The organism is Salinisphaera sp. PC39 (assembly GCF_040361335.1).
Lineage (GTDB): Bacteria > Pseudomonadota > Gammaproteobacteria > Nevskiales > Salinisphaeraceae > APNM01.
This window is the reverse complement of the sequence record NZ_APNM01000015.1, coordinates 1-57671: the sequence shown is the minus strand read 5'-3', so window position 1 is coordinate 57671 and position 57671 is coordinate 1. Positions and strand designations below refer to the sequence as shown.

Genomic DNA, 57671 nt, shown 5'->3' with positions numbered 1-57671 from the left:
CCCGAACAAGGCGACCCGCTTGCCGGTCGCTTCCGCCGCCCGCGGCCATCCGAATCCCGCCATGCCTGACCACTCCCTGTTGTCCCGGACCGCATCATCCGGATAGATATCTTTCCCATTCTGCCGGTCCGTCGCACGCATGTCATGCGACCGGCGTGGATCACGGCCGGACGATACGCCGCAGTTTATCCGGATTGCGCTGGATGAATATGCCGCGGATGCGGCCGGCCTCGATTTCGATGGCAATGGCCGAGCGCGCGCGGCCGTTCTCGAACAGCGCCAGGCCCGGTTCGCCGTTCAGGGTCACGAATTCGGCCTGCGCCCGCCGGAAGGAGATCGGACGGATGCGTGTCAGGAACCGGGCGACCCGTTCGGCGGAATGGATGGGACGACGCGCGGCGGGCACCTTGCCGCCGCTGTCCGCGACCAGGGTGCTGTCCGGGGCCAGCACCGCGAGCAGGCCGTCCATGTCGCCGTCCCGGTAGGCGGCGGCGAAGCGCGCCAGCAGCTCGGCGTGCTCGGCGGGCGTCGGGCGGTGGCGCGGCGTTTCCCGCGCCAGGCTGCGGCGGGCCCGGCTGAACAGCTTCCGGCAATGCGCCTCGCTGCGGTCCACGGCGGCGGCGATGTCCGCGTAGTCGAGTTCGAAGGCCTGGCGCAGCAGGAACACGGCGCGTTCCGGCGGCGACAGGCGCTCCAGGAGCAGCAGGAAGGCCACGGACAGGTCGTCGGCGCGTTCCACCGGATCGGTCTCTTCGTCCGCCGGGAGCGGCTCCGGCAGCCAGGGGCCCACGTAGTCGGTGCGACGCAGCCGGGCCGAACGCAGGTGATCCAGGCACAGCCGGGTCACCACGGTGCTGAAATAGGCACCCGGCGAGGCCGGCGTCGGCCGCCCCTGCCCGGCCCACCGCAGATAGGCCTCCTGGACCATGTCCTCGGCCTCCGCGGCGTCGCCGAGCATCCGATAGGCCAACCCGAACATCGCGCCCCGGTGGCGGTCGAACAGGCCGATATCGTCCCTGACCGGACTCATGGCCGGGCCGCGAGATCCATCGTCACCAGGGCGCAACCGTCGCCGCCGTGGCCGAGTGCGCGCTTGATCGTGGGGAAGACCCGGGCGCCGGCGATGGCCAGGGCCAGCTCGGCGATCGCGGTCTCCCCCAGCGTCTCCCGCAGCCGCGCGTCGCGCGCCGCGTCCCGGGGGCGATTGGCGGCCACGTCGACGGCGAAAAGGTAGACGTCGGCCAGGCCCGGTTCCAGGCCGCCGCCGCCGTCGAGGGCGGCCCGCACGACCGCCGCATCGACGCCGGCCTCCAGCGCCTGGCGCACGGTGAGTTGCAGGCAGCCGGCGCAATCCTCGTGCCGCATGGCCGCGAGCTTCGCCAGATAGAACGCCTCGGTGGGCGCCGACTCGCGGTGTAGTGCCATGGGCCGGAAGGCCCTGAAACGGTCGTAGCCCTCGGGCGAGGCCTCCAGCAACTCGTGCATATAGCTCCCGTCGTAGCCGTAACGCGTCTCGAAGGCCTCGATCTCGCGATGTGCCGCTTGCTTGTCCATGTGCGTCTCCGGTTTCGGCGTATCGCCGCGGCGCCCGCCGCCGCGGTTCCGGAGAAAGGACGGGACAGGCCCGCCGTTCGTGACAATCAGCCGGCGCGGCACTCGGCGAGGGCCGCATCCAGACGCTTGGGCGAGACCTTCACCGCGGTACCCAGGGGCTGGGCGAAGACCTGGACCCGATATTCCTCCACCAGCCAGCGGAAGGCCAGCAGCGCCTCGGGGCGCTCTCCGCGGTCGGCGGCGCGCCCGGCCCGCTCCTTGTAGGCCTGCCAATACCGGACCACCGGCTGCATGCGTTCGCGGTCGCGGGCGCTGCCGTCCTGCTCCAGCTTGTCCAGGCGCTGCTCGATCGCCTCCAGATAACGCCGCAGGTGGCGCGGTTGCGGCGTGTGACTGACGAACCCGCGGTGGACGAGATGGTCGAGCTGGTCGTTGATGTCCTCCAGCGCCGGCATCCAGTCCAGCGGCACCTTGCCGGATAGGCGCTTGCGCAGGCGTTTCCAGGTCTCCAGCGCCGGCCGCAGCGTGTCCCATAGGGCCACGCCGTCGGCGACCAGATGCTTGCCCGTCTCGGCCGCGAGTGCCTCGAAGCCGGACCGGGTGCGCGGGGCGTCGTCCCCGACCCGGGCCGCGATCAGGGCGTGCATCAGGTCGGCGACCAACGGCGGATCGTCATCGGCCGCCAGCGCCGCCAGGACACCCGCCTCGGGGAGCGCCGTGGCCGGTGCCTCGGGCGGTTTGAGCGCGGCCAGGGGCTTGAGGCCGTCCAGCTCGCGGCGCAGAAAGCGCGCGGGTTTGTGCGCATCCAGGCGCAGCAGCCGGATCACGCCCAGGCGGTGGAGCCGGTGGGCCTTGTCGGGCTCGTCCACGAGCTCGATATCCACCGCGTCGCCCTTGTCGACGAGCGCCGGCACCGCGCGCAGGGTCACGCCGCCGTGACGCAGCTCGACGTCGTCCGGGAGATCGCGGTCGGGCCAGCCGGTCAGGCCGCATGCCTCGATGCCGGTGTCGGGCAGGGAGCGCACGGCCTCGCGCGCCCGGGCGCCGTACTTGCGGCGCAGGCGTTCCAGGTCGCGGCCGGCCGTCAGGGTGTCGCCGTCGTCGCCCACCACCTCGAAACGCATCCGCAGGTGCGTGGAGGGCCGGACGTCCCGCCAGGCATCCGCGGGGATCGCGACCCCGGTCTCGGCGTGCACGGCCTCGCGCAGCGCGTCCTCGAAGCGGCCCTCGGCAAAGGCCATGCGCGCGGCCGCGGCGCGGGCGTTGTCCGGCACCGGCACCAGCGAGCGCCGCAGGCTCTTGGGCAGGGCCTTGAGGTATTCCTGGACCTTCTCCTCCAGCAGCCCCGGCACCAGCCACTCGGCGCGCTCCGGCGAGAGCTGGTTGAGGGCCGGCAGCGGCAGCCGCGCGGTGACGCCGTCGTCGGGCTCGCCGGGGCGGAAGCGATAGACCAGCTCGACCGCCGTGTCGCCGACCCGCAGGGTTTCCGGATAGGCTTCCTCGGGCAGCTCGATGCCGGCGTGCCGCAACAGGGTCGCCTCGTCGAAGCGCAGGGCGTCGTCGCCGTTGTCCCGGATCCAGTCCCGCAGGGTCCGGCGGTCGCGCACGTCCGCGGGCAGGCGCTCGTCGTAGAAACGGGCCTGGGTCTCCTCGTCCACCAGCAGGTCGCGGCGCCGGAAACGGTCCTCGCGGGCCTCGATCTCCGCCACGGTGTCGCGGTTGCGGGCCAGGAACGGCGGCGGCCGCCCGCGCGGGTCGGTCAGGCCGAAGCCGACCAGCCCCTCGCGGATGAAGATCTCGCGCGCGCCCGCCGGGTCGATGCGGCCGTAATCCACGCGGCGGCCGTCGGACAGGGTCAGCCCGAACAGCTTGACCCGCTCGCGCGCGGCAACCCCGCCGCGGCGCTTCTCCCAGTGGGGGTCGTAGTGCTCGCGCTTGAGCAGATGGGCACCCTCGGCCTCGATCCAGCCGGGGTCGACCGTGGCGACGGTATGCGCGAACAGGCGGCTGGTCTCGATCAGCTCGGCGGCCACGAGCCACTTGGGACTGCGCTTGGCCAGCCCGGAGCCGGGGAAGATGCGGAAGCGGCGGCCGCGCGCGCCGAGATACTCGCCGCGATCCTCGTGGAAACCCACGTGATCGAGCAGCCCGGTCAGCAGCGCCCGGTGCAGGGCCTCGTAATCGGTCTCGGCGAGCGGGCCGGCGGGCCGGTCGTTGGGCAAGCCGATCTCGTCGCCCACGCGCCGGAGCTGGCGGACCACGTCCTCCCATTCGCGCAGGCGCATGAAATTCAGGAAATGCTCGCGGCACCACTTGCGCAGCGCGCTGCCCGAGCGGGCCCGTTTCTCGCGTGCGAAGGCGTCCCAGAGCCGCAGCAGGGAGACGAAATCCGAGCGGGCGTCGGTGAACCCGGCGTGGGCGGCGTCGGCCTCGTCGCGGACCTCGGCCGGGCGCTCGCGCGGATCCTGCACGGTCAGGCCGGCGGCGAGCACGCGCATCGCCGCGACGGCGCCCCGCCCGTCCGCGGCCAGCAGCATGCGGCCGATGCGCGGGTCCAGCGGCAGCCGCGCCAGGTGCCGGCCCAGCTTGGTGATGCGGTCGCGATCCATCGCCTGGAGCTGTTCCAGCAACCGCTTGCCGTCCTTGACGTGGCGGCGCTCGGGCGGGTCCACGAACGGGAATTCGGCGATATCGCCCAGCCGCAGGTCGGCCATGGTCAGGAGCACGCTGGCGAGATTGGTGCGGCGGATCTCCGGGTCGGTGAACTCCGGGCGGGCGGCATAGTCCGCCTCGTCGAAGAGCCGGATGCAGATGCCCGGCGCCACGCGCCCGCAGCGCCCCGCGCGCTGGTCGCAGCTCGCCCGCGCCACCGGCTCGATCGGCAGCCGCTGGACCTTGGCGGTGGTCGAATAGCGGCTGATGCGCGCCAGGCCGGTGTCGATCACGTAGCGGATGCCGGGCACGGTCAGGGAAGTCTCGGCGACGTTGGTGGCCAGCACCACGCGCCGGCCCGAGCCGGGCGCGAAGATACGCTGCTGGGCGCCGCGGCTCAGGCGCGCGTATAGCGGCAGGATCTCGGGATCGGCGACCTTGGCGTCTGCCAGCGCCCGGCTCAGGTGGCGCTCGGTGTCGCGGATGTCGCGCTCGCCGGGCAGGAAGACCAGGATATCGCCGGGGCCCTCGCGCCAGAGCTCGCGCACCGCCCGCTCGATGGCCTCCGGCTGCTCCAGGCCGTCCGCCTCGGGCGGGCGGTAACGCACCTCGACCGGGTAGCCCCGGCCCTCGACGTTGAGCACCGGGGCGCCGCCGTAGAATTCGGCGAAGCGCTCCGGATCGATGGTCGCCGAGGTGATGATCACCTTGAGATCCGGCCGCTTCGGCAGCAGCCGCTTGAGATAGCCCAGCAGGAAGTCGATGTTCAGGCTGCGCTCGTGGGCCTCGTCGATGACGATGGCCTCGTAGCGGTTCAGGAAGCGGTCGCGGCCGGTCTCGGCGAGCAGGATGCCGTCGGTCATCAGCTTGACCTGGGTGGCATCCGAGACGCGGTCGTCGAAACGGGTGCGGAAGCCCACCAACCCGCCCGGGGGCACGCCCACCTCCTCGGCGATGCGCGTGGCCACGCTGCGGGCGGCCAGGCGCCGCGGCTGGGTATGCCCGATCAGGCCGCGGGCCCCGTAGCCCGCCCGCATCAGGATCTTGGGCAATTGCGTGGTCTTGCCGGAGCCGGTCTCGCCGCAAACCACCACCACCTGGTTTTCCCGCACCGCCCGTTCGATGTCGTCGGCGTGCGCGGCGACCGGCAGGTCCTCGACCAGCCCGATCGGCGGCCGGGCCGCGAGCCGCGCGCGGGTCTCCGCGGCGCTGGCGGCGATCGCGGCCTCGACCTTGTCCCGCGCCTCGGCGTCGCGCGCGCCCGCCAGCCGCTTCGCCAGGCGATGCCGGTCGCGGGTGCGCACCTCGGCCAGCGGATCGGCCGCCGTCGTGTCGGATGTGGGGCTGCGGGTCATGAGGCACGTCATCCTAACGCGAACGCGGCCTGTCCCGCCGTTCGCGGTACCATGGCGCAATGGCGGACCCAGCAAGACGCGCAGCCACGCCCCGCGACCGGACCGGCCGGCGGGCCCGCATCCTGCACGAGGCCGAGCGGCTGTTCGCCGAGCTCGGCTTCCACGGCGCCGCGCTGTCGGCGATCGCCCGCGCCTCCGGGCTCAAGAATCCGGGGCTGATCCATCATTTCCCCACCAAGGCGCAACTCTACCGCGCGGTCCTGGAGGACATCGCCGCCGATCTGGACCGTCGCCTGGCGGCCGCGATCGGCGGACAGGCCTCGCCACGGGCACGCCTGCGGGCCTTCATGGACATGCAGGTGGCCTGGCTGCTGGAGCGGCCGGTGGCCGTGCGGCTGGTCCAGCGCGAACTCCTGGATAACGTCGAGCGCGTGGGCAGCGCCCGGCGCCTGCCTCTGGCCGGCTTCATCGAGGCCGCGCGCGGGATCGTGACCGAGGCGCAGGCCGCCGGCGCGATCGCGGCCGGACCGCCCGAGATCAAACTCAACCGCATGATCGGCTCCCTGGCCTACGCCGGCATGGTGCGGCCGACCTTCCGGCAGATGCTGGATTCGCGCCTGCTCGCCGACGAGCGGGCCTGGCTCGAAGCGATCGCGGCGGACGTCCTGGCAAGCCTCGACGCCGGCGCCTGAGACAGGCTCGCTATCGGCGACGCATGCGGCACCATTGCCGACCGATCAGTCGGTCGGTATCCTCGCCGGATCACCGTCCATCGAGGAACGCCGCCATGTACGAGACCCTGTGCTACGAGGTCGAGACCCCCATCGCCACCATCAGCCTGAACCGGCCCGACCACCTCAACACCATCGTCCCGCCCATGCCCGACGAGGTCGAGCACGCGGTCAACGCCGCGGTGCGCGACGAGGCGGTCAAGGTGATCGTGCTGCGCGGCCGGGGCCGCGCCTTCTGCGCCGGCTTCGACTTCGGCGGCGGTTTCCACCACTGGGACGACTACATCACCACCGACGGCGAGTGGGATCCCGGCAAGGACTTTTCCCTGGCCACCGCCGGCGCCCTGTCGCCCACCCACAAGTTCATGAGTCTCTGGCGCTCGCCCAAGCCCGTGATCGCCCAGGTGCACGGCTGGTGCGTGGGTGGCGGCAGCGACTATGCGCTATGCGCGGACTTGGTGATCGCCAGCGAGGATGCCCGCATCGGCACGCCCTACTCCCGCATGTGGGGCGCCTACCTGAGCGGGATGTGGCTGTATCGCCTGGGGCTGACCAAGGCCAAGGAGTACGCCCTGACGGGCAAGCCCCTGTCCGGCCGCGAGGCCGCCGACGCCGGCCTGATCAACGCCGCGGTGCCCTTCGCCGAGCTGGAGGCCGAGGTGCGGCGACGGGCGGACCAGCTCGCCTCGATACCGGCCTCGCAGCTCGCCGCGATGAAGCTGGTGGTGAACCACGCCTACGAGAACATGGGCCTGGGCTCGACCCAGACCCTGGGCCCGATCCTGGACGGCCTGATGCGCAACACGCCGGACGCGAAGCGCTTCATCGAGTTGGCGTCACGCGAGGGCGTGGGCGCCGCCGTGGGCGAACGCGACGGTCCGTTCGGCGACTACAGCCGGGCGTCGGCGGCGGACAAGCCCGATCCGGGCAACGTGATCGATTAGGACCTTAGCGGGCCGATGAGGACGACGACTCAGGGCGCCGGCCAAGGTCGGTGGCTCGGGTTGCGATTGCAAGCCGAAACGGTCGGTCACGCGGCCGGTTGCCCCTCTTCCGCTTACTGGCGAGTGTGAGGACATACCGACGCGCGCTGCATCAGTCACAAGCGGCTTCGCCGCTACCCCTCTTCCAAGCCTTCTCCCCCAAGGGGAGAAGGCTTTTACTGTCATCGCTTGCCATGGCCAGAGCGGGGAAGCTCAAAGCAGGAACCAGAGCACGGCCGGCACCACCGCCAGCGCCAGGACATTGCCCACGGCCACGATGGCGGCGACGGCATCCGGTTCCTGCCGGAACTGGTCGGCCAGCATGAAATTCATGACCGCCGGCGGCAGTGCCGCGAACAGGATCAGGTTGGCGGCCAATCCGGGGCCGGGATCGGTCAGCCAGACCCAGGGCAGGGCCACCGCCAGGCCCGTCGCCGGGGCCAGCAGGCCGCCGGCGAGGCCGATGCGCCAGTCGCCGAAACCGCCGGTCGCCAGGCGCATGCCCAGCGCCACCAGCATCAGCGGGATCGCGACCTCGCCCAGCATCTCGATGCCCGGAAGCAGGATCGCGGGCGCGTGCCAGTCCAGGGCCATGGCGGTGACGCCCGCGGCCGTGGCCAGGACCATCGGGTGCCGCGCCAGGCCCGGCAGGTCCAGGCGCCCGCTGAACAGCCACAGCCCGAGGGTGAACTGCAGCGCGGTGCTGGTGACCAGGAGCACGATGGCGACGGCGAGCGCGCCGTCGCCGAACGCGAGCACGGCCAGCGGGATGCCCAGGTTGCCGCAGTTGTTGAACATCGCGTTGGGCACCAGGGTGCGTACCTGCCAGCCCGCCAGCCGGGCCACGGGCCAGGCCAGCAGGCCCGATCCCAGGATCACCGCCGCCGCGCCCAGGGCCGCCGAACCCGGGGCGAAATCGCCGCCGGTGCGCTCGGTCAGGGCATAGAAGATCAACGCGGGGATGAACAGCACCAGGTTGAGCCGGTTGGCGGCGCTCATATCGGTGGGCCGCCAGCGGCCGTAGAGGTAGCTGAGCAGCACGATGCCGAACACCGGCAGCGTGATTTCGAGGATGCGATAGGCCACGGCCGGCCGAGTGTATCGCTTGCCGCGCCGCACCACGGTAATGGATATTTCGGTTGAAAACGCGGCTGTGCTCTTCTAGCTTCGTGTCATCGGTTTTCAACACGGTTATCGGAATGACCCGGAAGCGAGACGCCAGCCCCTATTACACGGACGAGCACGAAGCATTCCGCGAGCAGGTCCGTCGTTTCGTCGAGAAGGAGATCGAGCCCCACATCGATGCCTGGGACGAGGCCGGGCGCGTGCCGCGCGAGTTCTTCCACACCGCCGCCGAGGCCGGCCTGTTGGGCCTGGGGTATCCCGAGGAGCTGGGCGGCGTGCCGGTGCCGGACTATTTCTATCACCTGATCTTCCAGGAAGAGCTGGCCCGCGCCGGTTCCGGCGGCATCGTGCCGGCGGTCTGGATCCACGGCATCGCCCTGCCCCCGATCGTGGCCTTCGGCACCCCGGCGCAGAAGGAGCGCTTCGTGTCCCCGGTGCTGTCCGGCGACAAGATGGCGGCGCTGGCGGTGACCGAGCCCACGGGCGGGTCGGACGTGGCCAACCTGCGCACCGTCGCCCGCCGCGAGGGGGACCACTACGTCGTCAACGGCAGCAAGACCTTCATCTCCGGCGGCATGCGCGCCGACCACTTCACGGTCGCGGTGCGCACCGGCGAGCCGGGCCTGGGCGGCATCTCGATCCTGGTGATCGAGGCGGACACCCCCGGATTCGACCGTACCGAGCTCAAGAAGATGGGTTGGTGGTGCTCGGACACCGCCACCCTCTATTTCGACGACTGCCGCGTGCCGGCGGAGAACCTGATCGGCGTGGAGAACGCCGGCTTCGCCGGGATCATGCAAAACTTCAACAGCGAGCGCCTGGGTCTGGCCTCGCAGGCCTACGGCCTCGCCCGCTGCTGCCTGGACGAGGCCACCGCCTACGCCCGCGAGCGCGAGACCTTCGGGCGGCCGCTGTCGCAGCGCCAGGTGATCCGGCACAAGCTGGTGGACATGGCCATGCGGGTGGAATCGCTCAAGGCCTACCTGGAACAGCTCGCCTGGCGGGTGGACCGGGGCGAGACCCCCATCAGCGAGATCTGCATGCTCAAGAACCTGGCCACGCAGACATTGGAATACTGCGCCAACGAGGCGGTGCAGATCTTCGGCGGGGCCGGTTACATGCGCGGCGCCAAGGTCGAGCGCATCTACCGGGAGACCAAGGTGATGACCATCGGCGGCGGCGCCACCGAGATCATGAAGGATCTCGCGGCCCGCCAGATGGGCCTGTGATCCAGGCGCACCTGGCCGCCGCCCTGCTCGCCTTCGCCCTGGGGGCGTTGGTGCTGATCCGACGAAAGGGCACGCCCACGCACCGGTGGCTGGGCCGTGTCTGGGTGCTGCTCATGCTTTTCATCGCCGCGGGCTCGTTCGCGATCCGGGAGTTGAACGCGCCGTACCCGAGCCCGATTCATCTCCTCTCCGCCTGGACGATTGTCTCGCTTACCGCGGGCATTTACTGTATCCGTAAGGGCAGAATCCGGGCCCATGCCGGATTCATGGTCGGCACCTTCGCGGGTCTGGCCGTGGCCGGGGGCTTCGCCCTGCTGCCGGGCCGCTACATTTGGCGGACCCTGTTCGGATAACACCCGCTTTTCAAGCGGTTAAAACATAATATTGATGCTGGAGGAGATACACATGAATGCAGCCGTGGCCGAGGAGCGTCCCTGGCATCGCGTGCTCGAGCGGCCGGAGATGCCGCCGATCACCGAGGAATCGCTGGCCGAGATCGTGGAGCAGCACGTCCGGGAGGCGCCCGACGCGCCCTGCCTGGAATACCTGGGCGTGTCCGTCAACTACGCCGAGCTGGACCGGTGGGCCAACCGGTTCGCCAATCTCTTGGCCGAGCACGGCGCCGAACGCGGCGACGTGATCGGCATACACCTGCCCAACACACCGCAGTACGTGATCGCCCTGCTCGCGGCCTCCAAGCTGGGCTGCGCCGCCTCCGGCGTGTCGCCGCTGCTGACCGCGGACGAGCTGGCCTACCAGGTGGACAACGCCGGCATCCGCTTCCTGGTGACCCTGGACCAGCTCTTCCCGTCCGCGGTGGCGCCCAACGACGGCAAGTTCGAGGGCCTGAAGACCGCCATCGTGGCCTCGCCCATCGATTTCCTGCCCGGCTGGAAGAAATTCCTGGCGCGCGCCCTCAAGAAGGTGCCCAAGGTCGACCTGCCCGAGACCCGGCAGTTCCAGACCGTCGAGTTCTGGCCGGCGATCAACGAGGCGGTGGACGAGCGCGTGCACAGCGCCGTGGACCTGGACGACGTGGTCCTGATCCAGTACACCGGCGGCACCACGGGCCGCCCCAAGGGCGCGGAGCTGACCCAGCGCAACCTGCAGGCCAACGCCGTGCAGAGCGAGGCGATGGTGCGTTACGACGTCGGCCGCGAGACCTTCGCCTCGGTGTTCCCCTACTTCCACGCGGCGGGCCTGGGCGTGTGCCTGATGGGCCTGCGCCAGCGCGCCAGGCTGCTGGTGGTGCCGGATCCGCGCGACCTCAAGAGTTTCTGCAAGATGATGCAGAAGCATCCGCCCACGCTGTTCGGCAACGTGCCCACGCTCTACCAGATGCTGCTGGACGAGCCCGAGTTCCGGAAGGTGGACTTCTCGGACCTCAAGATGGCCATGTCCGGCGCGGGGCCGATGCCGGCCGAGGTGATCCCGCGGATCGAGGCGATCGTCGGCGAGGGCAAGTTCTGCGAGGCCTACGGCCTGACCGAGACCAGCCCGATGCTGACCATGAACCCGCCCGGCCGCGCCAAGCCCGGCACCGTGGGCGTGCCCATTCCCGGCACCGACATCAAGATCGTGGACGCCGAGACCGGCGAGAGCGAGATGCCCGTCGGCGAGCCCGGCGAGCTGATCGCCCACGGTCCGCAGGTGTTCCGCGGCTATCTGGGCCTGCCCGACGAGACCGACAAGGCGCTGCGCGGGTTCGAGGGCCGGACGTGGTTCTACACCGGCGATATCGCGAAGATGGACGAAGAGGGCTACATCACCATCTGCGACCGGGCCAAGGACATGCTCATCGTCGGCGGCTTCAAGGTGTTCTCGGTGGAGGTGGAGAACAAGCTCAAGGCGCTGGACGACGTGGAACTGTCGGCCGTGATCGGCACCCCGGACGAGAAGCGCCCGGGCAACGACGTGGTCAATCTCTACGTGCAGTTGTCCGAGAGCGGCCAGCACAAGGACCCGGAGACCGTAAAGCGCGAGATCCAGGACTTCTGCCGCGAGCACATGGCCGCCTACAAGGTGCCCAAGGCCGTCCACATCGTCGACGAAATCCCGCTGACGCCGGTCGGCAAGGTCGACAAGAAGGCACTAAGGAAATAATCCGCAGATGACGCAGATGCACGCAGATGAAGAAGAAGACTATCCATGGATTACGCGGATTTACACAGATTTTTTAAAGTTTCTTTTAAGTCTGTGAAACGCCGGCCTTAGCCGCTGGCTTCAGGTTGCGGCTCGAAGCCGGATCGATCGGCCATACTGCGAACTTCCCCTCTCCCCTCTGGGGAGAGGGTCAGGGTGAGGGGGAAAGGCATAGCCGAGCCCCTCATCCTGTCCTTCTCCCCTCAGGGGAGAAGGAACCAAAAACCTGCCGCCTAAAGGCGGGAGATTCACTGATCCCTTATTCATGTCTTTAAATCCGCGAAATCCGTGTCATCCGTGGATTATTCCCCCACCCGCCGCAGTTCCAGGACGAGCGACTCGGGCGGGTCGAAGGGGTTCACGGACCGGGTCTGCGGGGTGACCCAGCGGGCCGCGCCGGAGCGGTCGTAGATCGCCGCGCGCAGGCCGTATTCGCGCTCCCGTTCCAGTATCTCGCCCGGCACCGTCAGGCTGAAGGCGATCGGCACCTGGCCGGGGCGGCGCAGTTCCTGCTCCGAGACCAGGTCGTTGCCGCCCTCGCCCACTTCCAGCAGGGCCACCCGCGCGTAGGCGCCCTCCGGCAGCGCGATGCGCTCGCGGTAGGTCAGTTCGCCCTGCAGGGTCACCGGCGGCGCCGAGGCGCAGGCGCCGAGCAGCAGGACGGTGGCGAGGAGAAAGGCTCGGGACATAAGGATCACTCCACGGACAGGGCCAGGGTCTGGCTGATGCGGCACAGGGGCCAGTCGCTCTCGTCCATCCACTCGTTGAAACGGGCCTGGACCTCGCGCAGGGCCCGCTTGCCCTTGGGTGTGCCCTCGTAGGCGTCCCAGTGGTTCAGGGCCTTGGTCACCCAGTCGGTGACCAGGAAGCTGTCCTTGCCCGCCATGCGCAGGAACGCCGGCGCGGAATTGCCGCCGAGCTGAGAGAAGCGCGCCGACAGGTCGAACCAGAGTTCCACGATCTCGTCCTCCGGCCAGGCCGCGAGCCAGGCGCCGAAGCTGCCCTCTTCCGCCACCAGGTCGAGCATGGCGCGGGCGTTGTCGCGCACGGCCCGCAGCTTGCCGTGGTGACGGATCAGGCGCTCGTCGTTGCCCAGACGCCGCAGGTCGCCGTCGTCCATCTCCGCCACCCTTGCCGGATCGAAATCCAGGAAGGCGGCCTCGAACGCGGGCCAGCGGGCGTCGACCATCCGGTGCTGGAGGCCGGCGCGGAAGATGCGCCGGCTCATCACCGACAGGTAACGGTCGTCGCCGACCATGGCGAGGGACTCGGGCGGCTCGGGGCGCACCAGGCGCTCGCGCAGCGCCTCGTCCCCGCCGACGCGGGCGGCCGCCGTCTCGCGGATACGGGCGAAGGTCTCCATGGCCTCCTGGGGATTCGGACGGACGCGCCAGTGTAGCGCATGTACCCTGGCGGCCGACTCAGACCTCGTCGTGGAAACGATAGGTGTTCCGGCCGCCGACCTTGGCGCGGTACATGGCCTCGTCGGCGCGCCGCACGATATCCGGGCGACGGCCCGCATCGCCGCCGTAGAAGGCGATACCGAAGCTCGCGCCCACCTGGACCGTGTCGCCGTCGTCGATGCGGATGGGCTCGTTGATCCGGCGCAGCAGACTCTCGACGATGTCCACGATCGCCGCGCGGTCGGTAGTGCCGTCCAGCAGGATCACGAACTCGTCGCCGCCGTAGCGGGCCACCAGGTCGCTGTCGCGGACCCGGGCGTCGAGCAGTCCGGCCACGTGCTTGAGCACCAGATCGCCGGCGAGGTGCCCCCGGGTGTCGTTGATCGGCTTGAATTTGTCCAGATCCAGCATGACCAGGCTGAAGCGGTGCGCCGGCTCGCGCCGGCAGCGTTCCATCAACTCGCGCAGGCGGCGATCGAAACCGAGACGGTTGTGCAACCCGGTCAGCGTGTCGGTGATCGCCTGCTCCCGGGCACTTTCCTCCGAAAGCTTGCGCTGGGTTATGTCGTTGACCACGCCCTGCATGTAACCGCCCTGCACGGGGTTGAGCACCACGTGCACCCAGCGCGTCGCGCCATCCTCGCCGGGCAGACGGAAGTCCCCGCTCCGCGGCCCGCCGCCCTCGGCGCAGCGTTCGAGCAGGTGGGCGACCGCGACCGCGTCGGGCGTACCCTGGAACAGAACGGGAAAACGCGGCGCGGCGTGCTCGGTGGGTCCCGAGGGCGGCAGCCCGAACAGGCGGCCGAAAGCCGGGTTGTAGGACAGCAGCACCCCCTGCTCGTCCACCACGAAAATCCCGCTCTCCGCGCTCTCGAAGATGGTGCGGAACTTTCTCTCGGCGATCTCCCGCTCCAGCCGCAGCTCGCGCTCCTGGTGGAGGATCGCCACGAGGTGGTCGATCAGGCCGTTGACGTCGTTGACCAAGCGCCCGATCTCGTCGGTCTCGCTGCCACGCGGCAGGTCGAGTTTTTCGCCGGTCTCCGCCCGGAGGTCGTGCAGCCGGTTGGAGATGCGCAGGATCGGGTGGGTCACGTAGCGCATCACGACCGCGACGATACCGCCGCCGATCAGCGTCAACAGCAGGGCGAGGAAGACGATCGTATAGGAGGTCGCCCGGGTCACCTCCGACTGTATCTCGGAATCATCGGGCACCAGGGCGATGCGGCCGACGGTCTCCTCGCCGAAGGGCGAATGCAGCTCGCGCACGAGGGTATCGCCGTTGATCGGGGTGCCGGGACCGCCCTTGTGCCGCTCCGCGATAACGTGTCCGCCCGAACGTATCTCGACCGCGAGTACCGTCGGGTTGCGCACCAGGCCGCCGGCCACTTCCTCGGCCAGCTCGCGGTCCTCGAGGTAAGTGGCGATGCTGACGGTGTTCTGCACGGTGTCCAGGAGCCCGTCCAGACGGGCCATCTGCTGGCGATGCTCCTCGGCCTGTATCACCTGCACCGCCATGGCCAGGAAACCTAATCCCACGACCACGACCAGCAGCAGGATCACGACCGCCGTACGGATGGCGAGATTGGTGCGGAGATAGCTCAAGGGGCTGCGCATCCTCGGGCTCAGTCGTCCACCAGTTCCAGGACCACGGTCACGCGCGAATCGTCGACCGCCCCGCTCGGCAGATAGCCGATGGCCCCGCGGTTGTTGGACACGACCTCCAGCACCGCCGTGGCGTCGTCCAGGCGGCGCGGCGGCGTGGCGCGGCCGGAGAAGATCAGGCGGGCCCAATAGGAGTTGATCTCGGCCAGGGTCCGGTCGACGAGCCGGCTATAGAAGTCCTGACGCAACGGCACCAGGTCGACCGGGAAGGCCGTGATCCCCGAGGGCAGACCCTGGTAGCGACCCATGTAGATATTGACCACTTGATCGCGGGTCATCTCGGTGACGCCGCTTTCCGGGTTGACCACCACGGCGATCTCCGCACGCGCCGCGGACACGGCCGAGAGCGCGACCGCGACGAGCAACAACAGCAGTGGACGCAAGCTTACGGCCATCGCTAGAACACGAAATCCAGGGTCGCGGTGACGACGGTGCCGCGGCCGTCCCAATCGGGAGCCGGGTCGCGCATCATGGTTACGGCCGGCGATTTCGCCCAGAGGCGGTCCACCTGGAACTTAAGGGCGACGTTCTCGGTGATGTCGCGACGCACGCCCAGCGAGGTCGTGTGCTGGTCGTAGCGCACATCCCGGAGAAAGGCCTGGATCGCGGCATCGTCGGGGCTGCCGGACGGAAAGCCGCTCTCGCGGTCGATACGGTCGCTCTCGATGGCGGCGAAGGACAGGAAGGGGGTCCAGTCACCGACCCGGTAACTGACCGTGGCGTAGCCGGTATAGAAGTCCGTGAACAGCAGCGTATCGCTGTCGGAATGGTCGAACATGAACTGGAGCCGCAGGGGACCGCGCGAGTACAGCAGACCGACCACGAAATGGTCGACGTCCGCGCCCGCCAGACGCATGTCGTCGGCCAGCTCGGCGCCGGTCTCGCCGCCCGCGGTCGCCATGCGCTCGAACAGGGGCTGCAGGTCATCCGCCGCTTCGTCCAGGGCCTCGCGTGCGAAGCCCAGGCGCAACCACCAGTCGCCGAACTGGTAGTTCGCGTGCGCGCCCACCACGTAGCTGCCGCCCAGGTCGTAATCCTGCGCATCCTCGATCGGCAGTTCCTCGTCGGCGAATCCGCCATAGGCCTTGATCCAGAACAGCCCCGAGTCCAGGGGACGGGTCCAGGTGACGTCGAACCCGTCGATGTGGCTCAGTTGCTGCACTCCGAAATACTCGATGGGCGGCCGCACCCACAGGAAGGAGTAGCCGACGTAGCGGCTGTCGGAAAGCATGTAGACATCCCAGCTCAGGCGCCCCGCCCGGAGGTCCCAGTCGGGGGTCGGGGTGTACTTGAGGTAGGCCCAGTTCACCTCGGGCGGGAAACTGCCGTCCGCGTCGTGCCGGCTCAGGAGCTGGACCACGGCGTCGAGGTGCGGCGTGAAACGGTATCGAGCCTGGATACCGAGCGTGGAGTCGGTCTTGGTGCTGACCTCGTTCTTGATGCCGTCCGGCTGAAAACTGTCACGCACGAACGCGAAGTCGTCGCTGTCGTTGTAGGTCAGGCCGAGCGTGCCGAAACCGCCGAGTTGGAACCCCATCTCCTCCACGGCGGTGACAGGCAGACACGGCAGCATCAGCAATGCGAGTGCACAGAAACGCCTCGGCAGGGAGCGGGTGGCAAATCGGTTCATGGCGGAAATCGGTGAGCGATGCAATATGGCGACCTCCGTCGGCATGGCATCCGTCGGTCGATATGCCGACGATACGGGCCGCCGTCCCGGCGTCGCAATCGGAGAAGCGATATCGGCTTCGGCACGGACAACTTTCGACGTTCTTACATTATCGACGGATGCCAAACTAACTTTAGCGCACACGTCGCGTCGAATATTACCGACAATCCGGCCATCCCTACGCCGTCTCGCCGGACGATGCCGCGTATCCGGCGATCTCGCTCAGGAACGACTCGCCGTAGGCCTCCAGCTTCTTGCGCCCGACCCCGTCGACGGCGAGGAACGCCGCCTCGTCGCGCGGCTTGTGTTCGACCATGGCGCGCAGCGTCCGGTCGTGGAAGATGACGTAGGGCGGCACGCCCTGCTCGTCCGCGAGCCGCTTGCGCAGGTCGCGCAGGGCCTCCCAGAGCGGCCGGTCCGCCGGATCCAGCTCGGCATCCGCCGAGCCGGCCCGACGCCGCGGGGCGCGTTCCACGGCGCGTGCCCGGCGCAGCGACAGCGTGGTTTCGCCGCGCAACAGGGGCCGGCAGCCGTCGCCCAGGCGCAGGCCGCCGTAGCCGTCCAGATCCACGGTCAGGAAACCGCGCGCCACGAGCTGACGCAGGATCACCCGCCATTCCGCGGCCGGGATGTCCTCCCCCACCCCGAACGTGGACAGCCGCGTGTGGCCGAACCGCTCGGCGCGCTCGTCGGCCTTGCCCCGCAGATGGTCGACCAGGTACTGGGCGCCGAAGCGCTGACCGGTGCGGAACACCGCCGACAGGGCCTTGCGGGCGGCCTCGGTGGCGTCCCAGGTATCCGGCGGCGACAGGCAGGTATCGCAATTGCCGCAATCCGCCGGATAATCCTCGCCGAAATAACCCAGCAGGTGCCGCCGGCGGCAGCTCGACAGTTCGCAATAGGCGAGCATGGCGTCCAGCTTGTGGCGCTCGACGCGCTTGCGGTCCTCGCCGGCGCCGGAGTCCTCGATCATGCGCCGTCGCTGGACCACGTCCGACAGGCCGTAGAGCATCCAGGCATCGGCGGGCAATCCGTCGCGGCCGGCGCGGCCGGTTTCCTGGTAATAGCCCTCCAGCGAGGCCGGCAGGTCCAGGTGGGCCACGAAGCGCACGTCCGGCTTGTCAATCCCCATGCCGAAGGCCACCGTGGCCACGATGATCACGCCCTCCTCGCGCAGGAAGCGTTGCTGATGGGCCTCGCGCACCTCGTGCGGCAGACCGGCGTGGTACGGCAACGCCGTCAACCCCTGGGCCGAGAGCCACTCCGCGGTCTGCTCGACCTTGCGCCGTGACAGACAATAGACGATGCCGGCCTCGCCGCGGTGTTCGTCCGCGATGAAACGCTGCAATTGCTGGCGGGCCTGGCCGCGCTCGGCGACCCGGTAGCGGATGTTCGGGCGGTCGAAGCTGTGGCGGAACAGGCGCGCCGCCTCCAGCCCCAGGCGCTCGCGGATCTCGCGCTGGGTGGGCGGATCGGCGGTGGCGGTCAGGGCCACGCGCGGCACGCCCGGGAACCGTTCGGCGAGCACCGCGAGCTGGAGATACTCGGGGCGGAAGTCATGGCCCCATTGGGACACGCAGTGGGCCTCGTCGATCGCGAACAGGGCCAGCCGGCATTCCTCCAGCAGCGCCAAGGTCCGCGGCTGCAGCAGCCGCTCGGGCGCCACGTAGATCATGTCCAGATCGCCGTCGCGCATCGCCGCCTCGACCGCGGCCTGCTCCGCCGGCGGCAGGCTGGAGTTGAGATAGGCGGCGCGGATGCCGAGCTGGCGCAGGGCGGCGACCTGGTCCGCCATCAACGCGATCAGCGGCGACACCACCACGCCGATGCCGGGGCGCAGCAGCGCGGGAATCTGGTAGCACAGGGACTTGCCGCCGCCGGTGGGCATGAGCACGACGGCATCGCCGCCGCCGGCGACGGTGTCGATCACCGCGGCCTGCTCGCCGCGGAATTGCTCGTAGCCGAAGGTGTCGCGGAGAACCGACTCGGGTGACATCCCGCCATGGTACCGGCACCCGCGGACGCCCGCTAACCGGACCGCGCCATACCCCCCATTTCCGGGGTTTCGCTCCCGTGACACACGATTATTCTGAAACGGCGAGTTGGATCGGCAAGGGCGGACGGATGAAACGGATGATGGCGGTTTTCGGCGTTGCGCTATGCGCGGCGTCGCTATCCCCACAGGCACACGGGGCATCGCCGGCGGCATGCGAACAGGGAGACGCCGAGGCCTGCCGCGCGCACGGGCTCCGGCTGGAATACGGCGACGGGGTACCGCAGAACGGCCCGCAAGCGATGCAATATTACGACCGCGCCTGCCGTCTCGGCGACGGGGATGGTTGCGCCGGGGTCGCCCGGATCCTGTTCAACGGCGACAGGGGCGTGCCCCGCGACGACGGCAAGGCCTATCCCTATGCGGTCGAAGCCTGCAAGCGGAATTCCACGGACAGCGGCTGCTACATTGCCGCCTTCATCGCCTTCCAGGGACAGGGCGTGCCGCACGACCGCGACGCCGGTCACGACCTCATGATGCACGGCTGCAAGATCAAGGATCCGGCGGCCTGCGGTTATGGCGCGAACATCTACGCCCTGGGCCGGTTCGGCTTCCAGGCGGACGGCCGCATGGCCTTCAATTTCGCGGACCGGGGATGCGGGATACGCCGTCCCGCCGCCGCCGAGGCGTGCTATATCGCCGGCTGGCTGGTCAGCGGCGAATTGGGGATTTCCGCCGACATCCCGTCGGCCGCGATCTATTTCGAACGGTCTTGCATCATGGGCGAGGCCGCCGGTTGCCTGAACGCCGCAACCATGCTCCATCGCAGCCAGGGCATCGAGGCCGCCGGCGACAAGATTCTGTCCCTGTATCGGCAGGCGTGCGACAAGGGTCTCGCGGCCGGCTGCACCTGGACCGGCTTCGCGCATCTGGAGATGGGCGACGTGGAAGCGGCGAAGACGCGCTACCGCGAAGGCTGTCAGGGCGGCGACGCCTCGGGCTGCTACGGCATGGCGGTCGCGTTAGCGAAACAGGGCCGCCATCTGGACGGCCGGGACTGGACCGCACGGGCCTGCGACATGGACAACGCGAGCGCCTGCGAGTATCTCGCCGCGCTCGACCGGCACAAGTCGGAACTACAGGCCCACCGCGAGGCGGTGGCGGCCTACCAGGCCAAGGTGGCCGCCGTCACCGCCGCCCTGGAGGAGGCGGATTTCCGGCGGGCGATCCATCTCGCGGTCGAGCAACTGCGCGACCGGCAGCAGGCGGCGCGGGTGATCGTCGCGGCCGAGAACGCCGGCCGTATCGGCGATATCGACGATATCTATATCCACACGCTGCGGAGCTGGTTCGCCACCACCCATTCGACCGCGGACGCGATCGTCCACCGGGAACTGAAGGCCATCAAGCAGGCGGAGAAGGCGTCGCAGCGGCAATTCCGGATCACGCCGACGCGCAACGGACCGCCGGCCCTGCCCGGCGGCCTCGCCGAACGGATGGCCGAGCACAGCGAGCGGACTTACCGGGAAAACCTGAACCGCTATCTGGCGGGCGGCCGACCCGCCGATCCCCGGGTGTACCGCGTACTCGAATGATCCCGGCACGAAAGCGCTTGTGACCGAAGGTGGCGCGGCGTACCGGCCCGAGAGCGTCCGGCCATGCCGGCGGTGCCCGCGCCGGCTCGCTAATCAGCGGAATTTTAAAAGCCAACCACAGAGACACAGAGGCACAGAGTTGAGAAGTCAATAACCACGGGGCATGAAGTGTTGTTTTTGATCTTTTTTTAGTCCGTGATTGGGGGTCCGCAAATCCCCGCCTTCAGGGGGCCAATCTTTCGCCTTCTCCCCCCTGGGGGGAAGGTTGGGATGAGGCGGTGGTGTGGTCGGCCGCGCCGTTTCATGACCCCCTAAGCCTAGCCTTCTCCCCGACGGGGATAGGGGACTGAGGGTCGGCGGTGGGGCCGACCGATCCGGCTTTGAGTCGTAACCCGAAGCCACCGGCCTTAGCCGGTGGCGCATTCAGTTTTTTCGTGCTCTTCGTGGTTATAAAAAATGTCTTTCGCTGTGCCCCTGTGCCTCTGTGGTTCATTCCTCTTCGGCAGGCGTGATCGCGACCAGCAATTGCCGGCCCGCGACCTGGTCGCCGGCGGCCACGTTCACGGATTCGACGGTGCCGTCGACGTCCGAGGCCACCTGGAACTCCATCTTCATCGCCTCCAGGACCAGGATGGTCTGGCCCTTCTCGACGGCCTCGCCTTCCTTGACGCGGACCTCGATGATCTTGCCGTCGCTGTTGGCGGTGATCTGGCCGGAGCCGCCGGCCTCGCCCCGGGTCTCGGCCGCGGCGAGGGTGACGTCGGCGTACGAAGTCGTGGCACCGTAGGCGTCCAGCCACAGGGTGTCGCCCTCGCGCACGCAGCGGGCCTGCCCGCCCTGACCGTCGCAGGCGAAGCGCAGGCCGTACTCGCCGTCCGGCACGACCTCGAGCATGTGTTCGGCGCGGTCGTCGCCCTCCTCGAGCTGGACGCGGTAACGATTGCCGCCCTCGGCGTGCACCAGCAACCGGATCTTGTCGCCCGCCTGGCCCACGCGCAGCACCACCGGCGTCGGGGTCGGATTGGCGCTCTGCCAGGCGACCAGCTCCTGGTCGATGTAGGCGTCACGGCGCAGGGCCTCGGCGTCGCCGTGGAAGAACAGCGCCGCGGCCAGGCAGTGGTGGCGCGAATCCGCTGTCGGCAGCGCCGCGGCGGGATCGGGGTAATAGGTAGGCACGAAGCCGGTATCGAACTCGCCGCTGGCGAAGGCCTCGTGGGCCACCGTCACCCGCAGGAAGTCGCGGTTGGACGGCATGCCGAAGAAGATGCACTCGTCCAGCGCCTGCAACAGACGGCGACGCGCGGTCTCGCGGTCCGGGCCGTGGGCGATGACCTTGGCCTGCATGGAATCGTAGTAGGGGCTGACCTCGCCGCCGGACACCACGCCGTGGTCGACGCGCACGCCCTCGCCCGCCGGCACCCGCCAGGCCAGGATCGGCCCGGTCTGCGGCAGGAAGTTGTCGGCCGGTGACTCGGCGCACAGCCGCACCTCGATGGCGCTGCCGGTGAGCGTGATGTCGTCCTGGGTCAGCGTCAGGCGCTCGCCGTTGGCCACGCGAAGCTGCCATTCCACCAGGTCGACGCCGGTGACCAGCTCGGTCACCGGGTGTTCCACCTGGAGCCGGGTGTTCATCTCCAGGAAGTAGAAGTTGTGGTCGGCGTCGAGCAGGAACTCGACCGTGCCGGCGCCGCGGTAGTTGATCGCCGCCGCGGCCTTGACCGCGGCGTCGCCCATGGCGGCGCGCAGGGCCTCGTCCGCCACCGGGCAGGGGCTTTCCTCGACGATCTTCTGGTGGCGGCGCTGGATCGAGCAGTCGCGCTCGCCCAGGTGGATGACGTTGCCGTGACTGTCCGCCATCACCTGGATCTCGACGTGGCGGGCCCCGGTGACCGCCTTCTCCAGGATGATCTCGTCGTTGCCGAACGCGGTCTTGGCTTCGGAGCGGGCGGACTTGATGCCCTCCTCCAGGTCCTTGGCGTTCTCCACCAGGCGCATGCCGCGGCCGCCGCCGCCGGCCGCCGCCTTGATCATCACCGGCAGGCCGATCTCCTCGGCCTTGGCGGCCAGGGTCGCGGCGTCCTCCTCCGAGCCCTCGGCCGAGCGGTAGCCGGGGATGCAGGGGACGCCCGCGTCCTCCATGCGCGCCTTGGCGGCGCGCTTGTTGCCCATCAGGTCGATGGCCTCGGGGCTCGGCCCGACGAAGACCAGGCCCGCCTTCTCCACGGCCCGCGCGAAATCGGCGTTCTCGGCCAGGAAACCGTAGCCGGGGTGGATGGCGTCGGCACCGGTGGCCTTGGCGGCCCCGATGATGGCGTCGATGTCCAGGTAGGACTCGCCCACTGGCGGCGGCCCGATGCGCACGGCCTCATCCGCCACCCGCACGTGCCGGGCGCTGGCGTCGGCGTCGCTGTAGACCGCGACCGTGTCGTAGCCCAGGCGCGCCGCGCCCTGCAGGACACGCACCGCAATCTCGCCGCGGTTGGCAACCAGTACCTTGCTAATCTTTCCGACCATTCGTTCTATTCCTTTCCAGGAAGAAGAAGAAAAAACTAACCACAGAGGCACAGAGGGCACCGAGCGAGGGCATGTAAAAACCTGTTTCCGACCTTGCCGCCTTCGATGCGCCCCGCGGATGTACTTGTTTTCAGCTCTCTGTGTTCTCTGTGACTCTGTGGTTCAGGTCTCCGCCCACTTGGGCAGGCGTTTCTCGATGAACGCCGCGGTGCCCTCGGCGCCCTCCTCGCTGCGGATGGAGCGGGCGAAGGCGTAGGCGGCGTCGTCGAGCAGGGTCTGCATGTCCTCGTGGCCGACGCGCAGCATCAGTTCCTTGGTCACGGCGTTGGCGTTGGGGGCGCAGCGCCGGATCTGCTTCAGGACCTCGGCCAGGCGGGCGTCCAGGGCATCCTCGTCGGGTTCGCTGAAGTGCACCAGGCCCAGGCGGCGCGCCTCGTCGCCGTCGAAGCGGGCCCCGCAGACGCCGAGCCGGCGGGCCTCGGTGAGCCCGATGCGGGCGACCACGAACGGCGCGATCTGCGCCGGCGGCAGGCCCAGGCCGGTCTCCGGCAGGCCGAACTTGGCGTCGCGGCGGGCGATGGCGACGTCGGAGATGCAGGCCAGGCCGAAGCCGCCGCCGAGCACCGCGCCCTCGATCACCGCCACCACCGCCGCGTGGGTGGCGTTGAAGGCGGTCAGCATGGTGCCGAACTGGCGGTTGTAGGCGGCGACCTTAGCGTCGCCGTCCGCCTCGCCCTGGACCTGACGCACGCGCGCCATGTCCTTGATGTCGCCGCCGGCGCAGAAGTTGCCCTCGGCGCCGCGCAGCACCAGCGCGCGGATGCCGTCGTCCTCGTTGGCGGTGCGAGCCACCGCGGTGAGATCGGCCAGCATCGCCTCGCTCATGGCGTTGCGGGCCTTGGGCCGGTTCAGCGTGACGTGCAGCACGCCGCCGTCCCGTTCCAGCTTCAGCGTTTCCGTCTCGGGCAGACTCATAGATTCAATCCTCGAAAAAAGCACTAACCACAGAGACACAGGGGCACGGAGCCTTTTGAAGTCCGTGATTGGGGATCCGCAAATCCCTCGCCTTCAGGCGGCCGATTTTTCGCCTTCTCCCCCTTGGGGGAGAAGGTTGGGAAGAGTGGGTGGCGCGGCCGGCCGCGCTGTTTTGTGGCCCCCTCACCCTAACCCTCTCCCCGGCGGGGAGAGGGAACTCAGGGTCGGCCCTACGGCCGACCGATCCGGCTTTGAGCCGTAACCCGAAGCCACCGGCTTTAGCCGGTGGCTCATTCACAAATTCACATTCTCCGTGTCTCTGTGCCTCTGTGGTTAAAGTCATTTCTTGGCGGGCGCGTTGCCCATGCGCTTGCTGATGATCGAGAGCATCACCTCGTCGGCGCCGCCGCCGATGGAGTGCAGGCGCAGGTCGCGGTAGAACTGCGAGACTTGGTTGTCCCACATGTAGCCCTGGCCGCCCCAGAACTGCAGACAGGTGTCGGCGACCTCGCGGGCCACGCGGCCGCTCTTGAGCTTGGCCATCGAGGCCAGCAGGGTCACGTCCTCGCCCTGGATCAGGGCCTCGGTGGCGCGATAGGTCAGCGCCCGCACCGCCTCCACGTCGGAGGCCAGCTCGGCCAGCCGGTAGTGGATGTACTGGTGGTCGAGGATGGTGCCGCCGAAGGCCTTGCGCTGGCGCGCGTACTCGGCAGTCTCCTCGATGCAGCGGTCCATGGCCGCGAGGATGCTGGCGGACAGGAACAGCCGCTCCTCCTGGAACTGCTGCATCTGGTAGACGAAGCCGCGACCCTCCTCGCCGATCAGGTTGCGCGCCGGCACCCGGACCTCGTCCAGGAAGATGATGGCGGTGTCGGAGCTGCGCTGGCCCAGCTTGTCCAGCTTGGTGGTGCGATCGACGCCCTTGGCGTCCAGCGGCACCACGATCAGGGACTTGTTGCCGTGGCGGTTGTCGCCGCCCTCGCCCGTGTTCACCAGCATGCAGGCCCAGTCCGCCTGGGTGCCGTTGGTGATCCACATCTTCTGGCCGGAGATCACATAGTCGTCACCGTCGCGCTTGGCGACGGTCTTGATCCCGGCCACGTCCGAGCCGGCGCCCGGCTCGGAAACCGCGATCGCGGCCACCTGCTCGCCGGTCACGGCCGGAGTCAGGAAGTTCTCCTTGAGATAGTCGGAGCCCACGCGGGCAAGCGCCGGGGTCGCCATATCGGTCTGCACCCCGATCGCCATCGGGATGCCGCCGCAGGTGCAATGCCCCAACGCCTCGGAGAACAGGACCTGATAGGAATAGTCCAGCCCCAGGCCGCCGACTTCCTCGGGCTTGGCGATGCCGAGCAGACCCAGGTCGCCCATGCCCTTGAGAATCTCGTGCGCGGGCCAGACGCCCTCGCGCTCCCACTCCTCGACGTGGGGATTGATGTTCTCCTCGACGAACCGCTTGGTGGTGTCGAAGATCTGCTGGTGTTCGTGCGTGATTTGCATCTTTCAGTGCCCTGCGCTGACAAAGAATGAACCACAGAGGCACAGAGGCCACAGAGAGAAGAGAATTCTTGTTTTTGCTTTGTTGTCTTTCACGCCTCTGTGTCTCTGTGGTTGATTTTTAAAATCTGGCGACGCCGAAGGTGTTCGGGGTGACCTTGCGCGCCTCCGCCTCGCGGCAGATCGACAGCGTGTAGCCGAGCACGCGGCGGGTATCGCGCGGGTCGATCAGGCCGTCGTCGAACAGGCGCGCGGTGGCGGCCAGCGAATCGGATTCCGCCTCGAACTGGTCGATGATCTGCTGCTGCATCGCTTCGAGGTTCTTTTGGTCGATGTCCTGGCCGGCCTTGGCCATCTTCTCCTCGGTGATGATCGCCATCACCTTGGCGGCCTGCTCGCCGCCCATCACGCTGGTGCGGGAGTTGGGCCAGGCGAAGATGAAGCGCGGCGAGAAGCCGCGGCCGCACATGCCGTAGTTGCCGGCGCCGAAGGAGCCGCCGCAGACGATGGTGATCTGCGGCACGGTGGCGTTGGCCACGGCCTGGATCATCTTGGAGCCGTGCTTGACCATGCCGTTCTGCTCGGAGTCCGTGCCCACCATGTAGCCGGTGGTGTTCATCAGGAACACGATCGGCGTGTTGGACTGGCAGCAGAGCTGGATGAACTGGCCGGCCTTGTTGGCGCCCTTGGTGGTGATGGGGCCGTTGTTGCCGATGAAGCCGACGGTGTAGCCCTCGATCTTGCCGCGGCCGCAGATGGTCTGCTGGTCCAGGTCGGCCTTGAACTCCAGGAAGTCGGAGTCGTCCACCAGGCGTGCCACCACCTCGCGGATGTCGTAGGGCTTGGAGTAGTCCGCGGGCACCACGCCGCAGAGGTCGTCGATGTCGTAACGCGGCGGCTTGTAGTCGCGCACCGGCGGCGGCGTGTAGTAGTCGTTCCAGCCCAGTTCGCCCATGATCTCGCGAGCCAGCCGGATGCCGTCGACGTCGTTCTCGGCCAGGTACTCGGTGGTGCCGGCCTGGGTGCCGTGCATGTCGGCGCCGCCCAATTCCTCGTCGGTCGCGACCTCGCCGGTGGCGGCCTTGAGCAGCGGCGGCCCCGCCAGGAACACCTTGGCGTTGCCGCGCACCATCACCACGTGGTCGGACAGGCCGGGCATGTAGGCGCCGCCGGCGGTGGAGGAACCGTGCACCACCGTCACCTGCGGCAGGCCCGCGGCCGAATGCCGCGCCTGGTTGGCGAAGGTCTTGCCGCCGGGGATGAACAGTTCCGCCTGGTACAGCAGGTTGGCGCCGCCGGATTCGATCAGCGACACGATCGGCAGGTTGTTCTCCAGGGCGATGTCCTGGCAGCGCAGGGTCTTCTGCACGCCCCAGGGGGTCATGGTGCCGCCCTTGATCGCGCTGTTCGAGGCCGAGATCAGGCAGCGCACGCCGCGCACGTAGCCGATGCCGATGATGGTGTTGCCGCCGGCCAGCGAGCCGTCCTTGTCGTCGTGGTGCTTGTAGCCGCACAGGGTGGACAGCTCCAGGAACGGCGAGCCGTGGTCCAGCAGCAGGTTGACCCGCTCGCGCGGCAGGATCTGGCCGCGCTCGTGGTACTTGTCGCGCTTGGACTCCTCCGTGGCCCGGACCTTGGCCTCCACGTCGCGGAAGCGTTGGATCTCGGCCAGCATCTCCTCGCGGTTCCGCTGGAACTGCTCGGAATTGCGGTCGACATTGGACTCGATGACTGGCATTGCGGCGAATCTCTCTCTGTCTGTTCCGAATCGTCCCGCTGCCTCGGCCCGGGACCTCAGCCGTCGTCGCCGACCAGCGACGCCGGCGCCTTGTAGCGATGGAAGCCGTTGTAGGGCTTCGACCTGTCGTGATCCTGCAGCGGGTACATGCGGCTGTTGCAGGGCGCCCCGCCGTCCACCCGGATGCAGTCGCCGGTGATGAACGCGGCCCCGGGCGACAGCAGGAAGCACACCGCCGAGCTGACCTCCGCCTCGGTGGCCAGGCGCTTGAGCGGCACGCTGTCCTTGAGCCGCGGGATCATCGACTTCACGAACGGATCGGTATAGGTGTCGAGCCCGCTGGAGGCGACCCAGCCGGGGGCCACCGCGTTGACCCGCACGCCCGCCGGGGCCCATTCCACCGCCGCGGTCTGCGTGAGATTGAGCATGCCGGCGCGGGCGGCGCCGGAGTGCCCCATACCGGGCATGCCTTCCCACATGTCGGCGATGATGTTGACGATATTGCCGCCGCGCTTGTTCATGTGCTGGTTGAACAGCTCGCGCGCGACCAGGAAGCCGCCGGTGAGATTGGTGCGCACCACCGTCTCGAAGCCCTTGGCGCTGATCCCGGCCAGCGGCGAGGGGAACTGGCCGCCGGCGTTGTTGACCAGACCGTGGACCCCGCCGGTCCCGGCGAGGATCTCGCCGACGACGCGCTTGACGTCGTCCTCCTCGCGGATGTCCAGGACGTGGCGCGAGACGCTGCCGCCGTCCTCCTCGATCTCGGCGGCGACCGCGTCCAGCTTCTCCGCCTTGCGGCCGACGATCGCGACGTGAGCGCCCAGGGCGGCCAGCTCGTGGGCGATGCAACGGCCGATGCCGCTGCCGCCGCCGGTCACGACGTGGGTCTCCCCGGCGAACAGGCCCGGCTTGAAGACGGAATCGTATTTCATGGATTGATTTCTATTAACCACAGAGACACAGAGGACACAGAGTTACGTTGGCTAATACGGGAAGGCCAAGCCGGAAAGCTAGGCAGTATTGTTTCTTAACAGCCCGTCTTCTTCCTCCGTGCGCTCTGTGCCTCTGTGGTTAGTCTTCTTACTTGCTGATGGCCTCTTCCAGCTCCGGCAGCACCTTGAACAGGTCGCCGACCAGGCCGAAGTCCGCCACCTCGAAGATGGGGGCCTCGGGATCCTTGTTCACGGCGACGATGGTGCCGGCGTCCTTGATGCCGGCCAGGTGCTGGATGGCGCCGGAGATGCCGAAGCACATGTACAGCTCCGGGGCGATGATCTTGCCGGTCTGGCCCACCTGCATGTCGTTGGGCACATAGCCGGCATCCACCGCCGCGCGCGAGGCGCCCACCGCGGCGCCGATCTTGTCGGCGAAGTCGAACAGGATCTTGAAGTTCTCCTCGCTGCCCACGCCGCGGCCGCCGGAGACCACCTTGGGCGCGGTCTGCAGGTCCGGCCGGTCGCTGCCGTGGGTCTCCAGATCCACGAACCGGGTGTGCGAGGGCAGCTCGACATCCAGCGACAGCGCCTCGACCGGCGCGGCGTCGCCCTCGGCGACCGCCGGGTAGGAGGCGCAGCGCACCGAGGCGACCAGCACCTGGTTGTCCGGCGCCTTGACCGTGACCACGGCGTTGCCGGCGTAGATCGGGCGCTCGAACTCGTACGGCCCGTGCACCGCCATGATGTCGGTGACCATGGCCACGCCCAGCTTGGCGGCCACGCGCGGCATCAGGTCCTTGCCGAACGTGGTGTTCGGGCCCAGCACGTGGCTGTGGCCGCCCTGCTCGGCCGCGGCGGCGATCTGGGGCGCCAGGGTGGCGGCCATCGGATGCTCGTTCTCGGGGCGTTCCACGGTCAGGACCTTGGTCACGCCGTCCAGCTTGGCGGCGGCCTCGGCCAGCGACGCGGCGTCGTCCGCGAGCACCAGCACCTCGATCGACTCGGGCGAGAGGTCCTTGGCGCAGGCCACCGCGCGGGCGGTGGACGAGTTCAACTGCCCCTTCAGGTAGTCGGCGACGATCAGTACCTTGCTCATGATTAAATAAGCCCCTTGTCCTTCAGTTTCGACACCAGCTCCTCGACGGACTCGACCATGACGCCGGGCTCGCGCTGCGGCGGCGGCGCGGTCTTGACCGCTTCCAGCCCGGGGGCCGGCGTGACGCCCAGCTCGTCGAGGCTGCTGTCCTCGATCGGCTTCTTCTTGGCCTTCATGATGTCCGGGAGCTTGAGATAACGCGGCTCGTTAAGCCGCAGGTCGGTGGTGATGATCGCCGGCAGGTCGACCTCCAGGGTCTCCAGGCCCGCGTCGATCTCGCGCGTGACCTTGGCCTTGCCGTCCTCCAGCTCGACCTTGCCCGCGAAGGTGGCCTGCGGCCACTCCAGCAGCGCGGCGGTCATCTGGCCGGTCTGGTTGCAATCGTCGTCGATCGCCTGCTTGCCCAGGATCAGGACATCCGGGGATTCCTTCTCGGCCAGCGCCTTGAGGACATTGGCGGCGGTCAACGGCTGGATCTCGTCGTCGGTCTTGACGTGGATCGCGCGGTCGCAACCGAAGGCCAGCGCCGAGCGCAACTGCTCCTGGCAGGCGTCGGGACCGATGGTCACGGCGACCACCTCCTCGACCTTGCCCTGCTCCTTCCAGCGCATCGCCTCCTCGACCGCGATCTCGTCGAAGGGGTTCATGCTGTGCTTGACCCCCTCGTGGACCACGCCGGAGCCGTCCGACTTGATCTGGATGCGGACGTTGTAGTCGATCGCCCGCTTCACTGCTACGAGTACTTTCATCTCTCTCCTTCCTTCAAACTCCAACCGCGGAGGGCGCAGAGTATGCCGGTCCGGGGCGCTCGGGGACACCCTCGGCCGGCGCGGCCGCGACCGCGGTCACAAGGCCCTTGTCGTTCCGCTCTACATGGCGGAGTAGTTCGGGCCGCCACCGCCCTCGGGCGGCACCCAGGTGATGTTCTGGGCGGGGTCCTTGATGTCGCAGGTCTTGCAATGGACGCAGTTCGCGGCGTTGATCTGGAACCGCGGGTTGCCGTCATCGCCTTCCACGACCTCGTAGACCGCCGCCGGACAGTAGCGCTGCGCCGGCTCGTCGTACTCCGGCAGGTTGCGCTCGATGGGGATGCTCGGATCCGTGAGCTTCAGGTGTACCGGCTGGTCCTCCTCGTGCCCCGTGTTCGAGATGTGCACGGAGGACAGCTTGTCGAAGCTCAGCTTGTTGTCGTGCTTCGGGTACTCGATCTTGCGGCTCTCGGCGGCCGGCTTCAGGGCCTCGTGATCGGGCACGGTGTCGTGCAGGCGCCACGGCGCCTTGCCCCGGAACCAGTTCTGCTCGATGTAGTTGAGACCGCCGCCGACCACGGCGCCGAACTTGTGGATCGCCGGGCCGAAGTTGCGGCTGCGGTAGAGCTCGTCGTACAGCCAGCTCTTCTCGAAGGCCTCGGGATAGGCCTCCAGCACGTCGCCGCCCTCGCCGCCGGCGGCCAGGGCGTCGGCCACGGCCTCGGCCGCGAGCATCCCCGACTTCATCGCCGTGTGGTTGCCCTTGATCTTGGCGAAGTTCAGGGTGCCGGCGTCGCAGCCGACCAGGGCGCCGCCCGGGAACACCATCTTCGGCAGCGAGTTGAGGCCGCCCTTGCAGATGGCGCGCGCGCCGTAGGACAGGCGCTTGCCGCCCTCCAGGTGCTGCGCGATCCTGGGATGGTGCTTGAAGCGCTGGAACTCGTGGAACGGCGACAGGTACGGGTTCTGGTAGCTGAGGTCGACGATCAGCCCCACCGAGACGATGTTGTCCTCCAGGTGATAGAGGAACGAGCCGCCCGGATTGGCGTCGTCCAGCGGCCAGCCGGCACCGTGCACCACCAGGCCGGGCTCGTGTTTCCCGGGATCGATCTCCCAGAGCTCCTTGAGGCCGATGGCGTAATGCTGCGGATCGGCGTCGGCATCCAGCTCGTAGTGCCGGATCAGGCGCTTGCCGATGTGGCCGCGGCAGCCTTCCGCGAACAGGGTGTACTTGGCGCGCAGCTCGATGCCGGGGGTGTGCATGCCTTCCTTGGGCTCGCCCTGCTTGTCCACGCCCATGTCGCCGGTGAGGATGCCGCGCACGACGCCGTCCTCGATGATGGCGTCCTGGGCGGCGAAGCCCGGATAGATCTCCACGCCCAGGGCCTCGGCCTGCTCGCCGAGCCAGCGGCAGAGCTTGCCCAGCGAGATGATGTAGTTGCCCTTGTTGTGCATGGGCTTGGGCACGAAGGGATTGGGCGTCTTGATCGCCTTCTCCGGACCGCGGAAGAAATAGACCTCGTCCCGGGTCACGGGCGTGTTCAGGGGCGCGCCCTTGTCCTTCCAGTCCGGAAACAGCTCGTCCAGGGCCCGCGTCTCGAAGACCGCCCCGGAGAGAATATGGGCACCGACCTCGGAGCCCTTCTCCACGATACAGACCTCGATGTCGCCGCCCGCCTCGGCCGCCTTTTGTTTTAGTCGACAGGCCGCGGCGAGACCGGCGGGACCGGCCCCGACCACGACCACGTCATATTCCATGACATCGCGTTCGGTTTCGCTCATAGGATTTCGCTCACAGTTTCTCCGCGATCTCGCGTGGGACCGCTATCGGGAAATCAAGGAGCATTTGACCATAACACTTGCCCTGCGGATCTGCCCGGAGACTGGCGACGCCACCGCCGCCGAGAATCCGCGTCAACAGGAAGTTGAGGGCATTAATCCCAGGCAATTCAAAGCGATAGACCTGGCCCTTGAGAAGATGACTGAAATAGTCCGCAACCGCCTCCTCGGTCAACGCCGCGCGGATGTAGGGCAGGTATTCGGGCTTGCGGGCGATCACGCCGATGTTGCTGTCGTCGCCCTTGTCGCCGCTGCGGGCGATCGCGAGCCGGATCAACGGCACCTCGACGGCGTCGGCCGGCACCTCGGCGATCTCGCCGGGCGCGGCCGAGACCGGCGCCGGCGGCGCGCCCTCGCCCGCCGGAATCTCAATCTCGCGCGGGCCGTCGCCGCTGTCCACGGACACCGGCACCTCGGTCTTGCGCACCAGCGCCGAGTACAACCGCACGATGCGGCTGGGCTTGGGCCGGCCGGCGAAGTAGCCGGTGATGCCCGGCACCATGCCGGTGGCGGCCTGGGCGACCTCGGTGCCGAACAGCTTCAGCGCCTTCTCGTCCTCGTGGGTGACGGCGATCTTCACCATCACCTCGCGGGTATCGCGGCTGCGCGAGTGGGGGCCGTACATGGCCTCGCTGCCGATCGCCTCGACGTCGGCCTGCCGGTAGTCGGCGAAGCCCTTGTCCTTGAGCAGGCGGCGGTTCTTCTCCAGCAGCGCGTTCGCCACCCGCTCGGCCTTGGCCACGGCCTCGATACCGCCGACCATGAACAGCGCGGTCAGGCGGAAACCGTCGGGATAGGTGGCGGAAACCTTGTAACTGTCGGTCGGCGCGGTGCCGCGGGCGCCGGCCACGCGCACCACGTCCTTGTCGACCTGCTCCAGCGTGACCTCGCGCCAGTCGCAGACCACGTCGGGCAGGACGTAGGCGGCGGGATTGCCGATCTCGTAGAGCATCTGCTCGCCCACGGTGCCGACGGTGACCAGACCGCCGGTCTCCGGCGGCTTGGTGAGCAGGAAGCTGCCGTCGGCGGCGCACTCCGCGACCGGGAAGCCCATGTTTTCGTACTCGGGCACGTCCCGCCAGTCGGTGAAGTTGCCGCCGGTGGACTGGGCGCCGCACTCCAACAGATGCCCGGCGAGGCTGCCCGCGGACAGCAGGTCCAGGTCGGAGGCCGACCAGCCGAATTCGTGCATCAGCGGCCCCAGGGCCAGGGCGCTGTCCACGCAGCGGCCGGTGATGACCACGTCGGCGCCGTCGTCGAAGGCCTGCTTGATCGGCAGGGCCCCGAGGTAGGCGTTCATGCTCAGGAAGTTGTCCGGGCGCGGCTGCTCCGGATCCAGCGGCTTGAGGACATCCTCGCCCAGCTCGTCGCGGCGCGGCATCAGGTTGTCGCCGGTGACCACCGCGATCTTCAGCTCGACGCCGGCCTCTTCGCAGGCCTTCTGCAGCGCGTCGCGGCAGCCGTCCGGGTTCACCCCGCCGGCGTTGGTCACGATCTTGATGCCCTGCTTGGCGATCTCCGGCAGCAGCGGCGTCACCACCGGCACGAAGTCGCGCGCCCAGCCCATGCTCGCATCGCGCATGCGCTGCGCGGTGAGGATGGACATGGTGACTTCGGCCAGGTATTCGAGGAGGAGGTAGTCGAGTTCGCCCTTGCGGACCAACTGTCCCGGAGCCGTCTGCGTGTCGCCCCACATGGAGGCGCCGCCTCCGATTCGCACCGTCTTGGTCATGCCTGTCCCGTTTGTATGAGATTCGGATTCGGGATCGGCCCTTGGGCCGGCCGTGCCGGGCGACATTGCGTCCCCGTGCACGTCGTCATTCTCGGGCGGGCGGCCTTTCGCGTGTCGGCGATCGGACGGCCGCCGGCTGCCCGCGCAATTGTAGCCCGGACGGGGTGGCGGGCCACTACTCTGAAGGGTAGGTACCCACCCGTATGGTCAACCGGTGGCGGACGACCGGCGGGATTCGAGCTCGGCCAGGATCTCGTCGCTGTGCTCGCCCGGGGCCGGCGCCTCGCGCTCGACCCGGAACTCGAAGCCGTCGAGCTTGACCGGGCAGGCGAACTGCGGCTTGCCGTCGACCTGGCAGACCATGCCGCGGGCCCGGACCTGTTCGTTCTCCAGGGCTTCTTCCAGGGTCAATACCGGGGTGGCGCAGACGTCGTGGTCGGCCAGGTACTCGGCCCATTCGTCGCGCGTGCGCTGCGCGACGAGGTCGCGCACGGCCTCGCGGGTGGCCTCGGCATCGGGGCCGGTGCCGATGGGCATGCGGGCCAGATCCGGCCGTTCCACCGCCTGACAGAAACCGAGCCAGAACTTGGGCTCCAGGGCCCCGAGCGCCAGGTACTTGCCGTCCGCGCACTCGTAGACGTCGTAGTTGGGCAGCCCGCCGGAGAGCATGTCCTCGCCGCGCGGCCGGGTATGGCCGATCTGGCGCATCGTGCCCAGGGGCACCACCTGCATGGCGAGGGTGCCGTCGAGCATGGCGGAATCCAGGTAACCGCCCTGCCCCGTGGCCCGGGCCCGCATGACCGCGGCCAGGATACCGAAGGCCGCGGTCAGGGCGCCGCCGCCGAGGTCGGCGAGCTGGAAGTTGGACACGTCGGGCGGACCGCCGGCGCGGCCGCCCTGCTCCAGGTGGCCGGTGTAGCCGCGATAGTTGATGTCGTGGCCCGCCTTGTCCTTGTACGGGCCGGTGCGGCCGTAGCCGGTGATGGCGCAGTAGACCAGGGCCGGATTGACCGCCTTGAGGACGTCGTAGCCCACGCCCAGGCGCTCCATCACGCCCGGACGGAAACTCTCGACCAGGACCTCGGCGTCGGCCGCGAGCGCCTTGAGGCGCTCGCAGTCCTCGGCCTTGCGCAGGTCCAGGGTCAATCCCCGCTTGTTGCGGTTCACGGCCGCGAACATCTCGGCATTGAGGGTCCGCGTGTAATCGCCGGCCTGGTCGTCCTCGATCTTGATCACGTCCGCGCCCAGGTCCGCCAGGTACAGCGTGCACACCGGGCCCGGCAGCAACCGGGTCAGATCGAGGACGCGCAGTCCCGCGAGCGGCTTGCCCTGATCGTTATCCGCCATGACCGCCTCAGGCGTTCGCGGCCTTGGCGACTGCCGGCTTCTCGTTGCCCGCCGCCTCGGTGACCTCGGTCCGGTAGTAGTCCTCGGACTTGAAGACGTCCACCTGGATGGCCTCGTTGCGTGCCGCCTCGGCGGCGCGCAGCGTCTCCGCCTCGGCCGCGGTGATCACGCCGGCCTCGACGGCCGCCGCCACGGTCTCGGCGGGCGAACCCGCGGCGACCTTGCCGGCGCGCACGGCCTTGTAGACCTTGGCGCTGATCGGCTGCGCCTGGATCACCAGGCGCCAGGCCTTGTGCAGGCGGCCCAGACCGGGCTCGTCGTCCTGCGGCGTGGGCAGGCCGTCGACGATGCGCTCGAACTGCGCGCCCGGCTGCTGGATGGCGCCCGCCACCGCGCGATCGAGCTTGTCGCTCGGGCCGGTGGAGATCGGGTTCAGCCGCAGCCACAGGCGGCCGGGGTTGCGCAGGAGCCAGCCGATGACCGGCACGTCGAAGTTGGCGTAGATGCCCTCGAAGGCCTCCTGGACCTGCTGCAGGCTGTAGTCGAGGGCGTACTCGACCAGCGGCAGGTCCTCCTTGAGCCGGCCCTCGGCCTCCCAGCGCCGCAGGGTCGTGAACCCGAACAGCATCCAGGACAGGGCGTCAGCGTAACGGCCGGAGAGCTTGCCGCGCTGCTTGAGCTTGCCGCCGACCAGGAACATCGCCAGGTCGGTGAGCACCGCGAACCGGGCCGAGGCCCAGGCCAGGCGCCGGTAGTACTTGGCGGTCGGCCCCTTGACCGGGCTGCGGAAGCTCCAGCCGCGGGTGATGCCGCGGACCACGGTGCGCGCCATGTTCAGGGCGCTGTGGCCGAGCCAGCCCAGCAGCGACTTGCGGAAGCCGGCGACATCGTCCTCCTCCAATGTCTTGAGCACGTCCAGCGCGTACGGATGGCAGCGGGTCGCGCCCTGGCCGAAGATGATCAGGGTACGGGTGAGGATGTTGGCGCCTTCCACCGTGATGCTCACCGGCGCGCCCACGTAGGCGCCGGCCAGGGTGTTGTTCGGCCCCTGCATCACGCCCGCGCCCGCCAGCACGTCCATGCCGTCGATCGCCATCTTCTGGCCGACCTCGGTGGTCTGCTGCTTGAGGATGGCGGAGATCACCGGCGGCTGGTGGCCGTTGTCGACACCGGCACAGACGTAGACCCGGGCGGATTCCATGGCGTAGGCCAGGGCCGCGATGCGGGCGACGTTGGTACGCGGGCCTTCCATCAGGCCCACCGGGATGCCGAACTGCTCGCGCACGATGCTGTACGGGCCGGTGGCGTTGGCCGCGGCCTTGCAGGAGGCCACGCCCCCGGCCGGCAGCGACACGGCGCGGCCGCCGGAGAGCTGCTCCATGAGCATGCGCCAGCCCTGGCCGGCGCGCTCGTGGCCGCCCACGATGTTGGTCGCCGGCACCACCACGTCCTTGCCGTGGATCGGGCCGTTGTCGAACGCCGAGATCGGCAGGTGGTGGTCGCCCAGCTCCAGGCCCGGCGTGCCCTTGTGCAGCATCACCACGGTGATGCCGGGGTGCTCGCCCTTGCCCAGGAGGTTCTCGGGGTCGTGCAGGCTGGCGGCCAGGCTCACCAGGTTGGCCACCGGCGCCAGCGTGATGTAGCGCTTGGAGAAGTTCAGGCGGATCTTGATCTCGCCGTCGTCATCCTTGAACACCTGCCCCTCGGCGCGGATGGACGCGGCGTCGGAGCCCGCGGTGGGCTCGGTGAGGCCGAAGCACGGCACGTACTCGCCCTTGGCCAGCTTGGGCAGGTACTCGCGCTTCTGCTCCTCGGTGCCGTACTCGATCAGCAGTTCGGCGGCGCCCAGGGTGTTGGGGATCACGATCAGGCTGCCGACCGCGCCCAGGTGCGAGGTCTTCATCATCACCGTGGATCGGCCCAGGGTGGACATGCCGAACCCGCCGTACTCCTTGGGGATGATCAGGCCGAAGAAGCCCTTGTCGCGCAGGTACTGCCAGATCTCCTCGGGGATCCGGCGGGTCTCCTGGACGCGCCAGGTGTCCACCATGTGGCACAGCTCTTCCACCGGGCCGTCGATGAAGGCCTGCTCCTCGGGCGGAAGCTGGGGATAGGCCTCGGCCAGCATCTTGCTGAAGTCCGGGTTGCCGGAGAAGAATTCGCCGTCGACCCAGACGGAGCCCGCCTCCAGCGCCGCGCGCTCGGTGTCCGAGATCTGCGGCAGCATCTTGGCGTCCTTGAGGGTCTTCATGAGCTTGGCAAACATGGCGTTACCTCGTTGTCTTAAGTCATTGACCACAGAGTCACGGAGTGCACAAAGCCAGAGAGTCGAATACCAATACTTGAGTCTCTGTGTCCTCTGTGCCTCTGTGGTTCATCTTCATCGGGCCGGGAAGTTTTCGCCCTTCGCGGCCATGTCCTCCAGCAGCTTGGCGGGTTGGAAGCGCTCGCCGTAGGCGGCGGCCAGCTCCCGGGCCCGGGCGACGAACCGCTCGGTCCCGCCGATGCTGTTGATGTACTGTATTGTACCCCCGTGGAAGGGGGCGAAGCCCCAACCGAAGATACTGCCGATGTTGGCGTCCGCCACCTCGGTGACCACGCCCTCCTCGACGCACCGGGCCGTCTCGTTGGCCTGGGCGAACATCATGCGGTCGATCATCTCCTGCTGGGAGAGCTGCTTGTCGGCCAGCGGGAAATGCTCGGCGAGGCCCGGCCAGAGATGCTTCTTGCCGTTCTCCGGGTACTCGTAGAAGCCCTTGCCGGCCTTCTTGCCCGGCCGGTCCAGCTCCTCGACCATCTTACGGATGACCGCATCCGCGGGATGCGGCTTGTATTCCTTGCCCTCGGCTTCCATGTCCTTGCGGGTCTGCTCCATCACGTGCAGGCCCAGGGACAGCGACACCTCGTCCTCGAGCGCCAGCGGTCCCACCGGCATGCCGGCCTTGAGGCCCGCCTGCTCGATGGCGCGCGGATGCTGGCCTTCGGCGAGCAGGGCCACGCCCTCCATCACGTAGGTGCCGAAGCAGCGCGAGGTGTAGAAGCCGCGGGAGTCGTTGACCACGATCGGCGTCTTCTTGATCTGCTGCACGTAGTCGAACGCCCGCGCCAGGGTCTCGTCGTCGGTCTGCTCGCCGACGATGATCTCGACCAGCGGCATCTTCTCCACGGGCGAGAAGAAATGGATGCCGATGAACTGGTCCGGCCGGCTGCTGCGCTTGGCCAGACCCGTGATCGGCAGGGTGGAGGTGTTGGACCCGAAAACCCCCTTCGGGTCCATCACCGCCTCGGTCTCCTCCGTCACCTTGCCCTTGAGCTCCCGATCCTCGAACACGGCCTCGATCACCAGATCGCAGCCCTCGAGATCGTTCGCGTCCCCGGTCGGCAGGATCCGGTCCAGCAGCTCGCGCTTTTTCTGCGGCGTGGAACGGCCCCGCTTGATGGCCTTGTCCTCGAGATTCTCGGAATAGGCCTTGCCGCGCTCCGCGGCCTCCTGGTCGACGTCCTTGAGGACCACCTGGATGCCGACCTTCGCCGAGACATAGGCGATGCCGGCCCCCATCATGCCGGCGCCCAGCACGCCCAGCTTCTTCACCTGGGTGCGTTCGTGGCCGTCCGGCCGCGACTCACCCCTGTTGATCTTGTTGAGCTGGTACCAGAGGGTGCCGATCATGTTCTTGGCCTCGCGCGAGACCACGAGCTCCGCGAAATAGCGGCTCTCGATCTTGCACGCGGTATCGAAATCCACCAGGCCGCCCTCGAACACCGCCGACATGATGTTCAGCGGCGCCGGGTAGTTGCCGTGGGTGCGCTGGTTCAGCATCGACGGCGCGATCGCCCACATCTGGCCGTTGGCGGGGCTCCGGGAATCGCCGCCGGGCCACTTGAAGCCCTTCTTGTCCCAGGGCTGGGCCGGCTTGGCCTTGCTCTCGATCTGGCCGGCGACCCACTTGCGGGCGCGGGCTAGGAGGTCGTCGACGTCGGATGCGAGCTCGTCGATGATGCCCTTTTCCAGGGCCTTGTCCGGGCGCAGCTCCTTGCCCTCGTTGAGCAGGGGCAGCGCCGCCTGGATGCCGATCAGGCGCGGCAGCCGCTGGGTGCCGCCACCGCCCGGCAGCACGCCCAGCTTGACCTCGGGCAGCCCGATCTTGAGCTTGGGCGAATCCACCGTGATGCGATAGTGGCAGGCCAGCGCCATCTCCAGGCCGCCGCCCAGGGCGGAGCCGTTCAGCGCCGCCACCACCGGCTTGCCGCAGGTCTCGAGGCGCCGGAGCATGGCCTTGTACTCGTCCGCCAGCCGCAGGGCGTCGGCCGGCTCGGTGATCTCGTAGAGGCCGTCGATGTCGGCGCCGACCAGGAAGTCGCGCTTGGCCGACGTGAGGATCACGCCGGTCACCGACTCGTCCTCCTCGATGCGCCGGATCAGCGCGGCGAAGGGCTCGGAGAGCTGGTCGTTGAGGACGTTGGCGCTGCGGCCGGGCATGTCCAGCGTGATCACCAGGACGCCGTTGTCGTCCTGGGTCACCTTGATCGCTTCCCCGGCGACCTTGTCCAGCTCGGGGGCATTCGATTCCATATTCGCTGCCATTGCTTAACTCCTAATTCGTTAACCACAGAGGCACAGAGAACACAGAGACTTAAAGCGTTGTTTTGATAAACAACATTAATATTTATTCTTCTCTGTGTGCTCTGTGACTCTGTGGTTTGCTGTTTCTTGCTAGACCCGCTCGATGACGGTCGCGATGCCCATGCCGCCGCCCACGCAGAGCGTGATCAGGGCCCGCTCCTTGTCCTGACGCTCCAACTCGTCGAGCACGGTGCCCAGGAGGATGGCGCCGGTGGCGCCCAGCGGGTGGCCCATGGCGATGGCGCCGCCGTTGACGTTGACCTTGTCCAGGTCGATGTCGAGATCGCGGACGGCGCGCAGGACCACCGCCGCGAAGGCCTCGTTGATCTCGAACAGGTCGATGTCCTTGGCGGTCATGCCGGCCTTGTCCAGCGCCTTCTTGGAAGCCGGCCCCGGGCCGGTGAGCATGATCGTGGGGTCGGTGCCGGTCACGGCGGTCGACACGATGCGACCACGCGGCTTGAGACCCAGATCCTTGCCCTTCCGCTCGCTGCCGACCAGCACCAGGGCGGCGCCGTCGACGATGCCGGAGGAATTGCCGGCGTGGTGGACGTGATCGATGCGCTCCACGGTCGGGTATTTCGCCATCGCGGTGTCGTCGAAGCCCATCTGACCCATCTGCTCGAACGAAGGCTTGAGCCCGGACAGGCTCTCCACACTGGTGTCCGGCCGGATGGTTTCGTCGACGTCCAGCACCACCAGGCCGTTGACGTCCTTCACCGGCACCACGGACTTGCCGAAGCGGCCCTCGTCGCGGGCCTGCGCGGCCAGGCGGTGCGAACGGGTGGCGTAATCGTCCACGGTGGCGCGATCGAAGCCCTCCATGGTGGCGATCAGGTCGGCGCCGATGCCCTGCGGGGCGAAGCCCATGGCGTCGTTCACGCGCGGGTCCATCGCCATCGCGCCGCCGTCGCTGCCCATCGGCCAGCGCGACATCGACTCCACGCCGCCGGCCACGACCAGGTCCTCCCAGCCGGACTTGACCTTCATGCCGGCGAGATTGACCGACTCCAGGCCCGAGGCGCAGAAGCGGCTCTGGGTGACGCCGGCGACCTTCTCGTCCCAGCCCGAGTACAAGACCGCGGTACGCGCGATGTCGGCGCCCTGCTCGCCCACCGGGGTGACGCAGCCGAGCACCACGTCGTCCACCTGGCTGGTGTCGAGGTCGTTGCGCTCCCGGACCGAATCGAAGAGGTTGCGCAGCAACTGCACCGGCGAGACCTGGTGCAGGGAGCCGTCGCGCTTGCCCTTGCCGCGCGGGGTGCGCACGGCGTCGTAGATGAAGGCTTCAGACATGATCGTTTCCCGTTGTCGCAGTGGGTAACGTTTATTACGTTTCCGTTTGCCCGTGAATCCGTATCGATCGGGGGATTGGCACGCTAATCCAAGCGGGCTCAAAAATCAACCTGCATTAGAGTCAATGCCAGTGCCGATTTGATCCCTCCGTTATTTCGGTTATCATCGCTCGCTCGCAACGGGCACGAGCCCGTAACAGATATTACGGCATGGTCCGGAACAAAGGCCCAGGAAATCCCATGAACGCAACGGAACAACGCGAGCAGATCCTGGCGGGAATGGACCCCGACACCCGCCGCCGGATCGAGGAGGCGGTGCTCCAGCTTTTCTCGCAGCAGGAATTCCACCGCGTGAAGCTGATCGACATCGCCACCGCGGCCCAGGTGAGCCTGCAGACGATCTACAAGTACTACGGCAGCAAGGAAACCCTGCTGTTCACGAGCCTGGACGCCTGGCTGGGCGATCTCGCCCGGCGCATGATCGACCATCTGCAGGGCATCGAGAACTACAAGGATCGGCTGCGCAAGGTGTTCTGGCTGATGCTGGACTACTTCGAGAACAACCCGCAGGTCGCCCAGATCATCATGAGCTCGGTCTATCTGAACACCTGGCGCCGGGACGACACCTTCCGCCAGCCCGAACTGATGTCGATCTTCCTCAAGGTCCTCGGCGAGGGGCGCGCCCAGGGCGTGTTCAACGACGAGGTGGACGAGAAGGACCTGCTGGACTTCTTCCTGGGCGTGGCCACCCGCAAGATCACCATGTGGCTGGTGCGCGGCGGCAACGAGCCGCTGGCGCAGAAGGCCCCGATCCTGTTCGAGATGCTGTGGCGGGCCATCGCCCGCGATGATTCGCGGGCGCGGGAGTGGAACGCGGCCGTGAACGAGGCGGCGGCTTCCTGATCCCTGCAGCCCGCCTGACCGCAAACGTCATCCCCTCTCCCCCTCGGGGAGAGGGTCGGGGTGAGGGGGACTGAGCAGCCCCGGCGCCAGGGCGATGCTGAAAAAGAACTAGCCTGTCCCTTTCAGCACGCCGTGACCGGCGCAGATCCGGTCTCGGCCACGCCCGATCAAGCACTTACGTCCTCGACCGGCGGCGGGACATGAAACCACAGAGGCGCACGGAGGCGCGCAGAGGTTCTTGATGGCCGCTTGCCGAGGCGCTTCCCGGAAGAAAGAATCCACAGATTACGCCGATGGACGCAGATTCAAGAGCAGCCCTAATCAATCTGCGTTAATCGGCGTTCATCTGCGGATAAACAAATACCCTGGCTCGGCACGGCGCCGACCGCGCAGCGCCCCGGCGACCGAATTACCGGGTTATCCGCCTCTGCCGCTTGAAAACCGTGATCGGGTCCGGGGCAGGCTTCTTTGCGGCGTCCGGGACGACAGTCATTTCCCTCTGTGTGCCTCCGCGCGCCTCTGTGGTCAATGTGCTTGCCGGCCGCTTGCAGAGGCGCTTTCCGCCGTCGGGATCTTGGGCAGGGGGATGCCGGGAACGCTTCGCTTATCCCGGCCTACCTCTATTCCCTCTCCCCCTCGGGGAGAGGGCCAGGGTGAGGGGGCTGAGCAGCCCCGGCGCTAGAGGGTATGCGTCGGCCGCTCGGAGCGCAGCGCGCCGCCGAGCAGCGACTCGATCTTCTGCTGCGTGGCGCCGCTGTCCTGGCCCGAGAACTGGATGCCGATGCCGGCCTGGCGCTGGCCCTGGGCGCCCGGCGGGGTCACCCAGACCACCTTGCCCGCCACCGGCAGGCGCTCGCCCTGCTCCGTCAGGTTCAGCAGCAGGAACACCTCGTCGCCGAGGTTGTAGTTCTTGCGCTCGTTGCGCTGCGCGGGGATGAACAGGCCGCCGTTGGCGATGAACGGCATATACGCCGCATACAGCGCCGACTTGTCGGCGATGTCCAGCGTCAGGATGCCGGGTTGTCCGCCACCTTTGGGTTCCGGCGTCATCGTTTGCTGCCCCCTCGTTGCCGCGAGACCCAGAGCTCGATCGCCAGGGCCTCCCACATCAATTGCCGGTCGACATTGGTCGACAGCAGGCGCCGGGTCTCCACGATCACGTTAACCGTCCGGCGCAAGCGGTTGACGTCAATCGATTCTGCCACGTTTTTCAGGCGTTGTGCATAGTCCCGCTGCACCCAGCCCTCCGGCGGCACCCCGGCGGCCCGCTTGAGGACATCGCCGGCCGTCAGATAGAGCCAGTCCAGAAGCTCGGCATGCGGCCCGGCATTCCAGCGCTCCGCGACCTCCGGCGGCGGCGCGCGCCCGCCCAGCAGCGCCTCGAGATCGTCCCACCACTGCGCGTGACGTTCGCCCGCGCCGGCTTCGGCCAGCGCCTCGGCGCGCAGCGGCGCCCCGCGCGCCAGCGGCAGCGCCGCGGCCACGGCGGGATCGCGGCCGGCCGCCCAGGCCTCGGCCTCGGCCGGCGCCGGCAGGGGCACCCGGATACGCTGGCAGCGGCTGCGGATGGTGGCCAGCACCGCCGAGGGCCGCTCGCTCACCAGCAGGATATGGGCCCCGGCGGGCGGCTCCTCCAGGGTCTTGAGCAGGCTGTTCGCGGCGCCGGCGGTGAACGCCTCGGCCGGGTCGATCAGGCCCACGCGGCGGTGATAGTGCGCCGTCAGCGACAGTTTTCGCCCGAAGGCCCGCGTCTGCGCCACGCGGATGTCACGGGCACCCTCCTCCGGCGTCAGCTCGGCGTAGTCGGGATGGCTGCCCGCCGCCATCTGGGCGCAGGCGCGGCATTCGCCGCACGGCAGCCCGTCCGCGCCCGGCGACTGACAGAGCAGCGCGCGCGCCAGGGTGTCGGCCAGCCGCCGCTTGCCGACGCCGGGCGGGCCGACGAACAGCAGCGCGTGCCCCAGGCGATCGGCGGTCAGGGCCGGCGCCAGCCACGACCAGACCGGGGACAGCCAGGCCGGCAGGGCCTCGCTCACAGCCAGTCCCCGAGGGCGTCCCGCAGGCCGGCGCGGACCTCGTCCACGCTGCCCGAGGCATCGATCACCCGGTAGCGGTCCGGCTCGGCCGCGGCGCGTTCGAGATAGGCGGCGCGCACGCGCTCGTGGAAGGCCTCGGCCTCGTCGTCGAAACGGTTGCGCTCGGCGCGCCCCCGGGTGCGCTCCAGCCCCTGCGCCACCGGCAGGTCGAAGATCAGGACCCGGTCGGGCTTCAGGCCGTCCAGGGCCAGCCGTTCCAGGGTCGCCACCGCCTCCTCGCCCAGGCCGCGCGCCGCGCCCTGGTAGGCGTAGCTGGCGTCCACGAAGCGGTCGCACAGGACCCACTCGCCGCGCGTCAGGGCCGGTTCGATGCGCTGGCGGCAATGGGCCGCGCGGGCGGCGAACATCAGCAGCAGCTCGGTCATGGGCGGCATGGGCTCGCCGTGGTCGGCGAGCAGGACGCCGCGGATGGCCTCCGCCAGCGGCGTGCCGCCGGGCTCGCGGGTGACCGTCACGTCGTGACCGGCGGCCGTGATCAGGTCCCGCAGGAAGCCGATCTGGCTACTCTTGCCGGCGCCTTCCACGCCCTCAAGGGCGATGAAGCGGCCGCGCGCGCTCACGGCGTCTGCCCCAACTGGTAACGGCGCACGGCGCGGTTGTGCTCCTCCAGCGTCGCCGAGAACACGTGGCTGCCGTCGCCGCGCGACACGAAGTACAGGGCGTCGCCCTCGGCGGGATCGACGGCGGCCTCCAGCGAGGCTGTGCCCGGCAGCGCGATCGGGGTCGGCGGCAGGCCGCGGCGGGTATAGGTGTTGTAGGGGGTGTCCGAACGCAGGTCGCGCCGGCGCAGGTCGCCGTCGAAGTCCTCGATGCCGTAGATCACGGTGGGGTCGGTCTGCAGGCGCATGCCGCGCTGCAGGCGCCGCACGAACACGCCCGCGATGCGCCGGCGCTCCTCCGGCACGGCGGTCTCCTTCTCGATGATGGAGGCCAGGATCAGCGCCTCGTAGGCAGTGTCGAAGGGCAGCCCCTCGCTGCGCCCGGCCCAGACACGCGCCAGGGTCTCGCGCATTGCCCGGTGGGCGCGGCGCAGGAATTCGATGTCGGTGGTCCCGCGCGGGAAGTGGTAGGTATCCGGCAGGAAGCGGCCCTCGGGATGTTCGCCCTCGGCGCCGATCGCCTTCATCACGGCGGCGCCGTCGGCGTCCGCCAGCCGCGTGTCGATGGCCTCGTGCCGCGCCAGGGCCTGCCGCAGCTCGGCGAAGGTCCAGCCCTCGACCACGGTGAGCCGGTACTGGCGGGTGCGGCCCGCCACCAGCATCGCCAGCAGCTCGCCGGGATACATGCCCGGCGGGATTTCGTATTCGCCGCTCTTGATCGCCTGGGCCCGGTCGCGCAGCCGCGCGTAGACCGTGAAGTAACGGGCCTGGCGGCGGCCGGCGAACACCCCGTCGCGGCGCAGGTCCGCGGCCAGGCGCGACAGCGGCGTGCCGGGCTCGACGGTCACGATCCGGGGCTCGGTATGCGCCAGCGGGCGGTCGAAGAAGCGCGCCACGTCCCACGCGATCACCGCGGCCAGCGCGAGCGCCGCCACGACCAGCGACAGCAACAGCCGCTTCATGCCGAATCCTCCAGCCGCCGCCGGCACCAGCGGGCGGCCTCGTCCCCCGCGTAGCGGCGCCCGGCCAGGGCGCGCACGGGCCAGATCTCCATGGCGCTATTGCACACGAACAATTCCTCGGCGTCTTCCAGGTCGGCGGCGCGCAACACGGCCTCGCGGCAGGGGCGTCCGGCCGCGGCGCAGGCATCCAGGATCCGCGTGCGCGTGGCGCCGCGCACGCCGGCGTCCTCGATCGCGGGGGTGACCAGCTCCCCGGCCAGCACCGCGAACAGGTTGCTCATGGTGCCACAAACGACCCGTCCGTCCGGGGTCCGCATGAGGCCCTCGGGCCAGCCGTTGTCGCGGCATTCGGCGCGCGCCAGCACATGCTCCAGGCGATTCAGGTGCTTGGCGCCGGCCAGCGCCGGCGACACCGCCAGCGGCGTCGTGCAATAGCCGGCCTCGATCCCCTCCTCGGCATGCGACGCCGGATGCGCGGGCGGCGGGTAGCGCAGCAGCAGGCGGGTCGGCTCGACGGTCCCGGGCGGTGTGTAGCCGCGGCCGCCGCTGCCGCGGGTGACCACGATCTTGAGGGTGCCGTCGCCGCCGTCGGCGAACAGGCGCGCGGTCTCGTCGGCGAGCGTCGCCGGCGGCGGGACCGGCAGACCGAGTTGGCGGCAGTCCGCGTCCAGGCGTGCCATCTGGGCGTCCCAGGCGATGACCCGGCCGCCGGACACGCGCAGGGTGCGGAACACGCCGTCGCCGTAGTGCAGCCCGCGGTCGGTGACCGCGATCGCGTCGGCGGGCTCGCCGTTGCGCAGGGCGGCCGGGGTCACGCCGGGTCCACGCCCAGGGACAGGAGCATGCCGCGGGCCTTGGCCCGGGTCTCGGCGAGCTCCTGCTCGGGATCGGAGTCGGCGACGATACCGGCGCCGGCGCGCAGGCTGACGCCGCCGCCGTCGTGCACCAGCGACCGGATCAGGATGTTGCTGTCCAGGCGGCCGTCGCGGCCCAGGTAGCCGAAGGCGCCGGTGTAGGCGCCCCGCCCCGCCGCTTCCAGCTCGGCGATGATCTCCATGCAGCGGACCTTCGGGCAGCCGGTGATGGTGCCGCCGGGGAAGACCGCGCGCAGCGCGGCACCGGGCCCCACGTCCGGGCGCAGGCGGCCGCGCACGTTGGAGACGATGTGGTGGACGTGGGCGTAGGACTCCAGGGTCATGAGCTCGTTCACGGCGATGCTGCCGTATTCACAGACCCGGCCCAGGTCGTTGCGCTCCAGGTCGATCAGCATCACGTGCTCGGCGCGCTCCTTGGGATGGTCCAGCAGCTCGCGGGTCATGGCGGCGTCGGTGCCCGGCCGGCGCGGCCGGGTGCCGGCGATCGGCCGGGTCTCGGCCATGCCGCGGTCGATGCGCAGCAGACGCTCCGGCGACGAACTCACCACCGCGGCATCGCCCCAGCGCATGAGTCCGGCGAAGGGCGACGGGTTGGCGCGGCGCAGCGCCGCGTACAGATCGGCCGCATCGATACCGTCGGCCAACGCGGCCCGCCAGCGGCGCGCGAGATTGACCTGGAAGACATCACCGGCGCGGATGTACTCGCGGATCGCGGCCACGGCCTCCTTGTACTGCGCCGCCGGGTCTTCCGCCAGATCCCGGACCGCGACGGGACGCGGCGCGACGGTCCGCGCGGCCCGCAGGTCGGCGGCCATGGCATCCAGCAGGTCTTCGGCGCCGGCCTCGGCCGTCAGCCAGACCGCGCCGCTGACGCGGTCGCGCACCACCGCCGCGGGACAGCGCACCGCCAGCGCCCGCGGCAGGTCCTCCTCGGGGGCCGGCAGGCGCAGGCGCGGCTCCACCTGGCCGGCGAGCTCGTAGCCCAGGTACAGGAACCAGCCGCCGGCGAACGGCAGGCCCGTCGGGTTGTCGCCCGTCGAGGCCGCGTACCAGGCGTCCAAGGCCCCGAGGAAATCGTCGCCCGCGACGGGGCCGTCGCCGGCGAGGCCGTCCGCGGTCAGGCACAGGTGCTCGCCGGGAAAGGCGAACAGGATGTCGTAACGGCCGGTGACGGGCGTCGGCCCGTCGCCGGCGGCGGCGTTGGATTCCAGCAGGAAGGGATAGCGCGCCGGATCGTGCCGGTGCAGGCACAGCAGGTCGGCGGCGTCGGCCAGCGGCAGACGCCGGATGCGGGATTCGGCGCTGGGGGCGACAGCCGCCACGTCGGGGCGCGGGCCCTCAGAGCCGGCGGAAGATGAGCGTGCCGTTGGTGCCGCCGAAGCCGAACGAATTGGACAGCGCGACGTCGATATCCATGTCGCGGGCGGAGCCCGGCACGTAGTCGAGGTCGCAGCCCTCGTCCGGGTTCTCGAGGTTGATGGTGGGCGGCGCCACCTGATCGCGGATCGCCAGGAGGCTGAAGATGGCCTCCGCGGCGCCCGCCGCGCCCAGCATGTGGCCGGTCATGGACTTGGTCGAGCTGACCGCGAGCCTGTCGGCGTGGTCGCCGAACACGTTGCGCACGGCGTTGGACTCGGCGATGTCGCCGGCCTTGGTGGAGGTGCCGTGGGCGTTGATGTAGTGCACCTCGTCCGGGTTCATGCCGGCATCCCGCAGGGCCGCCTGCATGCACTTCTGTGCGCCGCCGCCGCTCTCGGCCGGCAGCGTGATGTGGTAGGCGTCCCCGCTCATACCGAAGCCCACGACCTCGCCGTAGATCTCGGCACCGCGGGCGCGGGCGCTCTCCAGCTCCTCCAGCATCATCACGCCGGCGCCGTCCGAGAGCACGAAGCCGTCCCGGTCGACGTCCCACGGCCGGCTGGCGGCCTCGGGGTCGTCGTTGCGGGTCGACAGCGCGCGCGCGGCGCAGAAGCCGGCCATGCCGATCGGGTTGGTCGCCATCTCGGCGCCGCCGGCGAGCATCGCGTCGGCGTCGCCGGCGGCGATCAGCCGCGCCGCGAGACCGATGTTGTGCGTGCCCGTGGTGCAGGCGGTCACCGTCGCCAGGTTCGGCCCCTTGAGGCCGAGCTGGATGGAGACCTGCCCCGAGATCATGTTGATGATGCTGCTGGGGATGAAGAAGGGGGAGACCTTGCGCGTGTTGCGGTCGTTGTCGTTGAACGCGACGCAGGTCTTCTCGATGGTGCCGATGCCGCCGATGCCCGAGCCGATGGTCACGCCGATGCGATCGGGGTCGAAAGCCTCGACGTCGAGGCCGGAATCGGCCAGGGCCTGGACCGCCGCGGCCACGCCGTAGTGGACGAACGGATCGTACTTCTTGGCGTCCTTGGGACGCATGAACTCGCCGGCGTCGAAATCCCGGATGGGACCGCCGAAGCGGGTGGGATAGCCGGAGATGTCGAAGCTGTCGATGGGTCCGATGCCGCTCTTGCCGGCAAGGATTCCGTCCCAGCTCGATGCCACCGTATTGCCGAGCGGCGAGAGAAGCCCGATACCGGTTACGACGACGCGACGCGTTTGCAAGGAAGCCCCCTTTGTCCGATGGGAAGTCCGATGGGCCGCGAACCGGCCCGCCCGGTCAGCCCTCGGCGTGCGACTTGATGTAGTCGACGGCGTCCTGCACGTTCACGATCTTCTCGGCTTCCTCGTCCGGGATGTCGATCTCGAACTCCTCCTCGAGGGCCATCACCAGCTCGACGGTGTCGAGGGAATCGGCGCCGAGGTCATCCACGAAGGAGGCCTCGCTGGTGACCTGGTCCTCGCTGACGCTGAGCTGCTCGGCGATGATCTTCTGTACTCGTTCTTCCACACTGCTCATGGTTGTCTTCTCCTACGCGTGTCGTGTGCTGAGATCCGTTTAAGGAGCGGGATTGGTTCGAAACCGGTCCGGACCCGGCGATTGTCGCCGATGCATGAAGGGCCGCCATTCTAGGGAAAAACCCCGGGGCGATCCATACGCTCCGGGCGGCGCCTTCCGCCGGGGTCTCAAATCATGTGCAAGCCACCGTTCACGTTGATGGTCTCGCCCGTAATATAACCGGCCTGGGGCGACGCCAGGAAGCGCACCGCGGCGGCGACGTCGTCGGCCTGGCCGAGGCGTTCGAGCGGAATCTGCGCCAGTAGTGCCTCGCGGTTCTCCGCCGGCAGGTCGCGCGTCATGTCGGTATCGATGAAGCCGGGCGCCACGGCGTTGACCGTGATCCCGCGCGAGGCCACCTCGCGCGCCAGGGACTTGGTCAGGCCGAACAGCCCCGCCTTGGCGGCGGCGTAGTTGACCTGCCCGGCGTTGCCCATCTGGCCCACCACCGAGGCAATGCTGACGATGCGGCCGTCGCGGGCCTTCATCATGCCCCGCAGCACGGCCTTGCACATGCGGTAGACGCCGGCGAGGTTGGTGTCCATCACCGCCTGCCACTCCTCGTCCTTCATCCGCAGGACCAGGTTGTCGCGGGTGACGGCGGCGTTGTTCACCAGGATGGTCGGCGCCCCGAACTCGGCGGTCACCGCCTTGACCAGCTCGGCCGGCTGCGCCGGATCGGCGACGTCCAGAACCCGGCCCGCGCCCGCGGCGCCGGCTTCTTTCAGGGTCTCGGAGATGCGGTCGGCGCCGTTGTCGCTGGTGGCGGTGCCGATCACCGTGGCGCCGGCCTCGCCCAGCGTGCGTGCGATGGCAGCGCCGATGCCGCGGGTGGCGCCGGTCACCAGCGCGATCTGCCCTTCAAGCTCCTGCATATATCTCCCCGGTTATCTCGCCGGTAACGACTCGCTTCATTCCTCGGCTACCGCGTCCAGGCCCCGGCGGATGCCCTCGGGATCCTGCAGCGGGATCGCCTCCACATTCTTGTCGATGCGCTTGACCAGCCCGCTCAGCACCTTGCCCGGACCGCATTCGAGCATAATCCCGGCGCCGTCGCCAGCCATGGCGCGCACGCTCTCGGTCCAGCGTACCGGGCTGTCGAGCTGGGCCACCAGCGCCTTGCGGATGCCGTCCAGCTCCGGGCGCGGCTGCCCGTCCACATTGTGGCGCACCGGCATCCGAGGCTCGCGCAGCGGCACCTCGGTGAGATGCGACTGCAGGCGCTCCACGGCGGGCTGCATCAACGGACAGTGCGAGGGCACGCTCACCGCGAGCTGCTTCACCAGCTTGGCGCCCTTCTCCTTGGCCAGCGCCATCGCGCGCTCGACCGCGGCGCGGTGGCCGGCGACCACGACCTGACCCGGGGCGTTGTAGTTGGCGGGGGTGACCTGCTCGCCCTCCGCGCCGGCGGCCTGGCAGACGCTCTGTACCGCCTCGTCGCCGAGGCCGATGATCGCCGCCATGGCGCCTTCGCCCTCGCCGACCGCGGCCTGCATCGCCTGGCCGCGCAGGCGCACCAGGCGCAGGGCGTCGCCGAAATCGATGGCACCGGCGCAGGTGAGCGCGGTGTATTCGCCGAGGGAATGCCCGGCCATCACGGCGGGCTCGGGGCCGTCGCGGTCGCGCCAGACGCGCCACACGGCCACGCCGGCGGCCAGCAGGGCCGGCTGGGTGACGTCGGTGCGGTCCAGGGTCTCGGCGGGGCCGTCGGTGATGGTGGCGGCCAGGTCGTACCCGAGGGCCTCGCCGGCTTCCTCGAAGGTCTCGCCCACCACGGGATATCTCTCCCGGAGCGCCGCCAGCATCCCCACGGCCTGGGATCCCTGGCCGGGGAAAAGCATCGCGAAACGCGGCATGTTTCAGGCCTCTCGTGCACTGTTCTGTGACGGAAGGCCGGATATCATACGCACCCCGGCGAGGCTTTGCCACGCCCGCTTTTGATATCCTGTAAGCCTCGTTCCTACAACCGTCCGAGCCCGCTCCGTTGATCGCCCCGCGCCTGACCGTGGCCGCCGTCGTCGAACGCAACGGCCGTTTCCTCCTGGTGGAGGAACGCGTCGACGGCGAGCTCGTGTTCAACCAGCCCGCGGGTCACCTGGAATACGGCGAGGACGTCGCCGCCGGCGCGGCGCGCGAGACCCGCGAGGAGACCGGCTGGCACCTGCGGCCGGAGGCCATCGTGGGCCTCTATCTGTGGCGGGTGCCGGGCGCCACCACGCACATCCTGCGCACCCTGGTCTGCGGCAGCGCCGAGGCCCCGGACGGCGAGCCGGAACTGGACGCAGAGATCGTCGCCACCCACTGGCTCGACTACGAGGCGATCCGCGAGCGCGCCCACCGCCTGCGCAGCCCGCTGGTGCTGCGCGGCATCGACGACTACCTGGCCGGCCGCCGCCACCCGCTCGACCTGTTCCGGCGCCTGCCGGCGGATGCGGCATGAGCGCCCCGCGGCACGTCATCGTCGGCCTGTCCGGCGGCGTGGACTCCGCCGTGGCCGCCCTGCGCCTGCGGGAGGCCGGCCATCGGGTGGAGGGCCTGTTCATGTTCAACTGGACCGAGGACGAGGCCGGCCGCTGCAGCGCCGCCGCGGACTACGAGGACGCCGCCGCGGTCTGCGAGGTGCTGGGCATCCCGCTGCACCGCGCCGACTTCTCGCGCGAGTACCGCGACCGGGTGTTCGCGCATTTCCTGGACGCGTACGCGCACGGGCACACGCCCAATCCGGACGTGCTCTGCAACCGCGAGATCAAGTTCGACGTGTTCCTGAACCACGCCCGCCGCCTGGGCGCCGACGCCATCGCCACCGGCCACTACGCGCGCAGCGTGGAGGCGGCCGGCGGGACCCGATTGCTGCGGGGTGTCGACCCGGGCAAGGACCAGTCCTACTTCCTCGCGGCAGTGCCCGAGACGGCCCTGGAACGGACCCTGTTCCCGCTCGGCGGCGAACGCAAGTCGGACGTGCGCGAGGCGGCCCGCGCCGCCGGCCTGCCGGTGCACGCCAAGCCGGACAGCACCGGCGTGTGCTTCATCGGCGAGCGCGACTTCGCCGGCTTCCTGTCGCAGTACCTGCCGGCGCGGCCGGGGCCCATCCGGGTCGCGGACGGCCCGCGCGCCGGCGACACGGTGGCCCGACACAACGGCCTGATGTTCCACACCCTGGGCCAACGCCGCGGCCTCGGCGTGGGCGGCATCCCCGGCACCGCCGAGGCACCCTGGTACGTGGTCGCCAAGGACCTGGCCGACAACACCCTCTGGATCAGCCAGGACCCGCAACACCCGATGCTGCTGTGCGAGACCCTGGAGGCCGAGGGCATGCACTGGATCGGCCCCGCCCCGGCCACGCCGCTGCGCTGCGAAGCCCAGGTGCGCTACCGCCAACGGGCCGAGCCCTGCACGGTGGAGACGCTCGGCGGCGGCGTGCGCGTGACCTTCGACCGGCCGCAGCGGGCGGTGGCGCCGGGCCAGTTCGTGGTGCTCTACGACGGCGAGCACTGCCTGGGCGGCGCCGAAATCCGCCGCGCGCACACCCTGGCCGGCTCGCGCGCCGCATGAGCCGGATCCACGACCAGGTATTGGCACTGGCCGGCGTCGCCCAGTTCGCACTCTATGCCCACGGCCTGGCCGCCGAGGGCATCGACCGCCGCGAACGTCTGGACCGCGCCCTGCACGCCGTGTTCAGCACCGACCCCGAGGACGCCGCGGCCGTGTTCGGTGGCGCCGACGGCGTGGCCGACGGGCTGGCGTTCCTGGAGCGCCAGTTGCGCGGCGCGGCCACCCCGGACACCGCGCCCGTGGCCCGCTACATCGGCCAGGTGCTGCGCCTGTCGGGCCGTTTGCTGCGCAACGACGAGGCCATGACCGCCCTGCGCGGCGCCATCGGCCGCGCCCGCCTGGCGGACCCGGAACAGGTCACCGCCATCCTCGACAACGCCTACCGCGAGAGCGTCAGCCCGGTGAAGCCGCGGATCATGGTCCAGGGCCACCCGACCTACCTGCAGAACGAGGAATTCGCCCGCCGCATCCGCACCCACCTGCTGGCCTCGGTCCGCAGCGCCGTGCTCTGGCGCCAGTGCGGCGGCCGCCTGTGGCAACTGCTGTTCCAGCGCCGCAAGTTGTTGTCGGCGATCGCCGATGTGCGCGGTGGGCAGGCCGCCGACTGAGAGTCGGTCGGCCAGACGGCCGACTTTTCCCTCTCCCCTCTGGGGAGAGGGTCAGGGTGAGGGGGCAAGGCATGGCAACCCCTCATCCCGGCCTTCTCCCCTCAGGGGAGAAGGAACCACAAAAGTACCGCCTAAAGGCGGGGGATGTACCGATCCCCTATTCATGACTTTAAACGGACGGTGCAGCCGAGGCCGCGCTCCGGTATAATTTCGGGCCGTCTCGCGCTCGTCGCGCGGCTCCGTTGCCAAGCCACCCGGACCGGCACAACCCGCCCGGATGGCTCGGCAACGGATTCCAGACCACCATCCAAATAGACTTCGTCTCTTGGGAGAGGACGCATGACCGACAGTTTCAACGCCCGTGCCCAGTTCCAGGCCGGCGACCGCCAATTCGACTATTACAGCCTCAAGGCGGTCGAGGAGCAGTTCCCGCAGGCGGCGCGCCTGCCCTACTCCCTCAAGATCCTCCTGGAGAACCTGCTTCGCCACGAGGACGGCGACAACGTCACCAAGGACGACATCCAGGCCCTGGCGAACTGGGACGCCAAGGCCGAACCCAACACCGAGATCGCCTTCACCCCGGCACGCGTGGTCCTGCAGGACTTCACCGGCGTGCCCGCGGTGGTCGACCTGGCCGCCATGCGCGACGCCATGAAGGACCTCGGCGGCGACCCCGAGAAGATCAACCCGCTGTCGCCCGCCGAGCTGGTCATCGACCACTCCGTGATGGTGGACGAGTACGGCTCCAATAACGCCTTCGACCTGAACGCCAAGCTGGAATTCAACCGCAACAAGGAGCGCTACGCGTTCCTGCGCTGGGGCCAGGGCGCCTTCGACAACTTCAAGGTCGTGCCCCCGGATACCGGCATCGTCCACCAGGTGAACCTGGAGTACCTGGCCCGCGTGGTCTTCGGTGACGAGGACAAGGGTCTGGCCTATCCCGACACCCTGGTGGGCACCGACTCCCACACCACCATGATCAACGGCGTGGGCGTGCTCGGCTGGGGCGTCGGCGGTATCGAGGCCGAGGCCGCCATGCTCGGCCAGCCGATCTCCATGCTCATCCCGCAGGTGATCGGCTTCAAGCTCACCGGCAAGCTCGCCGAGGGCACCACCGCCACCGACCTGGTGCTCACCGTCACCGAGATGCTGCGCAAGAAGGGCGTGGTGGGCAAGTTCGTCGAGTTCTTCGGCGACGGCCTCGCCGACCTGCCGCTGGCCGATCGCGCCACCATCGCCAACATGGCCCCCGAGTACGGCGCCACCTGCGGCATCTTCCCGGTGGACGACGAGACCATCCGCTACATGGAACTGACCGGCCGCGGCGCCGAGCAGCGCGAGCTGACCGAGGCCTACGCCAAGGCCCAGGGCCTGTGGCGCCACGACGGCCAGCCGGACCCGGTCTACACCGACGTGCTCGAGCTCGACATGTCCACCGTGCAGCCCAGCCTCGCCGGCCCGCGCCGGCCGCAGGACCGCGTGCTGCTCAAGGACATGCAGGCCACCTACCGCAAGGAGGTCGAGCCCTTCATCGAGCAGCGCCGCGACAACGAGAGCAGCGAGGAGCAGCGCCTGGAGGGCGAAGGCGGCGGCACCGCCGTGGGCGCCCACCCGGACGCCGACGGCACCGCCCAGGTCGAGTACAAGGGCGAGAGCTTCGAGCTCAAGGACGGCGCCGTGGTGATCGCCGCGATCACCTCCTGCACCAACACCTCCAACCCGGCGGTGATGATCGGCGCCGGCCTGCTGGCCCGCAACGCCGCGGCCAAGGGCCTGGACGTCAAGCCCTGGGTCAAGACCTCGCTGGCGCCCGGCTCCAAGGTGGTCACCGACTACCTCAACGAGGCCGAGCTCACCGACGACCTGGAGGCCCTGGGCTTCCACCTGGTCGGCTACGGCTGCACCACCTGCATCGGCAACTCCGGCCCGCTGCCCGAGCCGATCTCCAACGCCATCAACGAGCACCAGCTCAACGTCGCCTCCGTGCTCTCCGGCAACCGCAACTTCGAGGGCCGCGTGCACGGCGACGTGCGCATGAACTTCCTCGCCTCGCCGCCGCTGGTGGTCGCCTACGCCCTGGCCGGCACGGTCGACATCGACCTGAACAACGACCCGATCGGCCGGGACAAGGACGGCAACGACGTCTACCTCAAGGACATCTGGCCGTCCCAGAAGGAGATCTACGACACCATCGGCAGCTCGCTGACCTCCGACATGTTCACCAAGAGCTACGGCGACGTGTTCGAGGGCGACGAGCGCTGGCGCAAGCTGGACGTGCCCGAGGGCGAGATCTACCAGTGGGACGAGACCTCCACCTACGTCCAGAACCCGCCCTACTTCGAGGGCATGAGCGTGGACGTGGCGGACATCCCCAAGATCGAGGGCGCCCGCTGCCTGGCCCTGCTGGGCGATTCCATCACCACCGACCACATCTCGCCCGCCGGTCCCATCAAGGAAGACTCCCCGGCCGGCAAGTACCTGATGGAGCAAGGCGTCAAGCCCGCGGACTTCAACTCCTACGGCTCCCGGCGCGGCAACCACGAGGTGATGATGCGCGGCACCTTCGCCAACGTGCGGCTGCGCAACAAGCTGGCCCCCGGGACCGAGGGCGGCTGGACCCGCATGCAGCCCTCCGGCGACCAGATGTTCATCTACGACGCCGCCATGAAGTACAAGGAAAGCGGCACGCCGCTGGTGATCCTCGCCGGCAAGGAATACGGCACCGGCTCCTCCCGCGACTGGGCCGCCAAGGGCACCAAGCTCCTGGGCGTGGAAGCCGTGATCGCCGAATCCTTCGAGCGCATCCACCGCTCCAACCTGGTCGGCATGGGCGTGCTGCCCCTGCAGTTCCAGGACGGCGACAGCGCCGAAGGCCTGGGCCTCACCGGCACCGAGTCCTTCTCCATCGAAGGCCTCACCGCCGGCGCCGACAAGGTCACCGTCAAGGCCACCGTCGAGGACGGCGCGACCAAGGAATTCCAGGCCAAGGTCCGCATCGACACGCCGAAGGAATGGGAGTACTACCAGAACGGCGGCATCCTGCACTACGTGCTGCGGCAACTCGCCAAGGCCGCCTAAAGCAAAAGCTCTGGAATCATCCCTTCTAAGCCCGGCTCCGCCGGGCTTTTTTTATGCACGGTCGAAAACCGGATCGCACACCACCCCTACTTCGTCGCCCCGAACCCTTCCTTCGTCGCTCCGGAACCCCTCTCCTCAGTCGTCCCGGAAAGCGCCCCAACGCTTATCCGGGACCCAGCGGAAACATTCGACAAAACATCCCCACCCAACCCATTTCACAACCCCCGCTCAACTCGTATAGGCTGAACCAATCGACAAGGCCGCCAGGGAACGCAGGATGCAGGCCAGCCCGAACAAACCGAATACGGACCTCCCCTCTCAGCGTCTCCACGCCGCAAGTCAGCGCGCATCTACCCGGTGCAGTAGCCGACATCCCTGTTCAATCAATACGGCAAATGCGGAAGTCGCAATATTACGGCCGATACGTGCGGGGATTCGCTAGGCGACTGATTGTGCGGACCTATTTGAAATCCGGATTTAAGGCTGGGTTGGTGTTATACAGAATTCCTCGATATTCATATCAGGGAATTCCATCCAATCTCTGTTCGATTGCATTATGGAAGGAGGAGTAATGTTGGAACTGAAATGGAGAACGTGCGGCGACGACGAACATTGGTGCGATTTCTTTAATCTCAATCTCGATAAGAACCTGGGTGGCGTCGAGGGCGTCTACGTCATCTTCTATCTTGGTGAAGGTCAGCCGGGGCGTGTCGTACGAGTCGGTCAAGGGCACGTGGCAGATCGAATCGCCACACATCGCGAGGATTCGGACGTAACTCAGTATCGTAACAAGGGGTTGCTCGTGACTTGGGCGAAGGTGAGTGGCGCGAATCGAGATGGAGTGGAGGCGTATCTTGCCAATCTATTCGATCCGCTCGTTGGAGATCGATTTCCTGAGGACCGCGAAATCGAGGTTAATTCTCCTTTTGATTGAATACTGGCAATCGAACACGGCGCTTAACCGGACGCTCGTACCTCGCGCCGGTTAGCTCTGCGTTAGCTGAATGGTGGCAGCATGAAGTCTCGATCCAGATTGATGCTTGAGAAATCCGTGGCGGCGATGCTGTCTGCCATCGAGATCTACAACAAGCCGGATTTCAAGTATCGCGAAGAGACCTTCGCTGTTCTCTGCATCAATTCGTGGGAGTTGTTGCTGAAAGCCAAGGTCTTGAACTTGGCTGGAAACAAACCCGCGGCCCTCTACGTTATGGAGTACAAGACGCTGAAGAGCGGCAAACGCTCCAAGATCAAGCATAGAAAGACCAACCGCTCGGGGAACCCGATGTCCGTAGGTCTATTCGAGTGCTATCGAATCATCACAGAAGACTACGGCGTCAAAATCGAAAAGGCAGTTCACGACAACTTAGTGGCTCTCACCGAAATCCGGGACAATGCGATTCATTTTGTAAATGATGATCTCGCTCTTTCTCTGAAAGTCCAGGAACTCGGCACGGCCTCGCTACAGAATTACCTGCACCTGGTGAACGCTTGGTTCGGAGACGTGCTTTCTGGATTCAACTTCTACCTAATGCCGATCTCCTTCTTCAGAGATTTTGATACTGCCAAAGGCACCGCTCTAAATTCTGCGGAAAAGAAACTCTGAACCGCCCCGGTTATCCTGGAGGCTCGTGGGTTTGAGTCACGCCG

At 68.5% G+C, this 57671-nt stretch carries 47 protein-coding genes (1 of these 47 running past the window's edge); 13 read left to right on the top strand and 34 right to left on the bottom strand.

Annotated elements, in window-relative coordinates; all coding sequences use genetic code 11:
• The 4 genes from PC39_RS13630 to hrpA all read right to left on the bottom strand — a co-directional run.
• Nucleotides 1–63: the beginning of a hypothetical protein gene (locus PC39_RS13630; RefSeq protein ID WP_353253953.1), read on the bottom strand. The gene continues 483 nt to the left of window position 1, outside the view; 63 of the gene's 546 nt are visible here — the first part of the coding sequence; its start codon is at nucleotides 61–63; its stop codon lies beyond the left edge, outside the window.
• Nucleotides 64–160: 97 nt separating this feature from the next.
• Complete coding sequence (locus tag PC39_RS13625; protein WP_353253952.1) at nucleotides 161–1030, bottom strand: RNA polymerase sigma-70 factor; 870 nt, start codon at nucleotides 1028–1030, stop codon at nucleotides 161–163.
• On the bottom strand, nucleotides 1027–1554 hold the full coding sequence (locus PC39_RS13620; RefSeq protein ID WP_353253951.1) for a hypothetical protein: 528 nt from the start codon (nucleotides 1552–1554) through the stop codon (nucleotides 1027–1029). The genes PC39_RS13625 and PC39_RS13620 overlap by 4 nt, the downstream gene beginning before the upstream one ends.
• Nucleotides 1555–1640: 86 nt before the next feature.
• Complete coding sequence (gene hrpA, locus PC39_RS13615; RefSeq protein ID WP_353253950.1) at nucleotides 1641–5561, bottom strand: ATP-dependent RNA helicase HrpA; 3921 nt, start codon at nucleotides 5559–5561, stop codon at nucleotides 1641–1643.
• A gap of 59 nt (nucleotides 5562–5620) precedes the next feature.
• On the opposite strand from hrpA, the gene PC39_RS13610 reads away from it, so the two are divergent.
• Both PC39_RS13610 and PC39_RS13605 read left to right on the top strand, forming a co-directional pair.
• The gene (locus PC39_RS13610) at nucleotides 5621–6253 is read left to right on the top strand and encodes a TetR/AcrR family transcriptional regulator (protein ID WP_353253949.1); all 633 of its coding nucleotides are present in this window, start codon (nucleotides 5621–5623) and stop codon (nucleotides 6251–6253) included.
• Nucleotides 6254–6348: 95 nt separating this feature from the next.
• Nucleotides 6349–7236 (top strand): crotonase/enoyl-CoA hydratase family protein, encoded by an 888-nt coding sequence (locus tag PC39_RS13605; protein WP_353253948.1) that lies wholly within the window; start codon nucleotides 6349–6351, stop codon nucleotides 7234–7236.
• A gap of 252 nt (nucleotides 7237–7488) precedes the next feature.
• Here PC39_RS13605 and PC39_RS13600 read toward each other — a convergent pair whose 3' ends face one another.
• Entirely contained in the window at nucleotides 7489–8361 is an 873-nt protein-coding gene (locus PC39_RS13600) for an AEC family transporter (protein ID WP_353253947.1), read from the bottom strand.
• A gap of 113 nt (nucleotides 8362–8474) precedes the next feature.
• Here PC39_RS13600 and PC39_RS13595 point away from each other — a divergent pair, with 113 nt between their 5' ends.
• From PC39_RS13595 to PC39_RS13585, 3 genes are read left to right on the top strand one after another with little or no spacing between them, the layout of a single operon-like run.
• Nucleotides 8475–9629 (top strand): acyl-CoA dehydrogenase family protein, encoded by a 1155-nt coding sequence (locus PC39_RS13595; RefSeq protein ID WP_353253946.1) that lies wholly within the window; start codon nucleotides 8475–8477, stop codon nucleotides 9627–9629.
• Nucleotides 9626–9982: a DUF2306 domain-containing protein gene (locus PC39_RS13590; protein WP_353253945.1), complete on the top strand. Its 357-nt coding sequence runs from the start codon at nucleotides 9626–9628 to the stop codon at nucleotides 9980–9982. Before PC39_RS13595 ends, PC39_RS13590 begins: the two co-directional genes overlap by 4 nt.
• Nucleotides 9983–10034: 52 nt before the next feature.
• Nucleotides 10035–11732, top strand: coding sequence for an AMP-binding protein (locus tag PC39_RS13585; protein WP_353253944.1), 1698 nt, complete (start codon nucleotides 10035–10037; stop codon nucleotides 11730–11732).
• A 341-nt stretch (nucleotides 11733–12073) separates the two neighbouring features.
• On the opposite strand, the gene PC39_RS13580 is transcribed toward PC39_RS13585, so the two are convergent.
• From PC39_RS13580 to recQ, 6 genes are all read right to left on the bottom strand, one after another.
• Complete coding sequence (locus PC39_RS13580) at nucleotides 12074–12460, bottom strand: YbaY family lipoprotein (protein ID WP_353253943.1); 387 nt, start codon at nucleotides 12458–12460, stop codon at nucleotides 12074–12076.
• Between the two features lie 5 nt (nucleotides 12461–12465).
• Complete coding sequence (locus PC39_RS13575) at nucleotides 12466–13134, bottom strand: DNA-3-methyladenine glycosylase I (protein ID WP_353253942.1); 669 nt, start codon at nucleotides 13132–13134, stop codon at nucleotides 12466–12468.
• 58 nt (nucleotides 13135–13192) lie between these two features.
• Nucleotides 13193–14776, bottom strand: a complete 1584-nt coding sequence (locus PC39_RS13570) for a diguanylate cyclase (protein WP_353253941.1) — start codon at nucleotides 14774–14776, stop codon at nucleotides 13193–13195.
• 20 nt (nucleotides 14777–14796) lie between these two features.
• Complete coding sequence (locus PC39_RS13565) at nucleotides 14797–15219, bottom strand: type 2 periplasmic-binding domain-containing protein (RefSeq protein WP_353253940.1); 423 nt, start codon at nucleotides 15217–15219, stop codon at nucleotides 14797–14799.
• A 14-nt stretch (nucleotides 15220–15233) separates the two neighbouring features.
• A complete protein-coding gene (locus PC39_RS13560; RefSeq protein WP_353253939.1) occupies nucleotides 15234–16466 on the bottom strand; it encodes a porin family protein in 1233 nt (410 codons plus the stop codon).
• 217 nt (nucleotides 16467–16683) lie between these two features.
• A complete protein-coding gene (recQ, locus tag PC39_RS13555; protein WP_353253938.1) occupies nucleotides 16684–18501 on the bottom strand; it encodes a DNA helicase RecQ in 1818 nt (605 codons plus the stop codon).
• A gap of 128 nt (nucleotides 18502–18629) precedes the next feature.
• Here recQ and PC39_RS13550 point away from each other — a divergent pair, with 128 nt between their 5' ends.
• Nucleotides 18630–20093: a tetratricopeptide repeat protein gene (locus PC39_RS13550; protein WP_353253937.1), complete on the top strand. Its 1464-nt coding sequence runs from the start codon at nucleotides 18630–18632 to the stop codon at nucleotides 20091–20093.
• A gap of 489 nt (nucleotides 20094–20582) precedes the next feature.
• On the opposite strand, the gene PC39_RS13545 is transcribed toward PC39_RS13550, so the two are convergent.
• The 13 genes from PC39_RS13545 to PC39_RS13485 all read right to left on the bottom strand — a co-directional run bounded on the left by PC39_RS13545 (nucleotide 20583) and on the right by PC39_RS13485 (nucleotide 40435).
• Nucleotides 20583–22607 carry an acetyl/propionyl/methylcrotonyl-CoA carboxylase subunit alpha gene (locus tag PC39_RS13545; protein WP_353253936.1) on the bottom strand — a complete coding sequence of 675 codons (2025 nt, stop codon included), beginning with the start codon at nucleotides 22605–22607 and terminating at the stop codon, nucleotides 20583–20585.
• Nucleotides 22608–22769: 162 nt separating this feature from the next.
• On the bottom strand, nucleotides 22770–23582 hold the full coding sequence (locus tag PC39_RS13540; protein ID WP_353253935.1) for an enoyl-CoA hydratase/isomerase family protein: 813 nt from the start codon (nucleotides 23580–23582) through the stop codon (nucleotides 22770–22772).
• Between the two features lie 339 nt (nucleotides 23583–23921).
• A complete protein-coding gene (locus PC39_RS13535; protein ID WP_353253934.1) occupies nucleotides 23922–25082 on the bottom strand; it encodes an acyl-CoA dehydrogenase family protein in 1161 nt (386 codons plus the stop codon).
• 118 nt (nucleotides 25083–25200) lie between these two features.
• On the bottom strand, nucleotides 25201–26817 hold the full coding sequence (locus PC39_RS13530) for an acyl-CoA carboxylase subunit beta (RefSeq protein WP_353253933.1): 1617 nt from the start codon (nucleotides 26815–26817) through the stop codon (nucleotides 25201–25203).
• A gap of 56 nt (nucleotides 26818–26873) precedes the next feature.
• A complete protein-coding gene (locus tag PC39_RS13525) occupies nucleotides 26874–27749 on the bottom strand; it encodes an SDR family oxidoreductase (RefSeq protein ID WP_353253932.1) in 876 nt (291 codons plus the stop codon).
• Between the two features lie 148 nt (nucleotides 27750–27897).
• Entirely contained in the window at nucleotides 27898–28848 is a 951-nt protein-coding gene (locus tag PC39_RS13520; protein ID WP_353253931.1) for an electron transfer flavoprotein subunit alpha/FixB family protein, read from the bottom strand.
• A 2-nt stretch (nucleotides 28849–28850) separates the two neighbouring features.
• Nucleotides 28851–29597: an electron transfer flavoprotein subunit beta/FixA family protein gene (locus tag PC39_RS13515; RefSeq protein ID WP_353253930.1), complete on the bottom strand. Its 747-nt coding sequence runs from the start codon at nucleotides 29595–29597 to the stop codon at nucleotides 28851–28853.
• A gap of 120 nt (nucleotides 29598–29717) precedes the next feature.
• Nucleotides 29718–31379, bottom strand: coding sequence for an electron transfer flavoprotein-ubiquinone oxidoreductase (locus tag PC39_RS13510; protein WP_353253929.1), 1662 nt, complete (start codon nucleotides 31377–31379; stop codon nucleotides 29718–29720).
• Nucleotides 31380–31389: 10 nt separating this feature from the next.
• On the bottom strand, nucleotides 31390–33168 hold the full coding sequence (locus PC39_RS13505) for an acyclic terpene utilization AtuA family protein (RefSeq protein ID WP_353253928.1): 1779 nt from the start codon (nucleotides 33166–33168) through the stop codon (nucleotides 31390–31392).
• Nucleotides 33169–33375: 207 nt separating this feature from the next.
• A complete protein-coding gene (locus tag PC39_RS13500) occupies nucleotides 33376–34515 on the bottom strand; it encodes a CaiB/BaiF CoA transferase family protein (protein ID WP_353253927.1) in 1140 nt (379 codons plus the stop codon).
• A gap of 7 nt (nucleotides 34516–34522) precedes the next feature.
• Nucleotides 34523–36781 (bottom strand): acyl-CoA dehydrogenase, encoded by a 2259-nt coding sequence (locus tag PC39_RS13495; RefSeq protein WP_353253926.1) that lies wholly within the window; start codon nucleotides 36779–36781, stop codon nucleotides 34523–34525.
• Between the two features lie 114 nt (nucleotides 36782–36895).
• Complete coding sequence (locus PC39_RS13490) at nucleotides 36896–39088, bottom strand: 3-hydroxyacyl-CoA dehydrogenase NAD-binding domain-containing protein (RefSeq protein WP_502950885.1); 2193 nt, start codon at nucleotides 39086–39088, stop codon at nucleotides 36896–36898.
• A 141-nt stretch (nucleotides 39089–39229) separates the two neighbouring features.
• Nucleotides 39230–40435 carry an acetyl-CoA C-acetyltransferase gene (locus tag PC39_RS13485; protein WP_353253924.1) on the bottom strand — a complete coding sequence of 402 codons (1206 nt, stop codon included), beginning with the start codon at nucleotides 40433–40435 and terminating at the stop codon, nucleotides 39230–39232.
• Nucleotides 40436–40674: 239 nt separating this feature from the next.
• Here PC39_RS13485 and PC39_RS13480 point away from each other — a divergent pair, with 239 nt between their 5' ends.
• Nucleotides 40675–41337, top strand: a complete 663-nt coding sequence (locus tag PC39_RS13480) for a TetR/AcrR family transcriptional regulator (protein WP_353253923.1) — start codon at nucleotides 40675–40677, stop codon at nucleotides 41335–41337.
• Nucleotides 41338–42015: 678 nt separating this feature from the next.
• Here PC39_RS13480 and PC39_RS13475 read toward each other — a convergent pair.
• The 10 genes from PC39_RS13475 to fabD all read right to left on the bottom strand — a co-directional run bounded on the left by PC39_RS13475 (nucleotide 42016) and on the right by fabD (nucleotide 50642).
• Nucleotides 42016–42387 (bottom strand): PilZ domain-containing protein, encoded by a 372-nt coding sequence (locus tag PC39_RS13475; protein ID WP_353253922.1) that lies wholly within the window; start codon nucleotides 42385–42387, stop codon nucleotides 42016–42018.
• Nucleotides 42384–43373, bottom strand: a complete 990-nt coding sequence (gene holB, locus PC39_RS13470; protein ID WP_353253921.1) for a DNA polymerase III subunit delta' — start codon at nucleotides 43371–43373, stop codon at nucleotides 42384–42386. The genes PC39_RS13475 and holB overlap by 4 nt, the downstream gene beginning before the upstream one ends.
• The gene (gene tmk, locus PC39_RS13465; protein ID WP_353253920.1) at nucleotides 43370–43993 is read right to left on the bottom strand and encodes a dTMP kinase; all 624 of its coding nucleotides are present in this window, start codon (nucleotides 43991–43993) and stop codon (nucleotides 43370–43372) included. Before tmk ends, holB begins: the two co-directional genes overlap by 4 nt.
• Nucleotides 43990–44994: an endolytic transglycosylase MltG gene (gene mltG, locus PC39_RS13460; protein WP_353253919.1), complete on the bottom strand. Its 1005-nt coding sequence runs from the start codon at nucleotides 44992–44994 to the stop codon at nucleotides 43990–43992. Before mltG ends, tmk begins: the two co-directional genes overlap by 4 nt.
• Nucleotides 44991–45809, bottom strand: coding sequence for an aminodeoxychorismate lyase (pabC, locus tag PC39_RS13455; protein WP_353253918.1), 819 nt, complete (start codon nucleotides 45807–45809; stop codon nucleotides 44991–44993). The genes mltG and pabC overlap by 4 nt, the downstream gene beginning before the upstream one ends.
• Nucleotides 45806–47158 (bottom strand): aminodeoxychorismate synthase component I, encoded by a 1353-nt coding sequence (locus PC39_RS13450; protein ID WP_502950884.1) that lies wholly within the window; start codon nucleotides 47156–47158, stop codon nucleotides 45806–45808. The genes pabC and PC39_RS13450 overlap by 4 nt, the downstream gene beginning before the upstream one ends.
• Before the next feature lie 49 nt (nucleotides 47159–47207).
• Entirely contained in the window at nucleotides 47208–48452 is a 1245-nt protein-coding gene (fabF, locus tag PC39_RS13445) for a beta-ketoacyl-ACP synthase II (protein WP_353253916.1), read from the bottom strand.
• A 55-nt stretch (nucleotides 48453–48507) separates the two neighbouring features.
• A complete protein-coding gene (gene acpP / locus PC39_RS13440) occupies nucleotides 48508–48747 on the bottom strand; it encodes an acyl carrier protein (protein WP_353253915.1) in 240 nt (79 codons plus the stop codon).
• A gap of 167 nt (nucleotides 48748–48914) precedes the next feature.
• Complete coding sequence (gene fabG, locus PC39_RS13435; protein ID WP_353253914.1) at nucleotides 48915–49661, bottom strand: 3-oxoacyl-ACP reductase FabG; 747 nt, start codon at nucleotides 49659–49661, stop codon at nucleotides 48915–48917.
• A gap of 36 nt (nucleotides 49662–49697) precedes the next feature.
• Nucleotides 49698–50642, bottom strand: coding sequence for an ACP S-malonyltransferase (gene fabD, locus PC39_RS13430; protein ID WP_353253913.1), 945 nt, complete (start codon nucleotides 50640–50642; stop codon nucleotides 49698–49700).
• Between the two features lie 128 nt (nucleotides 50643–50770).
• Here fabD and PC39_RS13425 point away from each other — a divergent pair, with 128 nt between their 5' ends.
• From PC39_RS13425 to PC39_RS13400, 6 genes are all read left to right on the top strand, one after another.
• Complete coding sequence (locus PC39_RS13425) at nucleotides 50771–51226, top strand: NUDIX hydrolase (RefSeq protein WP_353253912.1); 456 nt, start codon at nucleotides 50771–50773, stop codon at nucleotides 51224–51226.
• A complete protein-coding gene (mnmA, locus tag PC39_RS13420; RefSeq protein WP_353253911.1) occupies nucleotides 51223–52338 on the top strand; it encodes a tRNA 2-thiouridine(34) synthase MnmA in 1116 nt (371 codons plus the stop codon). Before PC39_RS13425 ends, mnmA begins: the two co-directional genes overlap by 4 nt.
• Entirely contained in the window at nucleotides 52335–52946 is a 612-nt protein-coding gene (locus PC39_RS13415; protein WP_353253910.1) for a lysogenization protein HflD, read from the top strand. Before mnmA ends, PC39_RS13415 begins: the two co-directional genes overlap by 4 nt.
• 339 nt (nucleotides 52947–53285) lie before the next feature.
• Nucleotides 53286–56024: an aconitate hydratase AcnA gene (gene acnA / locus PC39_RS13410; protein ID WP_353253909.1), complete on the top strand. Its 2739-nt coding sequence runs from the start codon at nucleotides 53286–53288 to the stop codon at nucleotides 56022–56024.
• A 571-nt stretch (nucleotides 56025–56595) separates the two neighbouring features.
• Nucleotides 56596–56958 carry a hypothetical protein gene (locus PC39_RS13405; RefSeq protein ID WP_353253908.1) on the top strand — a complete coding sequence of 121 codons (363 nt, stop codon included), beginning with the start codon at nucleotides 56596–56598 and terminating at the stop codon, nucleotides 56956–56958.
• Between the two features lie 102 nt (nucleotides 56959–57060).
• Entirely contained in the window at nucleotides 57061–57627 is a 567-nt protein-coding gene (locus PC39_RS13400) for a DUF3644 domain-containing protein (RefSeq protein WP_353253907.1), read from the top strand.
• Nucleotides 57628–57671 lie beyond the last annotated feature (44 nt).

Excerpts from the sequence above, each read along its gene's own strand:
- PC39_RS13475 (WP_353253922.1), bottom strand. The coding sequence starts at position 42,387 with ATGACGCCGGAACCCAAAGGTGGCGGACAACCCGGCATCCTGACGCTG.
- PC39_RS13595 (WP_353253946.1), top strand. The coding sequence starts at position 8,475 with ATGACCCGGAAGCGAGACGCCAGCCCCTATTACACGGACGAGCACGAA.
- PC39_RS13480 (WP_353253923.1), top strand. The coding sequence starts at position 40,675 with ATGAACGCAACGGAACAACGCGAGCAGATCCTGGCGGGAATGGACCCC.
- PC39_RS13560 (WP_353253939.1), bottom strand. The coding sequence starts at position 16,466 with ATGAACCGATTTGCCACCCGCTCCCTGCCGAGGCGTTTCTGTGCACTC.
- PC39_RS13515 (WP_353253930.1), bottom strand. The coding sequence starts at position 29,597 with ATGAAAGTACTCGTAGCAGTGAAGCGGGCGATCGACTACAACGTCCGC.
- mnmA (WP_353253911.1), top strand. The coding sequence starts at position 51,223 with ATGAGCGCCCCGCGGCACGTCATCGTCGGCCTGTCCGGCGGCGTGGAC.
- fabD (WP_353253913.1), bottom strand. The coding sequence starts at position 50,642 with ATGCCGCGTTTCGCGATGCTTTTCCCCGGCCAGGGATCCCAGGCCGTG.
- PC39_RS13580 (WP_353253943.1), bottom strand. The coding sequence starts at position 12,460 with ATGTCCCGAGCCTTTCTCCTCGCCACCGTCCTGCTGCTCGGCGCCTGC.
- PC39_RS13520 (WP_353253931.1), bottom strand. The coding sequence starts at position 28,848 with ATGAGCAAGGTACTGATCGTCGCCGACTACCTGAAGGGGCAGTTGAAC.
- PC39_RS13575 (WP_353253942.1), bottom strand. The coding sequence starts at position 13,134 with ATGGAGACCTTCGCCCGTATCCGCGAGACGGCGGCCGCCCGCGTCGGC.
- PC39_RS13535 (WP_353253934.1), bottom strand. The coding sequence starts at position 25,082 with ATGCAAATCACGCACGAACACCAGCAGATCTTCGACACCACCAAGCGG.
- hrpA (WP_353253950.1), bottom strand. The coding sequence starts at position 5,561 with ATGACCCGCAGCCCCACATCCGACACGACGGCGGCCGATCCGCTGGCC.
- PC39_RS13545 (WP_353253936.1), bottom strand. The coding sequence starts at position 22,607 with ATGGTCGGAAAGATTAGCAAGGTACTGGTTGCCAACCGCGGCGAGATT.
- PC39_RS13605 (WP_353253948.1), top strand. The coding sequence starts at position 6,349 with ATGTACGAGACCCTGTGCTACGAGGTCGAGACCCCCATCGCCACCATC.
- PC39_RS13490 (WP_502950885.1), bottom strand. The coding sequence starts at position 39,088 with ATGGAATCGAATGCCCCCGAGCTGGACAAGGTCGCCGGGGAAGCGATC.
- PC39_RS13540 (WP_353253935.1), bottom strand. The coding sequence starts at position 23,582 with ATGAGTCTGCCCGAGACGGAAACGCTGAAGCTGGAACGGGACGGCGGC.
- PC39_RS13415 (WP_353253910.1), top strand. The coding sequence starts at position 52,335 with ATGAGCCGGATCCACGACCAGGTATTGGCACTGGCCGGCGTCGCCCAG.
- PC39_RS13525 (WP_353253932.1), bottom strand. The coding sequence starts at position 27,749 with ATGAAATACGATTCCGTCTTCAAGCCGGGCCTGTTCGCCGGGGAGACC.
- acpP (WP_353253915.1), bottom strand. The coding sequence starts at position 48,747 with ATGAGCAGTGTGGAAGAACGAGTACAGAAGATCATCGCCGAGCAGCTC.
- PC39_RS13495 (WP_353253926.1), bottom strand. The coding sequence starts at position 36,781 with ATGTTTGCCAAGCTCATGAAGACCCTCAAGGACGCCAAGATGCTGCCG.
- fabG (WP_353253914.1), bottom strand. The coding sequence starts at position 49,661 with ATGCAGGAGCTTGAAGGGCAGATCGCGCTGGTGACCGGCGCCACCCGC.
- PC39_RS13620 (WP_353253951.1), bottom strand. The coding sequence starts at position 1,554 with ATGGACAAGCAAGCGGCACATCGCGAGATCGAGGCCTTCGAGACGCGT.
- PC39_RS13625 (WP_353253952.1), bottom strand. The coding sequence starts at position 1,030 with ATGAGTCCGGTCAGGGACGATATCGGCCTGTTCGACCGCCACCGGGGC.
- PC39_RS13550 (WP_353253937.1), top strand. The coding sequence starts at position 18,630 with ATGAAACGGATGATGGCGGTTTTCGGCGTTGCGCTATGCGCGGCGTCG.
- PC39_RS13400 (WP_353253907.1), top strand. The coding sequence starts at position 57,061 with ATGCTTGAGAAATCCGTGGCGGCGATGCTGTCTGCCATCGAGATCTAC.
- acnA (WP_353253909.1), top strand. The coding sequence starts at position 53,286 with ATGACCGACAGTTTCAACGCCCGTGCCCAGTTCCAGGCCGGCGACCGC.
- recQ (WP_353253938.1), bottom strand. The coding sequence starts at position 18,501 with ATGTCACCCGAGTCGGTTCTCCGCGACACCTTCGGCTACGAGCAATTC.
- PC39_RS13485 (WP_353253924.1), bottom strand. The coding sequence starts at position 40,435 with ATGTCTGAAGCCTTCATCTACGACGCCGTGCGCACCCCGCGCGGCAAG.
- PC39_RS13530 (WP_353253933.1), bottom strand. The coding sequence starts at position 26,817 with ATGCCAGTCATCGAGTCCAATGTCGACCGCAATTCCGAGCAGTTCCAG.
- PC39_RS13405 (WP_353253908.1), top strand. The coding sequence starts at position 56,596 with ATGTTGGAACTGAAATGGAGAACGTGCGGCGACGACGAACATTGGTGC.
- PC39_RS13585 (WP_353253944.1), top strand. The coding sequence starts at position 10,035 with ATGAATGCAGCCGTGGCCGAGGAGCGTCCCTGGCATCGCGTGCTCGAG.
- mltG (WP_353253919.1), bottom strand. The coding sequence starts at position 44,994 with ATGAAGCGGCTGTTGCTGTCGCTGGTCGTGGCGGCGCTCGCGCTGGCC.
- PC39_RS13510 (WP_353253929.1), bottom strand. The coding sequence starts at position 31,379 with ATGAGCGAAACCGAACGCGATGTCATGGAATATGACGTGGTCGTGGTC.
- PC39_RS13610 (WP_353253949.1), top strand. The coding sequence starts at position 5,621 with ATGGCGGACCCAGCAAGACGCGCAGCCACGCCCCGCGACCGGACCGGC.
- PC39_RS13505 (WP_353253928.1), bottom strand. The coding sequence starts at position 33,168 with ATGACCAAGACGGTGCGAATCGGAGGCGGCGCCTCCATGTGGGGCGAC.
- PC39_RS13500 (WP_353253927.1), bottom strand. The coding sequence starts at position 34,515 with ATGGCGGATAACGATCAGGGCAAGCCGCTCGCGGGACTGCGCGTCCTC.